This is a genomic window from Pseudomonas cremoris (assembly GCF_014230465.1).
In genome coordinates, this window is sequence record NZ_JAAXCY010000010.1 from 1 (window position 1) to 57266 (window position 57266).

Below are 57266 nucleotides of genomic sequence, written 5' to 3' on the forward strand. Positions count from 1 at the left end.
CGATTCTCATGATCCGTCCACACCACCGAATCACCCGCAACTTCCAACCGATGCGCCAGCGAGTGACTCCAGCCAAACCCCAACCCGCAATCCACTTCCACCGCACTGGTGCGGTACAACCGGGTCCACTCAAACGGCAAAATCCCGTCCAGCGCACCATCGGTCAGGGTGAGCAATTCCTCCCCGGTCACCATCGACACCGGACAGCCATTAGTGGCTGTTTTATCCGCACTCAAAGCGGCGTCCCCGTTCTGGTTCTTCCCAGAAACGGGCACATCATCCACAGGCTCTTTGTGCTTCAACACGGCGTTCTGCCGCGCCTTCCAGCGCATCTGCAGGGTGCCTTGCTTCAACCCACCCACTACCCCGCGAACCGCCACCGCCTTGTAGCGATCCACTGCCTGCATAAACTTCGTCAGGATCTTCAGCAACCCCTTAACAAAGCCCACTGCCGCCCCAAGAATCTGCTTGCCATACCTGACCAACCGCAACGTCAAATACGCCACAGCCGCCGCTGGCAACGCGATGGTCAGCACCACCGCAATCACCAGGTCGATCAATAACGACACCACCAACCCAGCCGCCACCTCGGCAATCTCACTGGGCGGCAACGCGTCCAGCCACACCATTGCCGTACGCAGTATCAGGAACAACGCCGCCTCATCACTGGCCAGCAGCATCGCCTGCTCCATGACCTTGGGCGCCTCCGTGGCGATTTGCGCGAGCTTGGCCGCCTCGGCTCCCAGCTCTTCGACGTACTTCAACGGGTCTGCCAGAATCGCCTGCACTAGCTTGATGCTGTCCCACACATCACGAATGGCGGCCCAACTGCCGGCCAGTAGACCGCTGCCAATTGCGCTGGCGGTTGATTGCTGCCAATGCGGTTTGAAGCCTTCCCACTCGTGGCGAAGCCACTGCTCCAGGTCTGCCGTCAGCCCGTCGTAGGACGCAAACAACGCCTCCACCTGTTCCTCAGACACGCCACCTTGAACCCGAACCTGATAGCGCCCCCCTGCCGCGCAGTGATGCGAACCCTTGCCATATTCATCGAGCATGATCACGGTGGAACTGCCGTCATCGAGCCCGATCACCTCCACCGGAATCTCGCCGATCGGCACGTCATACGCTGACTCGAACTGGCTCTCGATCTTCAGCTCACCCCCCACCGGGCAACGGGCTACGGTCGAAAAATCAGCATCGCTCATGCTCACCGACCGCTGCGAATCCCCCGCCCGCAACACCCGATCCATCCCCAGCAACGACGGCATATCCAACGCGTGACTTGCCGAATCCAATGCGTGCGAATACCAGGCGTTCATCTGCTGGCGATAGATCGCCAGGCTCTGATGAAAACCATCGAGTTCAAATTCGATATGGGTAATGTGGGAAGTGTTGGTCATCCTTGACGGCTCCCGGCAGGAGCAGCGTCTAAAAGGACCCGATCAACAAAAGCACTCACAAGAAAAACCATCTGCAATCCCTCGCACTGTGTATTCAGGCGAGGGACTTTGCAGAGGTTGTCAGGGCAGGGGAGTAGAGCTTATCTGGCGGTTATGTGGGAAATATCAACGGCTATCGTCCTTCAACGCTGGGCGAACGCGAGGTTCAATCCCAGTCCCGCAAACGCGGCCGCAAAACTACGGCGTAGCCAGTTTTGGACCCGTGGCGATTCGATTACCGCGCGACGAAACACATTGGCCAGCAGGCCATACGCCACGAACACCGCAAACGTCATCGCCATGAACACGCCACTGAGCACCAGCATTTGCACGCCAGGTGCCGTGCTGCCCGGTGTGACGAACTGTGGAAGGAAGGCGAGGAAGAAAATGGTCAGCTTGGGGTTCAGGATATTCATCAGCAGGCCACGCAATAAAAGGCTGCGCGCGGTGGCGACGGTCGGTGTGTCACTGACGGCAAACGCCGAACGATCCCGCCAGGTGGCGTACGCCACGTACAACAGATAGGCGACGCCTGCGTACTTGAGCATGTCAAACGCCAAGGCACTGGTGTGCAGCAGCGCGGACAGGCCAAGAATCGACGCCAGCAAGTGCGGGATGATCCCGGCGGTGCAGCCCAGTGCGGCAAATACGCTGGCGCGTTTGCCCGCGGTGAGGCCGGTGGACACGGTAAAGATCACGCCGGTGCCGGGAATCAATACGACGATCAGGCAGGTAACGAGGAAGTTTAGACTGAGCATTGCATTCAAACTCCGTGTACGAATGGTGGTTGAACGATCCTGTCACGTTTGGTTGCGACTAGAAAGGCCAGCGGGTGGGCGAACGCTGGTTAGACTTACCGGTCGATATCTGCAATGCCTGGCCCGTCGTCACCCAAGGAAACCCCATGCCGCTAAGCCGCTTGTTACTGTGCCTCGCCCCGTTGCTGGTAGTGGCCGGTTGCTCCACTACACGTGGCCCGCAACAGCCGGAACGCAGTGAAACCGAGGTGAAGGCTCAGATCGTGCGCCTATTGCCCGCAACGGTGGCCGACCGAAGTGGCTGGGCCCAGGACATCTACACCGCGCTCGATGCCCAGAAAATCTACCCCAGTACCGAAAACATCTGCGCCGTGCTGGCGGTGACGGAGCAGGAGTCCACCTACCAGGTTGATCCGCCTGTGCCGAACATGGGCAAGATCGCCCAGGACGAAATGCTGCGCCGCGCTGCCAAGGTGTATGTACCGGCGGTGGTGGTGCGTACCACTCTGCAATTGCGTTCGCCCACCGGAAAAACCTATGCCGAGCGGCTAAACGCGGCGCGCACCGAAAAAGATCTAAGCGGCATCTTCGACGACTTCATCAGCATGGTGCCGCTGGGCAATACCTTGTTTGGTGGATTTAACCCAGTGCACACTGCCGGCCCGATGCAAGTCAGCATCGACTTTGCACAGAAGCAGGCGCGGGGTTATCCCTACACGGTGGACGGCACGATCCGACGTGAAGTCTTCACCCGTCGCGGCGGAATGTACTTCGGTATCGCCCATTTGCTGGGTTACCCGGTGAACTACGATCAGCCGCTGTATCGCTTCGCCGACTTCAATGCCGGTTGGTACGCCAGTCGCAACGCAGCGTTCCAGGCAGCGGTCAGTCGTATCACGGGCACCGAATTGGCGCTGGATGGCGACTTGATTCGCTACGGTTCACTGCTGCCTGGCACCACCGAGCTGGCGGTACGCTCCCTGGGGCCTAAGTTGGACATGCGCAACCCGAGCATCCGCAGCCAGTTGGAGCAGGGCGAGCAGTTGGACTTTGAAGAGACCACCCTCTACAAACGCGTATTCGCGCTGGCCGATAAGGCTGCCGGTAAGCCGATGCCACGGGCGATTCTGCCGGGCATCGTGCTCAAGAGTCCGAAGATTACCCGCAACCTGACCACGGCATGGTTTGCCAAACGCGTGGATGAGCGCTACCAGCGTTGTATGAAGCGCTGATCAGGGGCGGCGCTTGATGAACCGACGCCACAGCCACATCCACAGCCATACCACCGGGAAGGCCAGGATCACAAACGGCAGTACATAGCTGGAGCGTTCCAGGGCGTCTGCAGTGCCGTTCACCAAGTTGTCGCCGAGGTTGCTGAACATACGGCTGAACCGCGACGGCTGGTTCGCACCATCGGAGGAGCGGAAGTTCAGGGTCACGCGGTTGGTGTCGAGACGACGTTGTTGGTTGGCGGCGATTTGCGCCAGTTCCTGCAGCTCGTTTTCGATGGCGGCCTGCTCCTTGCTCAAGGCGATCAGGTCGCTGACGGTGATGTCCTTGCGTTTGGCCAGTTCGTCCAGGCGTTGTTGCTGGGCTTGCAGGCGATCCTGGCGGCGGCGTACATCGGCGACGGCATCGGCCAGGTCTTCAGCAGTGGTGATGCGTTGGCCAAGCTTTCCACCTTCGGCGGCCATCGCAACCATCGGCTCTACACCCGTTGGAGCGATGCGCAGGATGATCTCGCCACCGTTGCCGTCTTCGGTAATGCCCAGGATATTGCAGGCGCCAAAGCGTGCGGTTTCGCAGGCTTCGCGGGTAGCCTGCATACGCGGCGCGATCAGTGCGCCGGGCAGGGCCAGGGTCAGTTCATGTTCATAGGCCAGTTGCGCGCCGGCCCGGCTTTGTTCGCCGTTGATCACCCGGGCGCGCGAGTGGTCCTTGGGTGAGCACCCTGCAATGGCCAGGGCTACCAGCAAGCACAAGAGATAAGATTTCGGTTTGCCGTCCAGATGGCGCATTGCGGTTCCTTGGGAGTGCGGGAAAATTTGACGGCGATTAAAGCGGGTCTGGCGGATTAACGCAAAGCATCGCGGGGGATTTGTGCGGATGATGGTGATGGCTGGTTCAGAGAGGCTGGAGTACACCTCAAGCCTGACTCCAAGGAAGAACTTGCCATGATCACCCACGCCGTTCCAGAAGGTTTTGTTTCTCTCCCTCGCAGCAGCCCGCTTCTCGATTTGTTAGGTCCGGCGTATTGCCGGGGTGAGGGCTTGCAACTGGAAATTGGCCTGCGCGCCGACAACCGTCATGCCAATGGGCGCGGCACCGTGCATGGCGGGGTGCTGGCGACGTTGGCGGATATCGGCATGGGTTATGCGATGGCCTTCTCCAGCGAGCCGCCGCTGCCATTGATTACCGCCAGCATGACCTTGGATTACCTGGGCGCGGTGCAGGTGGGGGAGTGGATTGTGGTGCGCTTGGAACATCACAAGCGCGGTCGGCAGATGGCGTTTGCCACGGTGAGTTTGCAGGTGGGGGAGAAGGTGGTGGCGCGGGCGAATGCGGTGTTTGCGGTGCCGCAATTTGACAGGCAATGAATATCAAAGCTGGGAGCGGGCTCGCTCGCGAATGCGGTGGGTCAGTCACTGAATGTGTTTCTGACACACCGCATTCGCGAGCAAGCCCGCTCCCACATTCGAACTGTGTTTTTCAAAAAGGACGCATAAAGAAAAAGCCCGGTTTTCGTGGAACCGGGCCTTTTCCGTGTTGCTCTTTTAATCAGTTGCGTTCGAGGGCGAGGGCCACGCCTTGACCGCCGCCGATGCACAGGGTGGCGAGGCCTTTCTTGGCGTCGCGCTTGATCATTTCGTGCAGCAGGGTCACCAGCACGCGGCAGCCTGACGCGCCGATAGGGTGGCCGATGGCAATGGCGCCGCCGTTGACGTTGACTTTGTCCGCGTCCCACTCCAGCTCTTTGCCCACCGCCAAGGATTGTGCGGCGAAGGCTTCGTTGGCTTCGATCAGGTCCAGGTCGCCCAGGTTCCAACCGGCCTTGTCCAGGCAGCGACGGGTGGCCGAGACCGGGCCGATGCCCATGATTGCGGGGTCAACGCCGGCATTGGCGTAGCTGGCGATGCGTGCCAGCACCGGCAGGCCGAGTGCCTTGGCTTTGTCGGCGCTCATCAGCAGCACGGCGGCGGCGCCGTCATTGAGGCTGGAAGCGTTGCCGGCGGTGACGCTGCCGTCTTTCTTGAAGGCCGGTTTCAACTTGGCCAGGGACTCGGCGGTGGTGCCTGCGCGAGGTTGTTCATCCACGGCGAAGGCCACTGGATCGCCTTTGCGCTGCGGAATCAGGATAGGGGTGATCTCGTCGACAAACCGACCCGCTTCGATGGCCGCCGTGGCCTTTTGCTGGGACGCAGCGGCGAACGCATCCTGGGCTTCACGGCTGATACCGTATTTGTCTACCAGGTTCTCGGCGGTGATGCCCATGTGGTAGTCGTTGAACGCATCCCACAGGCCGTCGGTGATCATGCTGTCGATCATCTTGGCGTGGCCCATGCGCAAACCGGTGCGCGCTGCTGGCAACACATACGGGGCCAGGCTCATGTTTTCCATGCCGCCAGCGATGATCACCTCGGCATCGCCGCAGCGAATGGCTTGGGCGCCCAGGTGCAGGGCCTTGAGGCCCGAGCCGCAAACCTTGTTCAAGGTCAGGCTGGGGACCGCGTGTGGCAGGCCGGCAAGGATCGACGCCTGGCGCGCCGGGTTCTGGCCGCTGCCTGCGGTAAGTACTTGGCCGAGAATCACTTCATCGACTTGTGCCGGGTCCAGGCCCGTCTGCTCCAGCAGGCGGCGGATCACAGCAGCGCCCAATTCCGGTGCCGGGATATTCGCCAGCGAACCCTGGAAGCTGCCCACGGCGGTGCGGGTGGCAGCAACAATCACGACGTCTTGCATGGAATCTGTCCTCACTGGAAGTGCATTTCTGGAACGTGGTCCGGGACGATCAGTTTACCGGCGGTCTTGCTCACAATCTCTTCAACGCTGACGCCAGGTGCGCGTTCCTTGAGGACAAAAGCGCCATTTTCGATTTCCAGGTACGCAAGGTCGGTCAGTACGCGCTTGATGCAGTTGGCGCCGGTCAGTGGCAGGCTGCATTGGCTGAGCAACTTGGACTCGCCGTCCTTGGACGCGTGGGTCATGATCACGATGATGTTTTCTGCACCGGCCACCAGGTCCATGGCGCCGCCCATGCCTTTTACCAGCTTGCCGGGGATCATCCACGAAGCGATGTTGCCGTGTACGTCCACCTCAAATGCGCCCAGCACGGTGAGGTCGACGTGGCCGCCGCGAATCATCGCGAAGGACTCGGCGGAGGAGAAGATCGACGCACCGACGCGTGCGGTGACGGTCTGTTTGCCGGCGTTGATCATGTCGGCATCGATGGTGTCTTCGGTAGGAAACGGTCCCATGCCCAGCAGGCCGTTTTCCGATTGCAGCATCACTTCCATGCCTTCGGGAATGTAGTTGGCCACCAGGGTCGGGATGCCGATGCCGAGGTTGACGTAGAAACCGTCCTGCATTTCGCGGGCGACGCGTTGAGCCATTTGTTCGCGGGTAAGAGCCATGTGTGTTTCCTCTTATTGTTCGGGCTGGAGGCGGATTATTTGCGGACGGTGCGCTGTTCGATGCGCTTCTCGAAGGTGCCGCAGATGATCCGGTCGACGTAGATGCCAGGGGTGTGGATCTGCGCCGGGTCCAGCTCGCCCGGTTCGACGATTTCCTCGACTTCGACCACGGTGATCTTGCCGGCGGTGGCGGCCAGCGGGTTGAAGTTCTGGGCGGTGTGGCGGTAGATCACGTTGCCGAAGTGGTCGGCTTTCCAGCCTTTGACGATGGCGAAGTCGCCGGTGATGGATTCTTCCATCAGGTACGGACGGCCGTTGAATTCGCGGGTTTCCTTGCCTTCGGCCACTGGAGTGCCTACGCCGGTAGCGGTGAAGAAGGCCGGGATGCCGGCACCGCCTGCGCGCATTTTTTCGGCCAGGGTGCCTTGGGGAGTCAGTACCACTTCGATTTCGCCGCTGAGCAATTGCTTTTCGAACAGGGCGTTTTCACCGACGTAGGAAGCGATCACTTTGCTGATCTGCTTTTCTTCCAGCAGTACGCCAAGGCCAAAACCGTCGACGCCGCAGTTATTGGAAACCACGGTCAAGTCGCGGGTGCCTTTGCGCTTGATCTCGGCGATAAGGTTTTCTGGAATACCGCACAGGCCAAAACCACCGGAGAGCACGGTCATGCCGTCTTCCAGGCCTGCCAGCGCTTCTTCATAGGACGCTACGCGTTTATCGAAACCTGCCATATGCACCTCTTTTATTGTATGTGGTCCAGCCAGTGAACCGAGTGTTGCGCTGACGGATTGATTTGTTAAGTTGTTTTTTTAGGTTGATTGATTTAAAAAACAGCATAGTTGTCTAGCCGCTTGGAGTCGCCTCATGACAGTTAAACAGATGCGGGCCTTTCTCGCCGTGGCCCAGAGCCTCAGTTTTGCCGCTGCCTGCGAACGCCTGCACCTCTCGCAATCTGCATTGAGCCTCACTATCAAGGGCCTGGAAGAAGGCCTGGGCGGGCGCTTGTTCAGCCGCAATACGCGCAACGTTGCGCTCACGCCAGAAGGTGAATCCTTACTGCCCCTGGCGCGCCGATTGATTGCCGATTGGGATAACACCGAAGATGAACTGCGCCAGCGCTTCACCCTGCAACGCGGGCGGGTAACGGTAGCGGCGATGCCATCCTTCGCCGGTAACTTGTTGCCGCCGATCCTGAAGATATTCCGTGCGCGTTACCCTCAGGTGAATGTGACCGTGCATGACCTGATCAACGAGCAGGTCATGGAGATGGTGCGTGACCGGCAGGTTGAGCTGGGTGTGGCGTTCGAGCCATCGGAAGGTTCGTCGCTGGCGTTCACGCCGTTGTACCTGGATCGCTTCATTGCCGTGGTGCCGGGTGATTCTCCGCTGGCGGAGCGTGCCGAGATTGATTGGAAAACCCTATTGGAGCAGCCGTTCATCACCTTGCAGCGACCGTCCACGGTGCGGGTGATGTTGGAGGAACACTTGGGCGCGTTGCAGGTGAAGTTGCCGGTGGCACTGGAAAGCCATCAATTGGCGACGGTAGGCAAGATGGTAGCCAGTGGGCTGGGCGTCAGTGCCGTACCCGCGTTATGCGCCCGTCAGATGGAAGAGGCAGGCGCCCATTGCATCACCTTGCGCGACCCGGTGATCGAACGTCCGATTGGTGTGTTGACCAAGCCGGGTCATGAGTTGTCGGCGGCGGCGCAGGTGCTGTTTGATATTTTTCGCGATGAAGCCGCGAAAGGGCGTTTTCCCGCGTTGTTATGAAAGCAGGCATTAAAAAACCCGCTCGAAATAAACGAGCGGGCTTAAATGTTTAATGCTCAGGTATTAGCAGTATCTATCAATCACTTTAACGTGCGATTGGCCACGCAGGCTCTGCCATTCGGTATTCAGTGTATGAAAGACTTGCTCAATGAAGTTGCGATCAGCCGCAGCCTTCTTGCCGACATAACCCTGGCCACGGCGGTACACCTTCAGGCGCGCTGCCAGCTCACGGTTATTACGGTCAAACTCGGCTTCTTCGGTATTGGGCGCCAGGCAGTCAAGTTGCACTTCGCCCGATTTACCAATCCACAGGATATGGTCGTCGAGTGTGTCTTTCTGCGCTGCGAACATCTCAGCCAATTCGTCGATAGTTGGTTGGTTGTTCAGATTCATGTGTAAGCCCCTTGACCAGTTGGCGATCTATCAATTGATTCGTTAAATATTTAAGTTGTCTCCGGTTCCGAAAACCGGGCGTCAGCGACTGTCTGCCGAATACGGGCAGGGTCTTGAACCTGATGCATGTAGTCTTGCTGATGAACTGCTACGCAATGGTTTCATAACGAAGACAAGAGGCGTTTGAGCTCCTTGTACCGATCCTTGCGGGCCGGTCAGCTTCATCAATCTGCCTTGTGGGCAGTGCACATCCGGAAAAAACAGCTCGGCGGTCAGACGAGCTTGTTCAAAACACGTGTTACTAACGCTCCCGATCCGGGAGACGTCTCGATAATGCAAGGACAAAAAGGTTACGTCAACGGTTATGTAGTGATTATTTTTGCGCACTACATAAATTCCCGTGGGGGCGGGGAGATGCGGGGAAATGTGACTTGGGCGTCATTTTTTGGCGGGGCTGGTCGTCGCGTGAAAATAGCTGATTCAACGCAAACCCCTGTGGGAGCGGGCTTGCGCGCGAATGCGGTGCGTCAGCTAGTAGATATTTAACTGGCCCGCCGCTTTCGCGAGCAAGTCCGCTCCCATATTTCTGATCTGTGGTTTCTGGACTATCTCAGTCGTTCGACCAGCAATGGCAAAAGGCACTCGCACGACGCCTCGATCTTCACCCGCAACAGCTCATCCCCCCGCGTCTTGCCCAGGTTGATCGCTATCACCGGTTTGCCTTGCTCCACCATCGCCTTGCACAGCCGAAATGCCGAATAAGCCATCAACGACGACCCCACCACCAATAACCCTTCGGCCTGCTCCACCGCCGCCATTGCCTTGGCCGCCGTGTCCTGGGCGACGTTCTCGCCGAAGAACACCACATCAGGCTTCAACCGCTCGCCATTGCAATGGGGGCAGTGGGGCACCTGGAAGCGTGCTTCAAACGCTGGGTCGAGCAGGGTGTCGCCATCGGGTGCTTGCACGGCATCAACGCCAGCCAGGTAGGGGTTCTGGGTTTCCATCAGGCGTTGGATCGCGTCGCGCTCGCTGCGTTGCTGGCAATCCAGGCACAGCACTCGGTGGAGGCTGCCGTGCAGTTCGATGACATCGTGGCTTCCGGCCTGGTCGTGCAAGGTGTCGACGTTCTGCGTGATCAGCCCGCTGATGCGCTGGCGTTGCTGCAGCGTCGCCAGCGCCAAATGGGCTGGGTTCGGCTGGGCAATACGGACCCTCGGCCACCCCAGCATGGCTCTTGCCCAATAACGGCGCCGCGCCTGCGGGGTGGCGAGAAATTCCTGATACATCATGGGTGCCTTGCCCCGGCGCACGCCTTCGCTGTCGCGGTAATCGGGGATGCCCGATGACGTGCTGATGCCTGCGCCGGTCAACACCAGAAAGCGCCGCTCGGCCATGGCCCGGTGCAGGGTGTCGAGGTGGTCGTCCTGGTGTTCCAGGGTATCGAGCATGGGTTCCCCTATTCGCCGCGAATGTACTGCTCCAGCTGTTTGATCAAGTCGGCTTGTTCGGCAATGGCCTCTTTCACCAGGTCACCGATGGACAGCAAGCCCAGCAGTTGACCTTGTTCGACAACGGGCAGGTGACGCAGATGGCTGTCGGTCATGATGTTCATGCATTCATCGACACTCTTGTGGGAATCGACGGTTATTACCGGAGAGCTCATCACTTCGTCGACCCGTGTGGTGACCGACGACAAGCCCTTGAGTATCAGCTTTCGCGCGTAATCCCGTTCGCTGATGATCCCCACCACCGCGCCTTCCTTGACCACCGGCAAGGCCCCGACGTTTTTCGCCGACATCACCACCAGCGCTTCAAACACGGTGTGGTCCCATTCGATGGTGTGGACGTCCTGGTTTTTATGGTCCTTGGCTTTGAGCACTTGTGCGACGGTTTTCATGGCGGCCACTCCGGTGTTGTTGTTAGGAAGTCAGCGGGCTCCCTACAGAATCCTAGACGGCCTGCGCGGCGGCAAGGTCTAAAGCGGCGTTAAACCCGTCGAAAAACGTCATTCGCCGGATTTTTTTGATAGTTACCCTGCTTTTGTCGGCTTTTTGGCGCGTCTTGGGCTGCCGGTCGTCTTGCGTGGCGCGCTCTTGCGTTTCTTTTTCCATGGCGTGGCTGCGGGGCCTGCTGGCCCGGTGATGGTCATGCGCATGCCGTTGCAGCGCGCCACTTGCTTACTCATCCAGGCTGCCTGCTTGGCGACGAATTCTTCCAGGCTCATTTCGCCGCTTTGCACCATGTCCAGCGCCTGCTCCCAGATCGCCGTGGTGCCGGGGTCGGCAATGGCTCTGGGCACGGCGTCGATCAGGCTGAAGGCCGCCGGCGTGGCCGACAGCGCCTTGCCGTTTTTTACCAGGTAACCGCGGTCGAGCAAGCCCTGGATAATCCCGGCACGCGTGGCTTCGGTGCCAATGCCGGTGGTGTCCTTGAGCTTTTGCTTGAGCAGCGGGTCCTCCACCAATTTGGCGACGTTTTTCATCGCCTTGATCAAGTCGCCTTCGGTGAAGGGCTTGGGCGGTTGGGTCCACAGGTCCTTGAGGTTGACCTTGGCCACCGCGTAGTCCTGGCCTTGCACCAATGTCGGCAAGGCCTGTGGTGCGGGGGCTTCACGGCCCTTGGCGGGCGCCAGGGCTTCGGGCAGGGCGCGTTTCCAGCCTGGCTCGATCACCACTTTGCCCACTGCTCGCAGCGCTTGTCCCGCGCAATCGAAATCTGCCTGGGTGCGATCGTATTCGTGGTTGGGCAGGAACTGCGCCAAGTAGCGTGCGCGAATCAGGGTGTAGACCGCCCGGTGCTTGCCAGTGAGTTGGCCTACATCCTTGCCGGCGCCGGTGGGGATGATGCCGTGGTGGGCGCTGACCTTAGCGTCGTTCCAGGCTCGCGAGCGGCGTTGGGGGTCTATATGCGGCATCAACTCGTTCACCGCCGTATCGGCGCGTCCCAACGCGGCGAGGATCTTCGGTGCTTCGCTGTGCTGGCTTACGGGCAAGTAGCCGCAGTCACTGCGGGGGTAGGTGATGACTTTGTGGGTTTCGTAGAGAGACTGGGCGATATCCAGGGTCTCCTGGGCACCGAGGCCGAGTTTTTTGGAGCAAATCTCCTGCAAGGTGCCCAGGTCGAAGGGCAGGGGCGCCACTTCACGCATGCGTTCGGTCCGCAGCTTGACCAGTCGCGCACTGGCGGCGTGGGTCATGGCGTCGGCCGCCGCTTGAGCCAATTGCGGGTTGAGGCATCGGCCCTGATCGTCACAGGCGTCCTCAGCGGCACGCCATTGGGCGGTGAACGTCATACGCTCGTGGAGCAGGTCCACGTCAATCGCCCAGTACGCCACCGGCACAAAATCCGCGATGCTGCGGTCGCGGTCCACCACCAGGCGCAATGTGGGCGTTTGCACCCGGCCCACCGGCAACACACCTTGATAACCCGATTGACGCCCGAGCAAGGTAAACAACCGGCTCATGTTCATGCCGATCAGCCAGTCTGCGCGAGAGCGGCCGAGAGCCGAGTGATACAGGCTGAAGGTTTCGGCGCCGGGCTTGAGGGCGGCCAGGGCCTTGCGAATGGAGGCGTCGTCGAGCGCCGACAACCACAAACGCTGGATTTGCCCTCGATAGCGACAATGTTCTACCAGCTCGCGGGCGATCATCTCGCCTTCACGGTCGGCGTCGGTGGCGATCACCAGTTCCTGGGCTTCCCCCAGCAAGCGCTTGACGGCCTTGAACTGGCTGGCGGTCTTGGGCTTGACCCGCATCTTCCATTTTTCCGGGACGATGGGCAGGTCGGCCAGCACCCAGCGTTTGTACTTTTCGTCGTAGGCGTCGGGCGGGGCGGTTTCCAGCAGGTGGCCGATGCACCAGGTGACCGTGACGCCATTGCCCAACCAGCAGCCATCACCTCGGCGACTGGCGCCGAGCACGGCCGCGATGTCCTTGGCCTGGGAGGGTTTTTCACAGAGGTACAGCCGCATGGTCGCCACATCAGATCGGGTTGATGGTGTGCAGGATGCTCAGTAAGCCGCGTTTGATCAACCTTTATCTGTATGGATGTACAGCAATTTGTGTGACGACCACACAAGCAAATGTGGGAGCGGGCAAGCCGGCTCCCACAGGGGATCTCCTGTGTTCAGGCGATCAGGTTAGTTATTGTCGATATCCACGTGGCGGGTTTCCTTGAGGCAGATCATCCCCACGATCAAACTCACCCCCGTCACCACCACCGGGTACCACAGGCCGTAGAAGATATCCCCGGTGTACACCACCAGCGCAAACGACACGGTCGGCAGGAACCCGCCAAACCAGCCGTTACCGATGTGGTAGGGCAGGGACATCGAGGTGTAGCGGATACGCGTTGGAAACAACTCCACCATCAACGCCGCCAACGGCCCGTAGCACATGGCCGCAATCAGGATCAGCGCGACGATCAGCACCACCACCATCACCTTGTTGACCTGGGCCACATCCGCCGAAGTCGGATAGCCGGCCAGGGTCACGGCACCGCGCAGGGCCGCTTCGTCAAAGCCGTCGATACGCACTTCGCCGACGCTCACCTGTACCGGGCTGCCTGCAGGTGCCGCAGCGCTGCTGTAGGGCAGGCCTTGCTTGACCAGGAAGGTCTTGACCTTGTCACACGGGCTATCAAATTTCGCTTTGCCCACCGGGTCGAACTGGAAGGTGCAGGTGGCCGGATCAGCCAGCACAGTGATCGGCGCCTGATGGGTCGCCTGGTCCATCGCCGGGTTGGTGTAGTGCGCCAGGCTCTTGAAGATCGGGAAGTACAGTACGGTCGCCAGCAGCAGGCCGAGCATCAGTACGGGTTTGCGCCCGACTTTGTCGGACAGCCAGCCAAAGAAGATAAAGAACGGCGCGCCAATCACCACGCTGATGATCAGCAGCATGTTGGCCAGGGCAGGGTCCATTTTGAGGAACTGGGTGAGGAAGAACAGCACATAGAATTGCGCCGCATAGAAGGTTACCGCTTGTCCGCCGTTGATGCTGAACAGCGCGATCAGCACCACCTTGAGGTTTTCCCACTTGCCGAACGAATCACGGATCGGCGACTTGCTGGACTTGCCTTCCTCTTTCATTTTCAAGAAGGCCGGCGACTCGTGCAGGCTCATGCGGATCCAGGTGGAAATGCCCAGCAGCACGATGGAAAACAGGAACGGAATGCGCCAGCCCCACACTTCGAACTGGTCACCGGTGAAGTACCGGCACGCCAGCACTACCAGCAGCGACAGCAGCAGGCCGAGGGTGGCGGTGGATTGAATCCAACTGGTATGGAAGCCACGCTTGCCCGCAGGTGCATGCTCGGCCACGTAGGTCGCTGCACCGCCGTATTCGCCGCCCAACGCCAGGCCTTGCAGCATGCGCAGCACGATCAGGATGATCGGTGCCGCAATGCCAATGCTGGCATACGTCGGCAGGAGCCCGACGCAGAACGTCGCCACGCCCATCAGGATGATGGTGACCAGGAAGGTGTACTTGCGCCCGATCATGTCCCCCAGGCGTCCGAATACCAACGCGCCGAACGGGCGCACTACAAAGCCCGCGGCAAAGGCCATCAACGCAAAGATAAAGGCCGTGGTGTCGTTGACCCCGGCAAAGAACTGTTTGCTGATGACCGCCGCCAGGGCGCCGTAGAGGAAAAAGTCATACCACTCGAACACCGTCCCGAGGGAGGAGGCGAAGATGACTTTCTTTGAGTCGTTACTGGTGCTGGCGGCATTGACCGCCGAGCCCAAGGGTTGAGCATGTTCTGACATCGGGTAGCCCTCACAGTGATTATTTATTGTTGTTCCACTGTCGGCGCCAGTCTCGGCGCCGCTATTCAGATTGCATGAACCAGTTCTCTCTCCGGGGCGAGGCTCCTTGTATTCGGCGAAAGGATCAGCTGTGCGGCTTTCTCCGCGATCATCAGCGTAGGTGAACAGGTATTGCCGGACGTGATGCGCGGCATGATCGAGGCGTCGGCGATACGCAGGCCGGGCACACCGTGCACTCGCAGCTGAGCGTCGACCACCGCATCCTTGTCACTGCCCATGCGGCAGGTACCGACCGGATGGAAGATTGTAGTACCGATGCGCGCTGCCGCTTCGTGCAGTTGCTCCTCGGTCTGCAACGAGTCGCCGGGCAAGTACTCCACCGGCTTGAATTGGCTCAGGGCCGGCGCGGCGACGATGCGCCGGGTCAGGCGAATGGCATCGGCGGCCACGCGCAAATCTTCCGGGTGGCTGAGGTAGTTGGGTTGTATCAGCGGGGCATCCGCCGGGTTGGCTGAGCGGATATCCACGCGACCACGGCTTTGCGGACGCAGGTCGCAGACGGACGCGGTAAACGCCGGGAATGCGTGCAGCGGTTCGCCGAAACGCTCCAGGGACAGCGGTTGTACGTGGTATTCGAGGTTGGCCGAAGTCTGTTGCGCACTGGAGCGCGCAAACGCGCCCAGTTGGCTGGGCGCCATCGACAGCGGGCCGCTACGGTCGTACAGGTAGCGCAGGCCCATGCCCATCTTGCCCCACACCGAACCTGCGATCTGGTTGAGGGTGCGGGCGTTTTCCAGTTTGTAGATCAGCCGTAGTTGCAGGTGGTCCTGCAGGTTGCCGCCAACGCCGGGCAATTCGTGCAGCACCTCGATGCCCAGCGGTTTGAGCACGCTGGACGGGCCGATTCCCGAGCGTTGCAGAATCCCTGGCGAGCCAACGGAGCCCGCACACAGGATGATTTCCTGGCGTGCTTTCCAGCTCACTTGCTGCCCGTGCTGGCGTCCGACCACCTGTGAGGCTCGGCCGTTTTCCAGTAGCACGCGGTCCACTTCCACTTCGGTCAGCACGGTGAGGTTGGGGCGCTGGCGGATCGGCTTGAGAAACGCCTTGGCCGCGTTCCAGCGCACGCCGGATTTCTGGTTGACCTGGAAATAGCCGCAGCCTTCGTTATCGCCCTTGTTGAAGTCGTCGATCTTGGCAATGCCACTCTGCGCCGCCGCGTCGCGGAACCCATCCAGGATCGGCCAGTGCAGGCGCTGTTGCTCGACCCGCCACTCGCCGCCGTCGCTGTGGAATGGCGAGCTGCCGGCAAAATGGTTTTCGCTCTGTTTGAACAGTGGCAGCACATCCTTCCAAGCCCAGCCTTCGTTGCCTTGCGCTGCCCAGCCGTCGTAATCCTGGGCCTGGCCACGCATGTAGATCATGCCGTTGATGGATGAGCAGCCGCCCAGCACTTTGCCGCGTGGATAGCTCAGCGCACGGCCTTGCAGGCCTTCCTGGGCTTCGGTCTTGAAGCACCAGTCGGTGCGCGGGTTACCGATGCAGAAGAGGTATCCGACGGGGATATGAATCCAGGGGTAATTGTCGCGGCCACCGGCTTCCAGCAGTAGGACACGGTGGGCGGGGTTGGCGGAAAGTCGATTGGCCAGCAGGCAGCCTGCGGGGCCGGCGCCTACGACGATGTAATCGTATTCAGCAGTAGCAATGGGCATTTAAGGTCTCGCATGTTTTTCTTATTGGCTCCATCCTAGTTGTTAGTTTTCGTCTTAAAAATGTTAGTTTTTACCCAGCTGCTGTGCGTTTTTAAACAGCACGACCCGAGCCCGCACAATGGAGGTGTCATGTTCGACTGGAATGACCTGCGTTATTTTCTGGAGTTGCAACGCAGCGGCCGCCTGCTTACCGCCGCGCAGCGCCTGAAAACCACGCATGCCACCGTGGCCCGGCATATCGAGGCCATCGAGAAGAGCCTGGGCACCGCGTTGTTCGTGCAGCACGCCCAGGGTTACGAACTGACTCCCGCCGGCGAAGCCCTGCTCAAGCACGCCGAGGCCATGGAAAACGTCGCGCTGCTGGCCGAAGACGAACTCACCCATTCCGCCGCGCCCCTGGGCAAGATCCGTCTCGGCGTAGCCGAAGGCTTGGGCGTGATGTTCCTCGCCAGCCGCATGGGCGGGCTGTTCGAACGTTACCCGGGACTGGAAGTGGAACTGGTTGCCGTGCCGCGCTTCGTCAGCATCCTTAACCGCGAAGCGGAGATCAGCATCCACCTGGAGCGTCCCAGCGTTGATCAACTGGTCACGCGCAAACTCACCGACTACCGCTTGGCGCTGTATGCCAGCCGCGCCTACCTGGAGCGCAACCCGCCGATTGAAAAGCGTGAAGACCTCGCGGCCCATTCCTGGATCGATTATGTCGATGACCTGTTGTTCAGCCAGGAACTGAAGTTCCTCAGCAGCTTCTGCCGCAACCCCAAGGTGGTGTTCCACAGCACCAGCGTGATCGCCCAGCATCAGGCGGCGCGCTCGGGATTGGGCATCGCGGTGTTGCCGTGTTTTATGGCCGCTGGCGATCCGGACCTGGTGGCGTTGCTGCCGGGGGAGTGCATCCAGCGAAGTTACTGGATCAGCTCGCGCAGGGAGCTGCATAAATCGGTGCGGCTGAGGGTGTTGTGGGATTACGTGGTGGAATTGTGCGCGCGGGAGCAAGGCTTGCTCCTCGGCGAATCCAACTGACCTAATCCGGATTAAAACTGTTGGAACGGGCTTGCTCGCGAAGGCGATGTGTCAGTCGATTCATTCGCGTCTGACACACCGCCTTCGCGAGCAAGCCCGCTCCCACATTGGATCTGCGTGGGTTCAATGCATGGTGTCAGGCCCGCAATTCAAACTCCGCGCTGCCCAGCCTTTCCCCATTTACCAACACATGCACTACATGCCTGCCGGGGTAGTGTTTGCGCGTGGTCATGTCGCGAATATGCTGCTCGCGCCGAATGTGTTGCTGCTCTCCTGCACCCAGTTTAAAAGCCTTGAGCTTGAACACCTTGTTCGCACTGTGCCCGGCACTTTTCACATAGTCGATGGCGTAATCCACTACCAGCTTTTGCGCCGTGAGGGCCGTGGATTCCAGGCTGAACGACAGGTTGATCCGCTCCCCCAGATTGATCACGGCCGGTGTCACGCTCAACTGATGAAGTTTCACCTCGGCCTTGGCCCCGGCACCCATGATCGTCAGTGCACGGGTGTTGCCTTGTTTGATCAGGCTGCGCAGGGCGTGGCGGGCGATCCATGCGGTGTGCGGGTTGTCCAGGGACCAACCTTCGATGAGGGTGAGCACCCAGTCTGGGTGGTCCTTGGTGACGTCGTTGAGGTGGTTGGCCACCGACTTGCGCACATACAGGCTGGGGTCGGCCTTGAGGTTGTCGAGGATCGACGCGCACAGCTCGGGGTTGGCCTGTATGTCGGCCAGGCGAAATGACCACGGCAAGCGTGGTCGCGAGCCTTCGCTGGCCAGGCGGCGCACGTGTTCGTTGTCGTCCAGCGACCACGTTTGCATCACGGCGAGGGTGCGTTGGAAGTCGTGCAGTAGAAAGTGGCGGATAGCGAATTCGGCAGAGCCAAACGTGGTGAAGTAGTTGAGTGCGGCCATGGAGCGCTTGAAATCCCCAAGGCCGTAACTCGCCACAAAGTGCGGCAGAAACAGGCTGACAAAGCTGCTGTTCAAACGCGGTGCCAGGGCGTAAAGCAACTTCAGGGTCTGCGGGTAATCGAGTGGGATCACCGCGTGCAGGCTCTCGCTGACCCGCGCCATGCGCTGCATCACCGACAATTCGGCCAATCCAGCCTTGGCATGCTTGAGGAAGCCCTTTGCATCGAACGCCGGGTACACCGTGGTCATTTCAGTGGCGATGTGTTGCAGGCGTTCGACGTTGAAGATTTCCTTGAGGGCCGGGGTGCTTTGGTCGGTCATCGGTGATTCCATGGTTGAGTTAGAGAAACCAGCGATATTCCCGCGCATGGATCTCTTGCTGGAAGGCCAAGTGATCCTGGCGTTTGTTCTCGCAGTACACGTCGACAAATTCGGCACCCAGCTTATCGCGCAATACCGGTTGATGCTGCATGGCGCGTACGGCGTCGAGCATTTCCAGGGGAAAGTCGGTGCCGCTGCTGCGGTCTTCGTTCAGCGGGGTGATGGGCTCGCGCTTGGTTTCAAGGCCGTGCTCCAAACCAACGAGGATCGCCGCCAGCACCAGGTACGGGTTGGCATCGGCACTGGCCAGGCGATGTTCGATGCGCAGGTTGCGCGGGTCGGATTCGGGGATGCGCACGCACGCGTCGCGGTCTTCAAAGCCCCAGCTGGCGCGGGTCGCCGCGTTGACGGTACCGCCCAGACGGCGGAAGGCGTTGTGGTTCGGCGAGAAGATCGGCATGCAGTGGGGCAGCAACTCCAGGCAACCGGCCACCGCGTGACGCAACGGTTGCTGCTGGTGCGCGGCGAGCAAGTTGTTGCCGGCGCCGTCATACAGGCTGACATGCACATGCATGCCGCTGCCGGGATATTGCAGGTAAGGCTTGGCCATGAAACTGGCACGGTACCCATGCTTGAGCGCAACGCCTCGGGTGCTGCGGCAGAACAGGGCAGCCCAGTCGGCGGCGCGCATACCGTCGTCCAAATGACCGAAATTGATCTCGAATTGGCCGGGTCCGATTTCGGCGGTGATCACCGTGATATCAATGCCCTGGTCCTTGGCGGTTTGCGCCATATCGTCCAGCACTTCGCTGAAACGCGACAGGCGTTCGATGTGCAGGTTGGGCTGGTCATCGGCATCGCCGCTCAACGGGTCGCGGGCAAATTGCGGGAGGCCGTCTTCGAGTTTTTTGTCGAACAGGTAGAACTCCAGCTCAAACGCCACCACCGGGTGAATGCCCTTGTGGTGCAGGCGTTCCAGCACCTTGGCCAGCACTTCGCGGGGTTCAAATTCGATGGGGGTTTCGGTGCCGTCCGAGGTAATCAGCATCTGGCCGAGCGGCTGCGATTCCCAAGTCACCGGCTTGAGCGTACCCGGCACCAGGCGACGGTTGGCATCCGGGTCGCCGTCGTTGAAGCAGTAATCGCCGATCTTGAACAACCCGCCCTGGACGCCCAGCAACACCGCGTTCTGCGGCAATTTCAGGGGGCTGCCGGCGGCGACTTTTTCGAGCATCTCCACCGGGTAGCGCTTGCCGTAGAAATGCCCCGGAATGTCCAGGGCGATCAGGTCGACATAACGCACGTCAGGATGGTTCTGGCGAAAGGTCCGTACTTCGGCCAGCAACGTTGAGGAATGGCTTTTCACGGGTGCAGCTCCTAGTTGTAAACCCACAGCACGCGGGCGGGCAGATCGGTCAGGTTGGCGTAGCGGCAATGGGCGAAGCTGGCCAGGTGAAAACTGTCGCCTGGGCCGAGGGTGACCGAATCGGCCTCGCCCTCGACCCACAGCGTCAATTCGCCTTCCAGCACAAAACCGGCCTGCTCGGCGCGGTCGCTCATGGTGTGTTCACCGCTGTTGGCACCGGGGGCCAACAGGCTGTCGAGCATCGAGAAGGCGCCGTTCATGCTCGGCGAGACGAGAATGTCGGTGATGCCGTTGGCGTAATACACCGTGCGCCGCTCGTTGGGACGAGTAATCCAGTCCACCGCCTTGGGTTTGGGCTGGCTGTAGAAATAGGTCGTGGGGACGTCGAGGGCGTGGCTGATGGCGGTCAAATCCGCCACGGTTGGGCGCGACAGCCCTCGCTCTACCTGGGACAGGAAGCCCACCGAACGCTCGATTTTTTGTGCGAGTTGGGCGAGGGTGAGCTTCTTGTGCTTGCGCAGGTCGTGGATCAGGGCGGCGAGGGTGGCGAGTTCTTCTTGTGGGGTCATGAAATTTATGTCGAATAATTTCATGAAAAATTACAGGATTTATTTCATATAGGCAATGGGACAATTCGGGCTGGCTGAGACACTTGTGTTGAATGATTGTGTGCGGCAGTGGTCCGAATTTGGGTACGCATCACTTATTGAAGGAGCACCCATGAAATCAAAATCCCTAGCCGCTTGCCTGTTGCTCGCTACCAGCCTGTCCACCGCCAGTTTCGTCGTGCAGGCGGGTGATACCCCTCAGGAAACCGTGCAGCCTTCGAGCATCAACACCCGTGACTTGAAAGAAGGCGACCGCGCCCCGGATATCCTGATGCGCAAGGAGTCGGCCGTCAGCGATTGGAAAAAGCGTGGCCTCAAGCAGCCGGAGGCTGACAGCCAATGGGCGCGGGTGGGGGATAAATTCGTGCTGCTCAAGACGACCAACGGCACGATTCTCGAGATAACCCCCGTCAAGAAATGACTTTGTATTTCCTCCCTGTTCCTGAGTTAAGGTAGCCGGCTGTAGAGGCCGCGTTACCTTAAAAGAAAGAGAGCAGGATGCTTGCCACAATAAGAAACTATCCCCGCACTGTGAACCTGTTGCTGTCCGCCACGTTGTTGCTGACGTTGGCCAAGGCAATCACTTTTCCCTACCTCGTTATCTACCTCACCCGCCACTTTGCCTTGGACATTACCCAAGTCGGCCTGGTGATCGGCAGTTCGTTGATCGTGGGTTCATTGCTCAGTGTGTACGGCGGTTTTCTCGTCGACCGCATCAACAGTTACCGGCTATTGCTCGGCCTGACGGTGTTGTTTGCACTGGGCTTTATCGGCACGGTACTCGCGCAGAATATCTGGGCGTTCTACAGCTGCCTGATTCTGATCAATTTGGCGTACGCCGTGATCGATATCGCGGTCAAGGCCGGTTTTGCCAGCCTGTTGCCCGAAGATGCGCGCAGCGAAGTGTTTTCCATCAAGTACACCTTGACCAATATCGGCTATGCCGTGGGCCCGTTTTTTGGGGCGATGGTGGCCAAGTTGGATATCAGCCTGCCGTTCATACTGTCGGCGCTGTTGGGGGTGGGTTTTTTCCTGCTGTATTGGCGTTGGGGTGACCGAACCCTGGCCACCGTGGATGCCACGCAGAAGCCGGTGCCGTTCCTTGCGGTGGGGCGCGTGTTGCTCCGGGATCGGCGCCTGGTGTGCTTCACCCTCGGCGGGGTGCTCAGTGCCGTGGTGTTCGGCCAGTTCACTGCGTGGCTGTCGCAGTACCTGGTGACCACCACCACCGCCGAATACACCTACACCGTGGTCAGTGCTGTGCTGACGACCAACGCGGTACTGGTGATTGCGTTGCAGTACGTGATTGGCCGGCGGATCTCCCATCGCTACCTGGGCCAATGGCTGATCGCGGGCCTGAGCATGTTCATGCTCGGGCTGATCGGCTTTGCCTTGTCCACCAGCGTGCTGTGGTGGGTGCTGGCGATGGCGGTGTTCACGGTAGGGGAGATCATTGTGTTCCCGGCGGAGTACATGTTCATCGATCGCATCGCCCCGGACCACCTGCGCGGCATGTACTACGGCGCGCAGAACCTGTCCAACCTGGGTGCTGCCCTGGGGCCGGTACTGTGTGGGCTGGTGCTTGCCAGCCTGCCGGCCCACTACATGTTCTACATGCTGGGGGCGTTCATCGTCGGGGGCGGGGTGTTTTATTTCATTGGGGCGTCGTTGAAGGCCAGTCATCCAGCGTGAGCTTGCCGACGTTGTTGCTTTGCAGTTCGTAGCGCAACTCTTCCACCATCGTTTCCACTTCTTGCGGGGTCTGCAGCCGGTTGGTGCTGATCCCCGTCACCACCAGGTCAACCCGACCGGTTTGCGCGTCGAAGACCTTGAGGGTCAGGGACGCGTCCCGGCACAGGGTGAACTCACACGTCAGCGGCGACAGGCCTTCTTCGATGCAATTTCGCAGTTGTGAGAGGGTAAACATGCTGGTTCCTTCAGGGCATAAGTTTCGACCCTTGAAGGTTAAGCACTGGGTTGCGGCGTCATAAGGCGAATTCGCACTAGCCACACTAGTGCATTTGCACTTGTATTGATTACTTCTTGAGGCGCAGTTCACCAGCAAACAGCCCGCGTTCACGGGCCCAGACGATGGCGGCACTGCGGCTGTGCACCCCCAGCTTGGAGTACACCGTGGCCACGTGGTTACGCACGGTGTTGGGCGCGAGTTTCAGGCGCGAGGCGATCTCTTTGTCGGCCAGCCCTTCGCAGATCAAACCCAGCACATCACGCTCGCGAGCGGTGAGGTCGGTGAAGGCCACGTTGGGTAAATTAGGACTGTTCACGCTCTTGGCGTTGGCCAGTTTTTCGATCAGCGTCTGGCTGAACCAGGAGGCGTCCTGCATCACTTCCTCGATGGCCGCCACCAGCTCCAGCTCCGAGCGTTTGCGTTCGGTGATGTTCATCATCACCAACAGGTAACAGGGCACGTCCTGGATGATCACGGTGTCGGCGGAGACTACGCAGTCGATCACTTCGTTACCTTTTTTACGCACCTTGAGGTCCTGGCCCTCGAGGTTGCCGGCTTTTTCCAGGGTAGCGAACAACTGCGCGCCCGCCTGGGGGCTGTCGATAAAGTCGATGTCTTCGATCGCTTTGCCGATCAGTTCCTCGCTGGTATAGCCGGTGATGCTCATGAAGGCTTCGTTGATGTCCACCACCTGGCGGTTGTCGGCGCTGCATACCAGGGTGGGCACGGGCGTGAGGCGGAACGACTTGGCAAAGCGCTCCTCACTCTGGCGCAGGGCAATTTCCGCCTTGCGCCGAGGTTCCAGGTCCATGAAGGAGAACAGCATGCAGTCTTCCTCGTTCATGTCCAACGGCTGGCCGGCGACAATCACCAGTTTGCTACCGCCTTCGGGCAGGCGCAGTTCGGCCTGCATCTGCGGGATGGTCGCGCCTTCGCCCAGGCGCTGGATGGCCAGGTCCTTGCGTTCGGCCTGTTCCAGCACATCCAGTTCATAGACGGATTTGCCGATGACCTGGTCGCGGTTGTAGCCGGTCATTTCCAGAAAGCCTTGGTTGACCTTGATGTAACGCAGGTCGCTCAGGCGGCAGATCACAGCGGGTGCTGGGTTGGCGTTGAACGTCTTCTCGAAGCGCTGCTCGGCGCTGGCCCATTCAGTGGCGTCGCTGAGGATCAACACCAGCAACTCCGGCTCACCCTTGGAATCGGTGATCACCAAGCTGCGCAGGCGATGGACCCAGGTTCTATCCGGGTCGGCAGTCGGGGTGACTTCCACCACCACGTCGCTGAACTCATCACTCATCGCCGCACGCGCCAGCGGGTAGTTTTCCGACAAAACCGGATGATTGTTTCGATAACGCAGGGCGAAACGCTCAGCATATTGCTGCCCATTGGCACCGAGCCCCATCACATCGCCAACGCCATGCATAGACAGTGCGGCCTCATTGGCCCACAGGATGGTTTGATCGACCTCGGCCAGGATCACGCCGTCAGACAACCCGGAGATGATCTGCTGCAGTTGTCGGCGGTTGGTTTCCTTGGTGAGTACATCCTGAGTCATAGAGTCTCCTGGCGTGGGCGCTTATGGGAGTACGACACTTAGGGTTGAGGATAGTGCAGAGCAATTGCCCAACCCCGTAGTGCGGATGCACCAGTGGATTGGTGCACTTGCCAAACCCACCCAATTCTGGGAAAACCCCACCCTTTGCGCATCCAACGAGATTCCCATGAGCAACGATGAACTCCAGATCACCGACATCCGCCTGGGCGACGGCAAAACCGTGGTCAAGGGCGCGCTGATCACCACTCAATACACCGGCACTTTGGAAGACGGCACTGTGTTCGACTCCTCCTGGGAGCGTGGTAAGCCGTTCCAATGCGTCATCGGCACTGGCCGTGTCATCAAGGGTTGGGACCAGGGGCTGATGGGTATGCAGGTTGGTGGCGTGCGTACGCTGTTCGTACCGGCGCATTTGGCTTATGGCGAACGGTCAATGGGCGCGCATATCAAGCCCAACAGCAATTTGCGTTTTGAGATTGAGTTGTTGGAAGTACTGACGCGGGATGATTGAAGTTTTTCGGTGCAAGGAGGCGGCATGCAGATGATTCAGGCGATACGTGACAGTTGGGGTTGGTGCGGCATTGACCCTGTTGAGGTGGTGGGTGCTACGGCGTTTGGCAACCTGATGATCAAGGACGGGCAGGGCCGCTATTGGCGGTTGTGCCCTGAGGCATTTTCCTGCGAAGTGATTGCGCAAACCCGTGAAGCGTTGGACGAAGTTTCCAGGGATCAGGCGTTCTTGCATGACTGGTACCTGCAACCGATGGTGGAGCAGGCCGAGGCAGCGCTGGGGCCGCTGTTGCCAGGCCAGGTTTATCATTTTGTGGTTTCGCCGGTGTTAGGCGGTGCGTATGGCATCGACAATGTAAGGCGGCTGGATCATGTCGAGCAGGTTCGGTTCAGCGGTGACCTGGCGCTGCAGATCAAGGACTTACCGGATGGCGCACAAGTGAAACTCAGGATCGTCGATTGACCCCTCCCTAGGTCCCCACTGCCCGCTCACTACATTTTTGATGAAGGTGTATTCGCAAAGCAGTACCTGAACCCGTCCTGAAGAATCCGGTCATTGCGCACCGGGAGAATTTCCTACGGTTTACTCCCCTGTAACCGAAGCGTAAGCTTCGCGCGATTTCATTATTAGCGGAGGCCCCAGTGGCTACTTGTTCAAGTGACAGTTGTAGGCCGGTCCCAGTAGCCGGCACAGGCTTGGCAAGGTAACGCGCATTCTCCCGATGCCGTTGTCTCGCCAAAAAAAGCGAGAAGCGGTATCACCGCAGCGGCCAGTTCTGGCCCTGTCTTGATCCCCTCTCATCGACGCTGACCAGCACCTGAGTGACCCTCTGGATGCTACGGACGCGCCTGCCTTTCGAGGCGGGTGGGCCTAACCGACTGTGCCTGTGGAACCGGCGTAGCGAAAGGCTTCCCTCTCCGTAGTTTGGCTGGCAATGAACAGGGAATATTTCCTATGCAAGCAATCAACAACATCAACCTCAACTCCTTGGTCGATACCCTGGTCAGCCTCACGGCCGCGTTTATTCTCGGTGGGCTGATCGGTTTCGAACGTCAATACCGTCAACGTACGGCTGGCTTGCGTACCAACGTACTGGTGGCGGTGGGCGCGGCGATTTTTGTCGACATGGCCAATCGCTTGGGTGGTGCGGAAGGCGCGGTGCGCGTGGTGGCGTACGTGGTGTCGGGCATCGGTTTCCTCGGGGCGGGCGTGATCATGCGTGAAGAAGGCAATGTGCGCGGGCTCAACACGGCGGCCACGCTTTGGGCGTCTGCCGCGGTGGGGGCCTGCGCCGGTGCCGACCTGATCCTGGAGGCGCTGCTGGGCACGTTGTTTGTGCTGGCGGCGAACACACTGTTGCGGCCGATCGTCAATAACATCAACCGTCAGCCGCTGGACGTAGTATCGGCGGAAGTTACCAACATTCTGTATGTCATCGCCCGACGTACTCAGCAAAAGGCCGTCTTGGCTTTGTTGGAGGCCGAGCTGGCGCGCTGCAACTATCCGGCCAGTGATGTAGATGTACGGCCGTTTGGCACTGAGGAAGTAGAAATCGAAGCTACCCTGGCGGTGACGTCGGTGGACGGTGACGAACTGGATGCATTGGTGGCGCGAATCTCGGTGTCGACCCTGGTGGTGCAGGCATTCTGGAGTCCAAGTACGACCGACTGACCCCCACAGCCCGCTGTGCATTGCGCAAAGCTGACTATGCTTTATCGGGGAAAAGTCCTACAAACATTCGAGACTATCCCTTCATTTGAAAGAACACGCCGTTGTTAAGGTTGCGCGCTTGCGCCTGCTCAGCAACCCGGGTGCGGCTTTACGTGGTTATCGTGTTTTTCAAGTGGAGGGGCCTGTACTGCCTGAAGTGTTATGCAGAGTAATTAGCACCGTTTGTCGGAACTGTTACTTCTCACAGGTAGATAGGTCCCGCGTGATGTGTAAGCGTACTGATCCTCCCAGGGGAGTCTTATGAGCAACAAAGCTTTAATAGTGGACGATCACCCTTTTATACGCGCCACCGTGAAGTACCTGTTGAAGCAGGAAGGTTTCGATACGGTTTTTGAGGCGGGCAACGGCGCAGACGCCATGCAGATCGCCCGCGAAGAGCGCCCAGAGCTCGTCATCCTCGACCTGGCGATGCCCAAGCTAGGTGGGTTGGAGGTGATCAGCCGGATCAAGGCCCTGGAGCTACCTTGCAAGATTCTGGTGCTCACCTCGTATCTGGCGGTGTTTTTCTCTACTCGCTGCATGCGTGCGGGAGCCATGGGCTTTGTGGCCAAGACGGGCGAGCTGGATGAGCTGCAAAAGGCGATAAAGGCAGTGATGTCCAACTACAGTTGTTTCCCAAGCCTGCCCACCAGCTCGGTGCGGCGCGATGATCTGCAGACCACGGAGCAGGCGCTGGTGGACTCCCTGTCGGACCGCGAGTTGACGGTGCTGCAAAAGTTGGCTCTGGGATTGGGTAACAAGGAAATCGCCGAAGATATGCTCTTGAGTCACAAAACCATCAGTACCTACAAGACCCGGCTCAAGGAAAAGCTGCACATGTCTTCGGTGGTGCACTTGTCCAAGTTCGCCCAGCGCAACCATCTGATCTGAAATGGCTACCCCTTGGCTGGCAAAACTCACAGCCATCCTGCTGATCGGGCTGTTGCCCTGCGTGGCGATGGCTCTGGATGAACCGCACCCCTTGCGCCTACTGGGCCATTCCACCCTTGAAAACCCCACCGTAGAACTTGATGAAGCTGACTGGCGTTGGCTGCGTGAGCGGCGCCGATTGGTGATGGGGGTGTCGGCACCCGATTACGCTCCGTTCGACATGAGCAACAATAACGACGATTTCGAAGGTATCACCGCTGACTATGCAAGGTTGATCAGCCTGATCCTGAACATCCCCATCGACGTTCAGCGTTACGACACTCGTGATGAGGTGATCGCTGCACTCAAGTTGGGCACCCTGGATTTCCTGGGTTCGGCCAATGGTTATGAGGCGGCCGACCGAGAGTTGAAACTGTCGCGCTCTTACGCCAATGATCAACCTGTGCTGGTGACCCGTGCGGGTGACAGTCATTCATTGAACATTGACCTGGCCGGCAAACGCGTAGCGATGCTCTACCACTACATGCAACCTGGTACCGTTCGGGCCTTTTACCCTGGTGCGAAGTTGCTGTTGTTTGCCTCGACATTTGAAGCGATCGGTGCTGTGGCCTTTGGCCAGGCGGACGTTTATCTGGGCGATGCCATCAGCACCCGTTACCTGATAAACAAGAACCATCTCAATAACGTGCGCATGGCGGACTTTTCCGCGCTTGAAGTCAACCCGTTTGGCTTCGCCTTGACCAAGGAAAATACTCGGCTGCTGATGATCATTAACGCTGCGCTGGCTGCAATTCCTGCCAACCAACAGTTGGAGATCCTGCGACGTTGGAGTGCGGGCGGCAGTGGTTACCTGGAAGCCGACCGATTGCGTTTGAGTGTCAGTGAGCAGCGCTGGATGGAAAAGCATCCATTGGTGAAAGTAGCGGTGCTCGACAAGTTTGTGCCACTGTCATTCTTCAACGAGCAAGGCCAGTTCGAAGGCTTGAGCGCCGAGGTGTTGTCGCGTATCAGCCTTCGCACCGGCTTGAAGTTTGACGTGATGCAAGGCAGTTCACTGCCCAGGCAAATCGATGCGGTCAGCACCGGCCAGGCGGACATGCTGGCGGTGATTACCCCCAGTGTCGAACGTACTGAAAAGCTGCGTTTTACCCGGCCTTATTTGTCCAATCCCTATGTACTGGTGGTGCGTAGCGACGACGAGCGCGTGGTTACCCTTGAAGACATGACCGCAAAACGCCTGGCATTCATCGGCGGCAACAGCCTTGCGGCGCAAATTTCCCGGGACTATCCCGGCATCGAGTTTGTTGACGTTGAAAACCCCGAGCAAGCAATGGAGGCGGTTGCCAAAGGCAGTGTCGACGCGACGGTCATGTCGCTTATCAGCGCGCGCTACATGATTGCGCGTAATTACCGTGATCGCCTGCGTATCACCAGCACCGTCGGCACGGACCCTGCCCGGATTACCTTTGGTGTGAACCGTAGCCAGTTGGAGCTGTACTCAATCCTCGATAAGGCGCTGTTAAGCATCACACCCGAAGAGATGGATGAGATGACCAACCATTGGCGCAGCGAAATCCTCATCGAGGACAGTTACTGGAAGCGTCACCGTAACGTGATTATCCAAGGGTTTGTCTTGGCGGCATTGCTGCTGTTGGTCACCCTGGGGTGGGTGTTCTATCTGCGCAACTTGATTCACAAGCGTATCCAGGCTGAAAGGGCCTTGAGTGACCAGATGCGCTTTATGAGCGTGTTGATCGATGGCACGCCCCATCCAATTTACGTGCGTGATCGCCAAGGGCGGTTAATGGCCTGCAACAACGCCTACCTTGATGTGTTCGGCTTTAAGCTCGAAGACGTGATCGGCAGGACCGTGGTGGAAACCGACACCGGTAACCCGCCGCAGGCCCAGTCGTACCATGCCGATTACCTGCGCTTGATGGAGCGGGGCGAGCCGCAGATCCATGATCGTGTGCTCAAGTTACCCAATGGCGACGTGCTGACCATCTACCAGTGGATGCTGCCGTACCGTGATGGTGACGAGAAGGTGGTGGGTATGATCGCCGGGTGGGTCGACGTAAGCGAACGCCAGCACTTGCTGGGCCAGCTTCAGGAGGCCAAGGAGGAAGCTGACGCGGCTAATCGGGCCAAGACCACGTTTTTGGCGACCATGAGCCACGAGATCCGCACACCGATGAATGCGGTGATTGGCATGATTGAGTTGGCCCTGAAAAATGCCGAACAGGGCCGAGCTGACCGAGATGCGCTGGAAGTGGCGTCGGTGGCCTCCCGCAGTGTGTTGGAGTTGATCGGCGATATTCTCGATATTGCACGCATCGAATCCGGCCATTTGTCCCTGACCCTGGAGCCTTCAAACTTGCGAGAGCTGCTGGCCTCGGTGGCGCGGGTGTTCGAAGGGTTGGCACGAGACAAGGGCCTGGTCTTGCAAGTAGAGCTTGACCCGATGATCGATCAAACGGTGCTGATCGATCCTATGCGTCTCAAGCAGGTCGTGTCGAATTTGCTGGGCAATGCGATCAAGTTTACCGGCACCGGTGTCGTGCGCCTGGGCGCTGAAGGAGCGCCGTCGTCGGCGGGCGAACAGTTGAGTTTGAGGTTATGGGTGGAAGACACCGGTATTGGCATCAGTGCCGAGGACCAACAACGTTTGTTCAACCCGTTTACCCAGGGCAGCAACAATGAGCAGTCGGCGCGTAGCGGGTCGGGACTGGGCTTGGTGATCAGCCGAAGCCTGTGCAAGATGATGGGCGGCCAACTGCATTTGAGCAGTGTACTGGGCAAGGGCACGCGGGTGGACGTGACATTGACGCTGGAGCAGGCCTCTGCGGGGCCGGCCCATTCACCGCTGCCATACCATCCACCCGCGCGTGGGCTAAACATCCTGGTGGTGGACGACTACCCGGCCAACCGCCTTTTGCTGGCGCGGCAGCTGAACTTTCTGGGGCACCACATCGTCACCGCTGAAGACGGAGTACAAGGGCTGGCACTGTGGCAGGCCGGGCATTTCGAAGGTGTTATCACCGATTGCAATATGCCCCTCATGGACGGTTACGCGCTGGCGCGTGATATTCGTGTACAAGAGCGCTTGCGTGGAATGGAGCCGTGCCTGTTGCTGGGTTTCACCGCGAATGCTCAGCCAGAAGAGGCCGAACGCTGCCGGCGAGCGGGCATGGACGGTTGCCTGTTCAAACCCACAGGGCTGGAAGACTTGCGCTTGGCATTGGCCTCGCGGACTGGCGCAGTGGCAAGCGATGAAGCTGAACCGCTGTTTGACTTGAGTTCCCTCATCACGCTGACCGGGAATGATCGCGCCGCGCTTAACGAGTTGCTGGTGCCATTGCTTGACAGTCTCAAGGAGGATCAGGCTTTGCTGCCAGCGCTGTTAAGCCAGGCGGATTTTGCCAAGTTGCATGACTTGGGCCATCGCGCCAAAGGTGGCGCGCGGATGGTCAAGGCGAAGGCGTTGATCGTCTGTTGCGAAGCGTTGGAAAGCGTGTGTGAGCGACGGGATCTTGTTGCATTGGGCGCTACTGCCGATGCGGTAGGCGTGGCCATTGATGAGTTACACCGCAGCTTGGAAGGGTATTGCAACACGGCATGACAAAGTAGACCTCCATCCGGTGAGTTTTGGGAGAACTCCTACATGGAAGGGGAACAAGCCTGATTTTTTCGTCGGCATATGTCTGGAAAATGGACCTCGCTCACTGACGAGCGCTGCCAGCCCAGGGGTTTGCCATGCCGAACAAAGCACTGACCATCCTGATTGCCGATGAACAGCACCTGCAACGGCTGTACATCGAGAAAATGCTCAATCAACTGGGGTACCACCGGATTGTCCCGGTGCAGACTTTCGAAGAGGTCCAGATTCTCACGGCCATCCCGGCGGAGCCGTTTGACGTACTGATCATCAATGCCGGGCTTACCGAGCATGCCTGCGAACCCCAAGCTCAGGTGCGACACGTGCTTGTCTACGATCACTTGGACCTGGGCGCGCGGGCCGGCGCAACGCCGGCCGTGCTGGTACGGCTGCCCGGCGTGCCCGACAACGTAAACCTCGAACACTTCATGGATATCATCGACCCGCCCGAGGCCGCCAGTGGCCTGCGGGTATTGCCGTGGCTGCGGGAATTATCCCGCATGCCGGTGGCCGGGGTTTAGTCCCACTTCGGCGCGATGCCCTTGGGGCTGGTCAAGCGGTGTCCGCGTTCCAGGCCGGCAATTTGAGCCATGTCGGCGGCGCTCAAGGTCAGTTGCGGGGCCTTGAGGTTGCTTTCCAGGTTGGCACGCTTGGTCGATGAAGGGATCACCGCGTAACCCTGTTGCATGGCCCAGGCCAGGGTGACTTGCGCCGGGGTAGCCTGGTGGCGTTCGGCAATCTGTTGGATCACCGGGTCCTTGAGCACTTCGCCGTAGGCCAGGGTCATGTAAGAGGTGATCTGAATACCGTGATCGGTGGCAAAGTTCACCACCTTCTGGTTTTGAAGGTAGGGATGCAATTCGATCTGGTTGGTCGCGATGTTTTCGGCGCCGATGGCGGCAATCGCCTGCTTCATAAGGTCGATGGTGAAATTGGAAACCCCGATCTGGCGCGTCAGGCCCAGGCGCTTGGCTTCCAGGAGCTGTCCCATGAATTCGGCAACGGGTACCTGGTCTTCAGGCGATGGCCAGTGGATCAGGGTCAGGTCCAGGTAGTCGGTCTTGAGCTTGCGCAGGCTCTCTTTGAGACTTGGAATCAACAGGCCATCGGCGAAGTTGGCGATCCAGATCTTGCTGGTGATAAACAGCTCATCACGTGGGACGCCGCTATTGGCGATGGCTTGGCCAACGTCGGCCTCGTTCTCGTAGATCTGCGCGGTGTCGATGACCCGGTAGCCCAGTTCCAGGCCGGTGCTGACGGAATCCATCACCACCTGGCCTTGCAGACGGAAAGTGCCGAGACCAAAGGCTGGGATGTTTTGCGTGGGGGTAGACATCAGTAACTCCAGAAGGGCGTGTGAACAATGGAGTCGAGTATCCGCCCGTCGTTCCTTCGGAAAAACCGTCTAAGCCGAAAAGGAGTTTTTACCGCAAGTCATGAATGCAAGTGTCAGCAAGAGTTTTGTGTTGAGTTGGGTTGAGCGCGCATGTGCGTTTCAAGCGCAGGCCTGTATGGCTTTTATAGGTCGGGCAGAGCGGTGCTGATAGGTCTGGCTATGCCGTTGTGTACGGTTTTTACGGGACTTGAAGGTGTTCCAAGTAGTGAAGTCGAAGTGGGTGGCGGAAACAATGTTTTCCTGGATCAGCATGATGGGGTGGGGGCTGGTTGTGTTTGCATAGTGGGTATTAAGGGAAACTTCCAGTGTGTCCTTGTCGCGGTAGCCGCTGAGCAAGGGGATCAGCGTAAAGGCATGGTCAATACCTTCTGACTCAGTGGGTGTGCCTGCGAATAAAACAATCCCTACGTAGACCTTACGGTCGTTCAAGCTGAACATGCAGGGAGTACATTGCACGATGGATTCTCTCAACAGGATTCTGAATGGCGTGCCTTCAAGAACACCCAATGAAAGCAGGTAGTAGAACTGCGCGTCTGTTTCCAGTTGCAGTTTCTTCTTCCTGGCGTACACGTATAGGCGCGCCCAGAATAATGGGATAAGCATGGTGGTGAGCCCGACTTGCAGCAGAAATACCCATAACGCGCAGTTCTTCTCATTGGCAACATCTAACTGAATCAACAGGGCGCCCAAATAACTGCTGTAATCCGTCGCAACGTCATAGCCTGCGACAGATACCTTCTGTTTTGACAACACAATAAAAACGGTACTCAAAAGGGTCGCGACGATCAGGCATGTCATTCCCATTCTCGCTACCTGCAGATAAAGCAATTGCCCCTGAAAACGGTGCAGGCGCAAGTAGTAAAAGGGGTGTCTTATGAAGACGATATAGCCGCTGATCAAGAAAGGCAGAATGATCAGCAGGCCCATGAATCTTCAGCCTCCATTTGACGTACTTGGCGAAAAGCATCCCGGTAGCCTTGTGATTCCACGACTTCGGCTGCGTCAAGGCCGATACCACCTTGTACGATTTTCCAGGTTTTACGTGATTTGACGTCTTTTACCCGCTCCCAATCATCCTGCGTTGGTTTACCGAACAGCAAATCCAATAAAGACATAGCAACACCCCCGAAAAGAAGTAGCCCGTTTTATAGCAAGTGCCCTGATGCCTTCACCAGTGATGGCCGCATCGGTACAGTCGCCAGTTCCAGTAGGAAACGTCTCCATTAGCGTTAGCGGCCTAAAACGTCGGCGGCGTAATCACCCAGATCACCGTCGTATCTACCTTGCCAGGGTTGCCGTAGCGATGAGGTTCACGGCTGGCAAAGCTGAAACTGTCGCCTTCATCCAACAGGAAGTGCCGCTCGCCGACCCAGAGCTCAAACTGTCCACTCAACACGTAGCCTGCCTCTTCGCCTTCGTGGCTATAACTCTGCTGGCTGTAGGTACCCGGCGGGAAGCAGGAGTGCAGCATTTCCAACTGATGGTTCGGCAACGGTGTGAGTAACTGGTCAACGATACCGTCCTCATAGTGGATGCTCTGGCGATTACCCTTGCGCACCACATAGCCGTCATCGGCAGGGGCGGGGATGGATTCGCTGGCGAAGAACCACTGGATGGTCACCCCCAGGCTACGGGCGATATTGAACAGCGCCGCAATTGACGGATACGCCAGGTTGCGCTCCAGTTGGCTGAGATAGCCGGCGGTCAGTTCACTGGCCTGGGCCAGGTCCGTCAGCGTCATGCCACACGCCTTGCGCAGGCCGCGAATACGCGTGCCGAGAAACAGTTGCTGGGGTTCGTCTGTCACAGGTTCCACGCTACCTTGAGTCCTTCATAGATCGCCTCTTCGGCGGTGCGCGGGGCCAGGCAGTCACCGATGCGATCAAACGGCACCAGGCCTTGCAACTCCGCGCCCAGAGTGTCCACCGGCTGGTGGCCCTGGCACAACACCAGGGTGTCGATATTCTCCAGCAGCATGGGCTCGCCGCTGGCGGTGTGTTGCAGGTACACCGTGGTGTCGTCGCAGCCGTACAGGCGGGCGTAGGGAATGATCGGGATGCCCAGCCGATGCAGCTCGCCGGCCAGTTGATCGCGTACGTACAGCGGCAGGTTTTCACCGCAATGGGTGCCGTTCACCGCCAGTTGCACGTGATGACCTGCGCGCACCAGGCGTTCGGCGATGCCGGGGCCGATCCAGTCGCAACGCCAGTCGATCACCACCACTGAACGCCCCAGCGTGACCTGTTCGCGCAGCACCTGCCAGGCGTCCACCACTTGCAGTTCCCCGCCGTTTTCGAAGGCCGGCCAGTAGGGCTCGGCGCCGGTGGCGATGATCACATGATCAGGTTTCTCCCGTTCCACCCGCGCGCGATCTACCCGTGTATTGCGCACCACGTGCACCCCAGCCAGTGCCATCTCTCGTTGCAGGTTGGTGCTGGCACCGCCGAATTCGCTACGACGCGGCAGCAATTGTGCCAACAGTACTTGGCCGCCCAATTGGCTGGTGGCTTCGTACAGCGTGACCTCATACCCGCGTTGCGCCGCTACGGCAGCGGCCTTCATGCCGGCTGGGCCACCGCCGACCACCATGATGCGTTTGCGCTTCACCGCTGCTCGTCGTTGGCCAAACTGCAACTCGCGACCGGTCTCGGGATGCTGGATGCAAGAGATCGGCAACCCCTTGTGAAAGTGACCGATGCACGCCTGGTTGCAGGCGATGCACGCGCGCACATCTTCAACGTGACCCTCCTGGGTTTTGGCGGGCATCAGCGGGTCGCAGATCAACGCGCGCGTCATCCCGCACACATCGGCCTGGCCTCGTGCCAGGATCAATTCGGCTTCCTGTGGCTGGTTGATGCGCCCGGTAACAAACAGCGGAATTGACAGCTTGGCCTTGAACGCAGCCGCCTCATCCGCCAGGTACGCAGCGGCGATGGCCATGGGTGGCACGATATGGATCGCACCGCCCAGCGATGCCGATGTACCGGCGACGATATGCACATAGTCCAGCTCGGTTTGCAGGCTGTGTACGGCCTCAAGCGATTCACTTTCTGTCAGGCCCTCGGCATCGCGCTCATCGGCAGAAATGCGCAGGCCGATGATGAATTGCGCGTCGGTCGCTGCCCGAACGGCCGCGATGATTTCCCGCAGAAATTTCAAGCGTTGTTCAAGCGAACCGTTGTACTCATCGGTACGTCGGTTGACCCTTGGATTGAGAAACTGCGCCGGCAGATACCCATGGCTGGCGACCACCTCAACCCCATCGATACCGGCCTGATGCAATCGCCTGGCGGCTGCCGCGTAACCGGCGACGATCTCGTTGATCATCTCTTGGTCCAGTGCCCGCGGCATCACCCTGAAGCGTTCATTTGGCACGCCCGATGCGGAGTACGCCACGGCCAACAAACCATCAGCCGACTCCATGATCTCCCGCCCCGGATGGAAAATCTGCGACAGCACTACGGTGCCCTGGGCATGGCAGACCTCAGCCAATTCGCGATAACCCTTGATGCACTCATCGTCAGTGGCCATCAGCACATGAGAGGTGTACCGCGCGCTGTCGTGCACCCCTGCCACCTGCAGCACAATCAGCCCGACACCGCCTTCTGCTCGCGCACGGTGATAGGCAATCAACTGCGGGTTGACCCGGTTGTCGGTAGGCATCGAGGTGTCATGCCCGCTGGACATGATGCGGTTTTTCAGGCGTTTGCCCCGCAGGACCAGGGGCTCAAACAGGTGGGGAAAGGCAGGGTGCGACATGGTGCGGATACTCCAGGCGCTGTTATTGTTATTTTTCTATAGGAGGCGAGCGCCAGTAAAAAATCAACTTGTTTTTTTACTGGCGACTGGATTAGCGTCGCCATCACCCACCCCGTGCCTGGAGAATAAAAATGACTCACTCCACCGAACAGCAACTGCGCGAGCAGCTTGCCGCGTGCTACCGCTTGATCGCCCACTACCGCATGAGCGACCTGATCTTCACCCATATTTCGGTGCGCATTCCCGGGCCCGAACATCACTTCCTGATCAATCCCTATGGCTTGATGTTCGATGAGATCACGGCGTCCAGCCTGGTGAAAATCGGCCTCGACGGGCACGCCGTGGAGCCTTCTCCCTATGCGGTCAACCCGGCGGGCTTTGTGATTCACAGCGCAATCCACGGCGCCCGCGAAGACGCCCAGTGCGTATTGCACACCCACACCCGGGCTGGCTGCGCGGTGGCGGCGCTGGAGTGCGGGTTGCTGCCGGTCAACCAGATCTCCATGGAGTTCTACGGCAAGGTCGCCTACCACGACTACGAAGGCGTGGCCCTGGACATGGACGAGCAACGCCGACTGGTGGCCGACCTGGGTGACAAGCCAGTGCTGATGCTGCGCAACCATGGTTTGCTCACGGTGGGCGAGACGGTCAGCCAGGCCTTCTTGCGCATGTATTACCTGGAGAAGGCCTGTGACATCCAGATCGCCGCGCAGGCCTGCGGTACGCTGATCCTGCCGTCTGCCGAGGTGTGTGCCTACACCGAGCAACAATTCAACAACCCTGACCGCGCGCTGGAAGAGGGTGAGTTGGCTGATCTGGACGCCATGCACCTGGCGTGGTCGGCGTTGCTGCGGATGCTGGATCGGGTGTCGCCGGGGTATCGCGACTGATGTAGAGTCGTGCTGCCGACCCAATCGTAGGAAACCGCTGCATGACCCAGGAATCCCGTTTTTCCCGGATGGACCCGGAAGTGCGCAAGGCCAATCTGGTTCAGGCCACGCTTACGTGCCTCAAGCGCGACGGCTTCCAGGGTGCGTCGATCCGCAAGATCAGCGCCGAGGCCGGAGTGTCGGTGGGGCTGATCAGCCATCACTACTCGGGCAAGGATGAGCTGGTGGCCGAGGCCTATCGCACCATCACCGGACAGGTCATGAGCTTGCTGCGCGAGACCATGGCCAAGGCGCCGCCGAACCCAAGGGAGCGGTTGTCAGCGTTGTTTCGTGGCTCGTTCTCCGCTGAATTGCTCGACCCGCATCTGCTGGACGCCTGGCTGGTGTTCTGGGGCGCGGTGAAGACGGCGCCCGCGATCAACTTGGCCCACGAACATTCCTACGGCGAGTACCGCACCATCATGCGCTCGGCGCTGACCGACATGGCCAAGGAGGAGGGCTGGAAGCAGTTCGACGCAGACCTTGCGGCCATCGGCTTGAGTGCACTGCTGGACGGCTTGTGGCTGGAGTCGGGGCTCAACCCCGGTACGTTTACGCCGGAGCAGGGCATTCAGATCTGCGAAGCCTGGGTCGATGGCCTGCAGGCCGGTGGCCGCCAGCGTTACCAGCTCAAACCCTGAGCTAATCTCGCCGCCTGAACGCAAGGTTCAGGCCGGCATTTTCCCCCTCGAAAAATATTTCTGGCTTGCCGATTGCCTTCTTGCTGAACACTTGTTTAGTATCGGCGCATGTCGCACCCCTCACGCCAAATAAAATAATTCGAGGAAGCCATGACTACCGATTCGCCCGTGCTCACCCATGTGCAAGCAGGCGTCGCCTGGATCACCCTGAACCGTGGTCCGCAACGCAATGCATTGGACATCCCCACCCTCAAGCACCTGCACACCTTGCTCGATGCGTTCAACAGCGACGCCAGCGTACGCGCGGTAGTGTTGACCGCCAGCGGCCGCAGCTTCTGCGCCGGTGCCGACCTGGCCGAGTGGGCCGACGCCGAAGCCCGTGGCGCCCTCGAAACCTACGGCTGGACCGAAACCGCCCACGCCCTGATGACCCGTTTGCACACCCTCGACAAACCCACGATTGCCGCGATCAATGGCACCGCCGTCGGCGCCGGCATGGACCTGACGCTGTGCTGCGACCTGCGTATCGCAGCCCAATCGGCACGTTTCAAGGCCGGCTACACCAGCATGGCCTACTCGCCAGACGCGGGTGCCAGCTGGCACTTGCCACGCCTGATCGGTAGCGAACAAGCCAAGCGCCTGTTGTTCCTCGACGAACTGTGGAGCGCCGACCGTGCCCTCGCCACTGGGCTGGTAGGCGAAGTGGTCGCCGATGAGCAATTGCACGCCCACGCCGCTGAACTCGCGACGCGCCTGGCCAACGGCCCGACGTTCGCCTTCGCCCAGACCAAGACCCTGATCCGTGAAGGCGCCGCGCGCAGCCTGCCCGAGCAGCTGCAGGCCGAACTCGCTGCGGGCCTGTTGTGCGGCAGAAGTGCCGACGGCGCCGAAGCGTTGCGCGCGTCCCTGGAAAAACGCTCTCCGATTTTCTCCGGCCAATAAGAACAACACCCTGAACAGGTAGCGCCATGAATTTCCAACTCAGCCAAGAACAAGACATGTTGGTGGACGCGGTACGCAGTTTTGTCGCCAAGGAATTGCTGCCCCATGAGGAGGCGGTGGACCGTGCCGACGAAGTCTCGCCAGAGCTGGCTGCACAGATCCGCGACAAGGCGATTGCTGCCGGTTTCTATGCCTTCAACATGCCGGAGGAAGTGGGTGGTGGCGGCCTGGATTACCTGTCCCAGGCGCTGATAGAGCGGGAGTTGTCGAAGGTGTCGTGGGCGCTGCATGTGTTTGTCGCGCGCCCCTCGAAAATCTTGATGGCGTGCACCGGCGCGCAGATCGAGGACTACCTCTTGCCGTGTATCCAGGGCCAGAAAATCGACTGTTTTGCCTTGACTGAACCCGGTGCCGGCTCCGACGCCAACGCGATCAAGACCCGTGCCGTGCGCAGTGGCGATGACTTTGTGATCAACGGCAGCAAGCACTTCATCAGCCATGCCGGGCACGCCGATTTCGCCATCGTGTTCGCGGTCACCGACACCTACGAGCACAACGGAAGGCAGCGCAATGCGGTGACCTCGTTCCTGGTGGATCGCGGCACACCCGGCATGACCATTCGCCGTGGCCCCAAGTGCGTGAGCAACCGCGGTTACCACACCTATGAAATGTTCTTCGACGACTGCCGGGTGCCGGCTTCCAAAGTGCTGGGCGAAGTGGGCAAAGGCTGGGACGTGGCCAATGCCTGGTTGACCGCCGGGCGTGTGATGGTCGCTGCCAACTGCGTCGGCCAGGCTCAGCGCGCGCTGGATGTATCGCTGCAATGGGCGGCGGATCGCAAGCAGTTCGGCCAGCCCATCGGCACCTACCAAGGCGTGAGTTTCAAGCTGGCCGATATGGCCACGCAGATCCGCGCCGCTGAGCTGCTGACCCTGCACACTGCCTGGAAGATGGACCAGGGCAGCATGACCGACGGCGAGGCCGGGATGGCCAAGCTGTTTGCCAGTGAAACCCTGGGCAAGGTCGCCGATGAAGCGGTGCAGATTTTCGGTGGCATGGGCTTGATGGACGAAGGGCCGGTGGAGCGCATCTGGCGCAACGCGCGGATCGAACGGATCTGGGAAGGCACCTCGGAAATCCAGCGCCATATCATCGCCCGTGAACTGCTGCGGCCGCTGTTGCGCTGATCGGCGTGGAGAACACTTATGTCCCAGTTTATTCGCGGCAACCTCAAACGCCTGCTGGCACCCCGGCACCTGGCTTTCGTCGGCGGACGCAGCATGGCCCGTGCGCTAAAGCGCTGCGCCGATGGCGGTTTTGCCGGGCCGATGTGGCTGGTCAATCCGCAGCATGACAGCCTTGATGGCATCCCCTGTGTGCGTCGTATCGCCGACCTGCCGTGCGGCCCGGATGCGGTATTTATCGCCACCAACCGTGAGCTGACGCTGACCTGCGTCGCTGAGTTGGCGGCCATCGGCACCGGTGGCGCGATCTGCTATGCCTCGGGCTTTGCCGAGACGGGTGCCAGCGGGGCCGTCATGCAGCAACAGCTATTAGAGGCTGCGGGCGAGATGGCCTTGCTCGGTCCCAACTGCTACGGCCTGCTCGACTATTTGCATAGCGCTGCGCTGTGGCCGGTGGCCCATGGTGGCAGGGCGGTGGAGAAGGGCGTGGCAGTGCTCACCCAAAGCGGCAACTTCGCCTATAACCTGTCGATGAGCGACCGCTCGCTGCCGGTGGCCTACATGGCCTCGGTGGGCAATCAGGCGCAGTTGGGCGTTGCCGAATTGATGGACGTGCTGCTCGATGAACCGCGCGTCACCGCCATCGGCCTGCACCTGGAAGGCTTGAAGAATGTGCCGGGGTTTGCCCGTGCTGCGCACAAGGCGTTGGAGAAGGGCATTCCGATTATCGCGCTGAAAACCGGTGTGTCACAGATCGGTGCCGAGCTGGCGTTGAGTCACACCAGCTCGCTGTCCGGCTCGGATGTGCTGTACGACAGTCTGTTTGCACGGCTTGGCGTGATCCGTGTCAGTGGGCCGGTGAGTTTTGTCGAAACCCTCAAAGCCGCCGCATGCGGCAACCTTCCTGCGGGCAACAGCCTGATTGCACTGGCCTGTTCCGGTGGTGATGCCGGTTTGATTGCCGACTACGCCGAGCGCAACCATCTGGCCCTGCCCAAGCTGGATGAGGCCCAGCGTACGGAGCTGGCGCAGGTGCTGCCCAGCTACGCCAACCTGGTCAACCCGCTGGACTTCACCACCGCTATCTGGGGTGACCGCGACGCCCTCAACAGCATGCTCGATACCGCCCTGCGCACCGATGCCGATGCGGCCATGCTGGTGCTGGATTACCCGGCCGAATTCACCGGTGAGCGCAAGGAGTGCGACCTGCTGTTGGAGCTGTTCTGCGACGCGCTTGGCCGGCACGGCAAGACCGGGTTCGTCACCTCGGCGTTTCCCGAACTGCTGCCGGCTCACGCGCGTGAGCGCCTGCACGCCCAAGGCATCGCTGCGCTGCAAGGCGTGGAAGACGCGCTCGCCGCTTGGGGGCGTATTGCCGATTATCAGCACAACCGTGGCGTGCTGCTGGAACGCGGCGAGTCGATACTTGAGCCGTTGTGCCCGCGAGCGCTGGGTGGCCAAGGTCTGGCGCTGGATGAATGGGCTTCCAAGCAAGCCTTGCGCTCTTTCGGCCTCACCACGCCAGCCGGTGTGCTGAGCACGCCGGAGCAGGCGATCAGTGATGCATCACGCTTGGGCTACCCGGTGGTACTCAAGGCCGTCAGTGTTGATTTGCCGCATAAAACCGAAGCCGGCGCCGTGGCGCTGAACCTCAAGGACGGTGTTGCCCTGGCCACGGCCCTGGAACGCATGCGCGGTGAAATCGCTGCGTACGCGCCAAATGTCATCTTCGATCAACTGTTGCTGGAGTCCATGGCCACGCCACCGTTGGCTGAGCTGATCGTGGGTATCAAGCGCGAAAATGATTTTGGCCTGGCCCTGGTCATCGGCGCCGGTGGCATCCTCGTTGAATTGCTCAAGGACAGCCGCAGCCTGCTGCTGCCCACCACCGACCACGCCATTCGCAATGCCTTGCTCAGCTTGCACAGCGCCGCCTTGCTGCAAGGCTTTCGCGGGCGTGAAGTGGCGGACATGGATGCACTGGTGGCGGCGATTCGAGCAGTGGCCGACTACGCCTGCGCCAACGCTGGGCACCTGTTGGAACTGGATGTGAACCCACTGTTGGTCAATGCTCGGGGCGCCACGGCGGTCGACGCACTGATTCGTCTAGGAGATGAGCATGCACGATAAGACTTTGACCGGTGGCCAGGCGCTGGTGCGGTTGTTGGCCAACTACGGCGTTGACACCGTGTTCGGCATCCCCGGCGTGCACACGTTGGAGCTGTATCGCGGCTTGCCCGGCAGCGGCATCCGTCACGTGCTCACCCGCCACGAACAAGGCGCGGGGTTTATGGCCGACGGTTATGCACGGGTCAGCGGCAAGCCGGGGGTGTGCTTTGTGATCACTGGCCCCGGCGTGACCAATGCTGCCACCGCCATCGGCCAGGCGTACGCCGACTCGATTCCAATGCTGGTGATTTCCAGCGTCAACAGCACCGCCAGTCTCGGCAAGGGTTGGGGCATTCTGCATGAAACCCAGGACCAGCGTGCGATCACCGCGCCGATCACGGCGTTTTCTGCAGTGGCGTTAAGCGCCGAAGACCTGCCGGAGTTGGTCGCCCGCGCATATGCCGTATTCGACAGCGAGCGGCCACGGCCGGTGCATATTTCGGTGCCGTTGGATGTGCTGGCGGCGCCGATCAAGTGGGATTGGAGCCATGAAGTCGTGCGGCGTCCTGGGCGTGGTTTGCCCTCGACCGACGTGCTGGACCAGGCCGCGACCAAACTCGCAGCGGCCAAGCGTCCGATGATCATTGCCGGTGGTGGTGCACTGGCTGCGGGTGAGGCGTTGCAGCGCTTGAGCACGCAGTTGGCGGCGCCGTTTTTCACCAGCGTTGCAGGCAAAGGCTTGCTGCCGATCGATGATCCGCTGAATGCAGGGTCCACCCTGTGTGTCGAGCCTGGCTGGCAACTGATCAGCGAGGCGGACGTAGTGCTGGCAGTCGGCACGGAAATGGCCGACACCGACTATTGGCGCGAGCGTTTGCCCCTTAGCGGCGAGCTGCTGCGGGTGGATATCGACCCGCGCAAATTCAATGATTTCTACCCCAGCACCGTGGCGTTGCGGGGCGATGCCCATCAGACGATTGTGGCGTTGCTGGAGCGCTTGCCGACGGCATCACCTGACGCCGAAGCCGCGATCCAAAAAGTCGCAGCATTGCGTCAGGCCGTAGAGCTGGGACACGGCCCCTTGCAGTCCATCCATCAAGCCATTCTCGACCGTATCGAAGCCGAACTGCCCGCCAATGCGTTCATTAGCAGCGACATGACCCAACTGGCCTACACCGGCAATTACGCCTACCCGAGCCGCGCCCCGCGCAGCTGGCTGCACCCCACCGGCTACGGCACCTTGGGGTACGGCTTGCCGGCGGGCATCGGTGCCAAGTTCGGCGCACCGCAGCGCCCGGGCCTGGTGCTGGTGGGCGATGGCGGCTTTCTCTACACCGCCCAGGAACTGGCCACCGCCGTTGAAGAACTGGACAGCCCGCTGGTGGTGCTGTTGTGGAACAACGATGCCCTTGGCCAGATTCGCGATGACATGCTCAACCTGGATATCGAGCCCATCGGCGTGCTGCCACGCAACCCGGATTTCGCGCTGTTCGCCCAGGCGTTCGGCTGCACCGTGAACCAGCCCCGCAACCTGGATGAATTGCAGACGGATTTGCGCAACGGTTTCAAACGCAATGGCGTAACCCTGATCGAGCTGAAACATGCCTGTGCCTGTTGATCTTTAGAGGAGCAAGACCATGAGTGAAAACAACAACAAAATGACTCAAGCGATGCACCGACGGGACTTCCTCAAACATAGCGCCGTGGCCGGTGCGGTGGCGGCGGCGTTTTCCATGGGCCTGACACTTCCGGCCTTTGCCGAAGACGCCACGCCCAAGCCCGGCGGCGTGCTGCGCCTGGGCCTGGCGGGTGGCAGCACCACCGATTCGCGCGATCCGGGTTCTTGGGTCGACACCTTTACCTTCGTCGGCTTCTCGGCCGTGTACAACACCCTCACCGAGATTGCCGTTGACGGTACCGCCATTCCCGAATTGGCCGAGCGCTTTGAATCCACCCCCGATGCCCGCGTATGGACCTTTCATCTGCGCCCTGGCGTGACGTTCCATAACGGCAAGAGTCTCACTGCCGAAGACGTGGTGGCCTCGATCAACCATCACCTGAGCAAAGACTCCACCTCAGCCGCCAAGACGGTGCTGGGCGACGTCGCCAGCGTCAGCGCCAAAGGCAGCGACGCGGTGGTATTCGAGCTGCATTCGGGCAACGCCGACTTCGCCTATGTGGTCGCCGATTATCACCTGGTGATCATGCCCGCCAAGGACGGTGCCGCCGACTGGCAAGCCGGCGTGGGCACCAGCGGCTATCGCCTCAAAAGCTTTGAACCCGGCGTGCGCATGGACCTGGAGCGCAACCCCGATTACTGGAAACCGGGCAGGGCGCATTTCGCCAGCGCCGAACTGCTGGCCATCGCCGACGGCGCCGCACGGGTCAATGCGCTGGTCACTGGGCAAGTGGATGTGATCAACAAGGTCGACCTGAAAACCGTGGCCTTGCTCAAGCGCAATCCGAACCTGGTCATCGAAGAAACCAAAGGCGCCCAGCACTACACCTTCCCGATGCTGTGCGACAGCAACGAGTTCAAGAACAACGACATCCGCATGGCGATGAAGCATGCGATCAACCGCGAGACCCTGCTGGCCTCGGTGCTGCATGGTTATGGGCTGGTGGGTAACGACCATCCGATCCAGCCGGGCAGCCGCTTTATCAACGCCGCTCTGGAGCAGCGCACCTACGATCCGGACAAGTCGCGTTTCTACCTGCGCAAAGCGGGTGTGGAGTCGCTCAAGGTACGCCTGCAAGCCTCCGACGCTGCGTATACAGGCGCGGTAGACGCCTCGGTGTTGTTCAAGGAGCAGGCGCGCCAGGCGGGTATCGATATCGACGTCGTACGTGAGCCCGCCGACGGATTCTTCTCCAATGTGTGGATGAAGCAGCCGTTCACCACATCGTTCTGGTACAGCAGCCTGACCGCCGACCGCATGTTCAGCATCGGCTATGCCAAGGGCGCGGCATGGAACGAAACCCACTGGGACAACGCGCGCTTCAACCAACTGCTGACCGCCGCCCGTGGCGAGATGAACGCACCGCTGCGCCAAGAGATGTACAACGAAATGCAGGCGCTGTGCCGGGACGATGGTGGGGCGATTGTGCCGTTGTTTGCCAGTTCTGTGGCGGCGCGGTCGAACCGGGTCAGTCATGGGCCACTGACCGCGCCTTACGGCGAGTTGGACGGCTTGCGGCTGATCGAGCGGTGGTGGCAGGCCTAGGGATATCTCAGTCAATGAATATCAAATGTGGGAGCGGGCTTGCTCGCGAATGCGGTGGATCAGTAACACATGAGCCGACTGACACCCCGCATTCGCGAGCAAGCCCGCTCCCACAAGGGATTTGTGGTGGTTTCTCCAAGGTGTTTTTATGAATAGCCTGCTCAAACTCGTCCTCCAACGCCTCGCCCTTGGCCTGCTGTCGCTGTTCGCCGTTTCGGTGATCATCTTCCTCGCCGTGGGCATGCTGCCCGGCGATATCGCCCAGGCCATGCTCGGCCAGTCGGCCACACCGGAAACCGTGGCGGCTTTCCGGGCTCAACTGGGGCTGGATCTGCCGCCGCTCACACGCTTTGCACAATGGCTGCTGCGCCTGCTGCACGGTGACCTTGGCGCCTCGCTCGCCAACCAGCGACCTATTGCCGATTTGATCGGCGCGCGCTTGGGCAACACCCTGAGCCTGGCCGCGCTGGCGGCATTGGTCTCGGTGCCGACCGCCTTGGTGCTTGGCATGCTGGCGGCGCTGTACCGCAACAGCTGGTTCGATCGCTTACTCAACACCTCGGCACTCAGCGCGGTGTCGTTCCCGGAATTCTTTGTGGCTTACCTGCTGATCCTGGTGTTCTCGGTGAAACTCGGCTGGTTCCCCAGCCTGTCCAACCTGGCGCCGGATGCCACCTTCGGTACGATCCTGGAACGCTCGGTATTGCCGGTGGCCACCCTGAGCCTGGTGGTCATCGCGCAGATGATGCGCATGACGCGCGCGTCCCTGATCAATCTGCTGGCCAGCCCTTATATCGAGATGGCGCGGCTCAAGGGCATCAGCCAATCGCGCATTATCTGGAAGCACGCATTGCCCAATGCGTTGGCGCCGATCGTCAACGTGATTGCGCTGAACCTGGCGTACCTGGTGGTGGGTGTGGTGGTGGTTGAAGTGGTCTTCGTCTACCCAGGCCTCGGCCAGCTGCTGGTGGACTCGGTGTCCAAGCGCGACATTCCGGTGGTGCAGGCTTGTAGCCTGATTTTTGCCGCCACGTACATCCTGCTCAATACCGGGGCGGACGTGCTGTCCATCGCCAGCAACCCACGCCTGATGCATCCCAAGGGGTAGTCCATGAGCCTACTGAGCCAAGTGGCACGGGCGCCGTTGAGCGCCAAGTTCGGCCTGCTGATCATTGTGTTGTACGTCGCGGTGGCGCTGTTTGCGCCGCTGCTGGCGCCTTATGGCGAAACCCAGGTGGTGGGCGAGGGCTTCGCGCCCTGGAGCGGCCAGTTCCTGCTGGGCACCGATAACCTGGGGCGCGATATGTTCAGCCGGTTGGTGTATGGCGCGCGCAACACCCTGGGCATTGCGTTCCTCACCACCACGCTGGCGTTTCTGCTCGGTGGCTTGGGCGGGCTGGTGGCGGCGATCAAGGGGGGCTGGATCGACCAGGGCTTGTCGCGGGTGGTGGATGTGCTGATGGCGATCCCGCAACTGATCTTCGCGTTGTTGATTCTCAGCGTCGTTGGCACCAATGCCACATCGCTGGTGCTGGTGATTGCACTGCTGGATTCGACACGGGTGTTTCGCTTGTCTCGCGCCGTGGCGATGACCGTGGTGGTGCAGGACTTCGTGGAAGCTGCGCGCCTGCGGGGTGAAGGCCTGTGGTGGCTGGTGACCCGTGAAGTGCTGCCGAATGCGGCCGCACCGCTGATTGCCGAGTTCGGTTTGCGCTTCTGCTTTGTGTTCCTGTTCATCAGCGCGCTGTCGTTCCTCGGCCTGGGCATTCAGCCGCCCACGGCGGACTGGGGCAGCATGGTGCGCGACAACGCCGTGTTGATTACTTTCGGCGATATCAGCCCGTTGCTGCCGGCGTTGGCTGTGGCGCTGATCACCGTCAGCGTGAATTTTGTCGTCGACTGGATGCTGCATAAGTCCAGCGGCCTGAAGGAGTGTTGAGGATGGACAAGCCATTGCTGGAAATCCGCAACCTGCAGATTGAAGGGCATTACGAAGACGCATGGCACCCACTGATCAAGGGGATCGACCTGACCTTGCAGCGTGGCGAAGTGTTGGGGCTGATTGGTGAGTCGGGGGCGGGTAAGTCCACCCTCGGCCTGGCGGCGATGGGCTATGCCCGCGACGGTTGCCGCATTGTCGGTGGCTCGGTGTGTTTTGACGGCATCCCGTTGTTGCAGGCCAAGCCCGAAGCGCTGCGAAAATTGCGTGGGCTGCGCATTGCCTATGTGGCGCAGAGCGCGGCCGCCTCGTTTAACCCGGCCCATCGCTTGATTGACCAGCATGTGGAAACGGCGGTGATCAATGGTGGAGTCAGTCGTGCCCAGGCCGAGCGTGAAGCGGTGGAGCTGTACCGCGTACTGCGCCTGCCCAACCCGGAGACCATCGGCCAGCGCTACCCCCATCAAGTTTCTGGTGGGCAGTTGCAGCGGGTGATGACGGCCATGGCGATGGCCTGCCACCCGGACCTGATCATCTTCGACGAACCCACAACCGCCCTCGACGTTACCACTCAGATCGAAGTGCTGGCGGCGATTCGCGATGCGGTGAAAACCTTCGGCAGCGCTGCGCTGTACATCAGCCATGACTTGGCCGTGGTCGCGCAGATGGCTGATCGCATTATGGTGCTGCGCCACGGCAAGCTGGTGGAAGAGGCTGACACCCGCAGCATGCTCAGCCAACCGCAGCAGGACTACACCAAATCCCTGTGGGCGGTGCGCAGTTTTCGCACTGAGCCCAAGGCGTGTCCGGTCCAGGAGGTACCGTTGTTGGAGGTGCGCCAGGTCAGCGCCAGTTATGGGCATCAACCGGTGCTGCACGACGTCTCGATGACGCTGTATCGCGGCCAGACCCTGGCGGTGATCGGCGAGTCTGGCAGCGGTAAAAGCTCAACGGCGCGGCTGATTACCGGGCTGCTGCCCGCCACGGCAGGGCAGGTGCTGTACGACGGTGAGGCACTGCCGGTGGATTTTCGGCGGCGCAGCAAGGAGCAGTTGCGGCGTGTGCAGATGATCTACCAGATCCCCGATACCGCCTTGAACCCGCGCCAGCGCATCGTCGATATCATCGGCCGGCCGCTGACGTTCTACCTAGGCCTCAAGGGCAAGGCCATGCGCGCACGCGTTGCCGAATTGCTGGAGATGATCGAACTGGACCCGGCGGTGTACATGGAGCGTCAGCCGCGCGAGTTGTCTGGCGGGCAGAAACAGCGCATCTGCATCGCCCGCGCCCTTGCGGCAGATCCGCAGTTGATCATCTGCGACGAAGTCACTTCGGCCCTGGATCAACTGGTGGCCGAGGGCGTGTTGAAACTGCTCAACCGCATCCAGCAACAGCTGGGCGTTGCCTACCTGTTTATCACCCATGACGTCGCCACCGTGCGCGCGATTGCCGACGAAGTGGTGGTGATGCAGCGGGGCAGGGTGGTGGACCAAGGCAGCCGCAGCGCGATTTTCACCCCGCCTTACCAGGACTACACCGGCCTGCTGTTTTCATCGGAGCCTGAGATGGACCCGGACTGGCTCGATCATCTGCTGGCCCAACGGGCAGCCCACACTGTTTGAGGACGACACATGAAGGTTTTGATTGTTCACGCCCATCCTGAGCCGCAGTCGTTTACTGCGGCATTGCGCGACCAGGCCATTGCCACGCTGGAAGGCCTGGGGCATGAAGTGCAGGTCAGTGACTTGTACGCCATGAACTGGAACCCGGTGGTGTCGGCAGGGGACTTTTCCTCGCGAGAAAACCCTGACTACCTGGTGTACGCCCTGGAGCAACGCCTGGGGGTGAAGAAGCAGTCCATCGCGGCGGATATCCAGGGTGAATTGGACAAGTTGCTGTGGGCGGATCTGCTGATCCTCAACTTCCCGATCTTCTGGTTTTCGGCACCGGCGATGCTCAAGGGTTGGATCGACCGGGTACTGGTGTCGGGGGTGTGCTACGGCGGCAAGCGTTTTTACGATCAGGGCGGGCTGGCGGGCAAGCGTGCGCTGGTCACGGTGACGCTGGGCGGGCGCGAGCATATGTTCGGTGAGGGCGCGATTCATGGGCCGCTGGAGGACATGTTACGGCCGATTCTGCGTGGCACGTTGGCGTATGTGGGGTATGACGTGCTGGCGCCGTTTGTGGCGTGGCATGTGCCGTATATCAGTGATGAGGCACGGCAGGCATTCTTGGTGGGGTATGGGCAGCGCTTGCAGGGGCTGGCGGATGAGCAGCCCTTGGTGTTTCCGAAACTTGAGCAGTTCGATGAGGCGCTGTACCCCCTGTCTTGAGCCGAACACCCTTCAAATGTGGGAGCGGGCTTGCTCGCGAAAGCGGTGGATCAGTCAGAGCATTTGGCACTGAAAGACCGCTTTCGCGAGCAAGCTCGCTCCCACATTTTTGACCTGTGTATGTCAGGAGACTTTGTTTTGCTCGCGCAACCTTTCCGCCGCACTGCGCAACAGCTGCTCAGTACCATCCCACCCCAGGCAACCATCCGTCACCGACACACCGTATTTCATCGACGCGCTCAACGGCTGGCAGCCTTCGAACAGGTGGCTTTCGAGCATCATGCCGATCAGTGACGTATCACCCTGCAAGCGTTGCTCCAGCACTTCGTTGAACACCGCTGGTTGACGCAAAGGGTCCTTGCCGCTGTTGGCGTGGCTGCAATCGACCATGATCCGCGCCGCGACCTTGGACTTGGCCAGGTCGTGCTTCACCTGCGCAACGCTCTGCGCATCGTAGTTCGGCCCACGGTGACCGCCACGCAGCACCAAATGGGTGTCGGGGTTGCCTGGGGTCTGGATGATCGCCGGATGCCCCTGGCTGTCGACGCCGAAGTGCCGATGCGGGTGGGACGCGGAGCGCATCGCATCACACGCAATCGCCACGCCGCCATCGGTGCCGTTCTTGAAGCCCACGGGCATGCCCAGGCCACTGGCCATTTCGCGGTGGATTTGCGATTCGGTGGTGCGCGCGCCAATTGCGACCCAACTGAGCAGGTCATCGAAGTAGCCGGCGGCCATGGGTTGCAGCAGCTCGGTGGCGACCGGCAGGCCCAGGCGCAGCATTTCGCGCATCAACTGGCGGGACAGGGTGAGGCCCGCGGCCATGTCATCGCTGCCGTCCAGGTGCGGGTCGTAGGCCAGGCCTTTCCAGCCGATGGTGGTGCGCGGTTTTTCGACGTAGGCGCGGATCACCAGCAGCATCTGGTCACTGACTTCCAAGGCCAGCTTCTTCAGGTTGCGTGCGTATTCCATGGCCGATTCGGGGTCGTGGATCGAGCACGGGCCGACGATCACCAGCAAACGTGAATCTTCGCCATTGAGGATGGCGCGCAGGGCTTGGCGATGGGCGTGGATCTGTTCGTTGAGGAACGGACTGAGGGGCAACTGATGCTTGAGCTCAAGGGAGCTGGGCAGGCGTTGGGTCAGGGCTTCATTAGCGCTGGACAGGTTGGTAACAGGCAAAGCGGCGGTGGCGGAGTTCATATTCAAGGCTTCCTGGGCAAGCGGCGGGTTATTCCCGCGCGCTTGGCCCTACTGGGGTGTTCGACAATTGGCCGTATCGGCTACGTGTGTTGGCTTGCCACCAATAGGTGACCGATCGGAGGCGGCAGGCTGTCCCGAGCGGAGCTTGCTAAATCGCCATGCAGTGCAAGTGTCGTAGCGGTAATAGGTGGCGTAGTTCATGTCGTGTGTCCTTAAAGTGTTCTTGCTGAATGTTATGAGGGCCTGAAAAAACAAAACCCCCGGTCGGGGAGCCGACCGGGGGTTAGATTTCTCTGGTAGGCGACCCCTTGAGTAGTGGGCGCCGATTTCAGGTATCAGGCGCGCCAGTGGCTAAACCAATACCCAAAATAAAAGTGTGCAGCTGCGCTCGAACCGTTCACACGGGTAGCCGGCACCGAGCGCGGGGCGCTGGCAGCAAGGCAAACCTGAGTGTGGGTGAGTTGCAACATGGTGTGTCTCCAAGTGATGGCGGTGAGCTTACTAGAGGCAGGCTGCAGGATTCAATCAGTAATTTCTATCGTGCAGGGGTACTCACCGCTATGGGTTGGGATAGGCTGATCACCCTTTGATCCTTATTGCCCGGACGCGACCATGACTGCCTTGACCCTTGCTGCTGCCCAATCCATCTCCATCGCGGGCGATGTACCGGCCAATATCCAGCAGCATTTGTTGTTGATGCGCGCTGCGGCTGAGCACGGTGTGCAGTTGCTAGTGTTTCCGGAGCTGTCGCTGACCGGCTATGAACCGTCCCTGGCTGGCGGTTTGGCAATTGTTCCAGAGGACGCGGTGCTGATGCCTTTGCGTGAGATGGCACGGGAACTTCAGTTGACTGCGGTGGTGGGGATGCCGATCCGGCTGGCATCGCAAGCCGGTGTTTTGATTGGCGCGCTGGTGCTGGGGGCGGACGGTTCCCTGGGGGTGTACACCAAGCAGCACTTGCACCCTGGCGAAGAGGTGGCATTTGTTCCGGGGCAGGGTGGTGCAGCACTCCAATGGGGGGAGGATCGGATTGCGCTGGCGGTCTGCGCAGACTACTCCCATGGCAGCCACCCGCGCGCAGCGGCAGACTCGGGGGCTGGCGTGTATGCCGCCGGCGTGCTGATCAGTGAAGGTGGCTATGCCGCTGACGTCGCATTGCTTCAAGGCTACGCTTCAGAACACCAGATGCTCGTGCTGATGGCCAACCACGGCGGCCCTTCGGGCGGCTGGAAGTGCGCAGGGCGAAGTGCCATTTGGAATGCACAGGGTTTGATTGCTGCTGCTTCAGGGGTTGGCAATGCGTTGGTCATCGCTCATCGGGAGGGCGGACGCTGGACCGGGCGGCAGGTGGAAATTTGAACAGGAGGACGTAACGCAATGGCCTTTCACTTGCGCGCGGCAACGGACCAGCACCGGTCGTTTGCGCGCACCCTGACCCGTCAAGCGATGAATCGCTACTACGAACACTACGGCTTCATTTGGTCGAACGACGGGTTCGACACCGCCTGGGCAAAGCGGGAAAGCTGGTTGATCTGTCGCGATGACGAGGTGATAGGTTTCATCAGCCTGAGCCGGGACGACGATGCGTTGTTCATTCGCGAACTGCACCTGATCGAAGCATGCCGTGGGCAAGGGGCTGGTAGTTGGGTAATGGAACAGATGATCGACAAGGCCGGTAGGCTTGGCTTGGGGCTATTACGATTGACGGTGTTCAAGACCAATCCCGCCAAGAAGCTCTATCTGCGACAGGGGCTCAACATCGTCAGTGAAGAGAATTGCTTCTGGCAGATGGAGCGTATTTGTCAGCCACCCGACTAAAGCCTGCACAGTGCTCCAATTAGCGCATACTGCCTCAAGAAGTGGCTTGCGAACCGCTATGCCCGGCATCGGGTTCGTCCACGATAATCCCTTCCTTCATGCCCAGTAGGACCGCCACCTTATGGGCCTCCCCACGCCGTCCCTTTTTACGCCCAGCGAGCACTTGATAGGTGGTAGCCGGATCAACGCCATGTTCACGGGCGAATGCTTGAACTGACTTTCCTTGATGTTCCAGCCAGGCCTTGGCTTGTGCAGCAGTACGGATTCCGGGCATAGTTCAAAACCGTTCAAGTTCGTTTAACAAAGAGATGAGTGCGTCACCTTTTGGGGTGTGCAAAATAGGATAATACATCCAAATGAGTGGAATTGGTTCGCGTTTGAGGCAAGAAAGGGAGCGACTTGGCCTGTCGCAAAAAAACTTTGGTGAGATAGGAGGCGTTGAAGCCAACGCACAAGGTAAATACGAAAGTGGAGGGCGAGCGCCTAAAGCCGACTACTTGTCTCGTGTCGCCGAAAGAGGTGTTGATGTGTTGTATGTGTTAACCGGTACGGCAACACCGATTCAGTTGGAGAACCTGAGCCATATTGAAGAGAAAGTACTGGGCGACTATCGCGCGATGTTCAAGGAAGACCAGGATGCAATCCGCCGCCTGACGTCGACCCTGGCTGAACATTCCATTTCGCTGAATGGAAAAATCAAGCCGCAGTCTCAGGATTCCTGACCCACTGCCCAGCAAATAGAGCCGTCCGCCAGTCGGCGGTTGGCGCCTGCGTATTCAAACTCTATTTATATGACGCTTGCAGCTAGGTCTGCGCCTTGGTTTTTTGCTAAGGTGTTCAGCAACCTATAAGACCATTTCGCGAGGTGTCTGCTTGATTAGGGTGCTAGTAGTCGATGACCATGATCTCGTTCGTACAGGCATTACACGAATGCTGGCTGACATCGATGGCCTGCAAGTAGTCGGCCAGGCTGAGTCGGGTGAGGAATCCCTGATCAAGGCGCGGGAATTGAAGCCCGATGTGGTGCTGATGGACGTCAAGATGCCCGGAATCGGCGGTCTTGGCGCTACGACCAAGCTGTTGCGCAGCCACCCCGACATCAAAGTCGTGGTAGTAACCGTGTGCGAGGAAGACCCGTTTCCTACACGCCTTCTACAGGCGGGGGCGGCCGGTTACCTGACCAAGGGCGCCGGTTTGGCGGAGATGGTGCAGGCCATTCGCCTCGTGTTTGCCGGCCAGCGTTACATCAGTCCGCAGATTGCCCAGCAATTGGCCATCAAATCCTTCCAGCCCACTAGCGACTCGCCGTTCGATACGCTGTCGGAGCGGGAAATCCAGATCGCCTTGATGATCGTCGGTTGCCAGAAGGTACAGACCATCTCCGACAAGCTGTGCCTGTCGCCCAAGACCGTCAACACCTACCGCTATCGCATTTTCGAGAAGCTCGCCATCAGCAGTGATGTTGAATTGACCCTGCTCGCGGTGCGCCACGGCATGGTGGACGCCAGCGCCTGACATGACCACACCGTTTGATCCAAGTGCCTTCCTCTCAACCTGCAGTGGCCGCCCCGGCGTGTACCGCATGTTCGACAGCGAGGCACGCCTGCTTTATGTCGGCAAAGCCAAGAACCTGAAGAACCGCCTGTCGAGCTACTTTCGCAAGAGCGGCCTCGCGCCCAAGACGGCTGCGTTGGTGGCGCGTATCGCCCAGGTCGAAACCACCATCACCGCCAATGAAACCGAGGCGCTGCTGCTTGAGCAGACGCTGATCAAGGAATGGCGGCCGCCCTACAACATCCTGCTGCGTGACGACAAATCCTACCCTTACGTGTTTTTGTCCGACGGCAACTTCCCACGACTGAGCATTCACCGTGGTGCGAAGAAGCAGAAGGGCAAGTATTTCGGTCCCTATCCCAGTGCCGGCGCAATCCGCGAAAGCCTGAGCCTGCTGCAGAAGACTTTTTTTGTACGCCAGTGCGAAGACAGCTTCTTCAAGAACCGCACCCGGCCGTGCCTGCAATACCAGATCAAACGTTGCAAGGCGCCGTGCGTGGGGTTGGTTGAACCGGCGGAGTACGCCGAGGATGTGCGCCATTCGGTGATGTTCCTCGAAGGCCGCAGCAATGCGCTTACCGATGAACTCTCGGGCGCCATGGAGCAGGCGGCCAGCACCTTGGACTTCGAGCGCGCAGCCGAACTGCGTGACCAGATCTCCCTGCTGCGCCGTGTCCAGGACCAGCAAAGCATGGAAGGCGGCACCGGCGATGTTGATGTGATCGCCGCGTTCGTCAACCCGGGCGGCGCTTGTGTGCACCTGATCAGCGTGCGTGGCGGGCGAGTGCTGGGCAGCAAGAACTTTTTCCCGCAGACCGGTATCGACGAAGAAGTGGCCGAAGTGATGGCTGCGTTCCTTGGCCAGTATTACGTCAGCAGCCCCGAGCGCGACCTGCCGTCAGAGCTGATCGTCAACGTGGTGCACGAAGACTTCCCTACGCTGATCGAAGCGATTCACGAGTTGCGCGGCCGCGAGCTGGACATCAGCCACCGCGTACGCGGCACTCGTGCCCGCTGGCAGCAACTGGCGGTGACCAACGCCGAGCAGGCCCTGAGCGCCCGCCTGGCCAATCGACAGCATGTCGCCGCACGCTTTGATGCCCTGGCCGAAGTCCTCAACCTGGACGAGCCGCCACAGCGCCTGGAGTGCTACGACATCAGCCACTCCAGCGGCGAAGCCACGGTGGCGTCCTGCGTAGTGTTTGGGCCGGAAGGGCCGATCAAGTCCGATTATCGGCGCTACAACATTGAAGGCGTCATCGCTGGCGACGATTACGCCGCCATGCACCAGGCCCTCACGCGGCGTTTCAGCAAGCTGAAGGACGGCGAGGGCAAGCTGCCGGATATCCTGCTGGTGGACGGCGGCAAGGGCCAGCTGTCCATGGCCCGCGACGTACTCAACGAACTGGCAGTGCCCGACCTGATCCTGCTTGGCGTGGCCAAGGGCGCCACGCGTAAAGCTGGTTTCGAGACGTTGTACTTGAATGATGCCGCCCATGAGTTCACCTTGAAGGGCGACTCACCCGCGCTGCATCTGATCCAGCAGATTCGCGACGAGGCTCACCGTTTTGCCATTACCGGCCACCGTGCGCGGCGTGGCAAAACCCGGCGAACCTCAACCCTGGAAGGGGTGGCGGGCGTCGGGCCGACACGCCGTCGTGACTTGCTTAAACATTTTGGTGGCTTGCAGGAGCTATCCCGTGCCAGCATTGACGAAATAGCCAAAGCTCCCGGTATCAGTAAAAAGCTCGCTGAACTGATTTATGCGAATCTGCATAGCGAATAGAATGCCTTTCCACCTCGTAGCCAGTTGTGCCGATGAATATCCCTAATCTGATCACCGTTCTACGCGTCCTGCTTATTCCGATTTTCATTCTGCTGTTCTATTTGCCATATGAATGGAGCTATGCCGCCTCGAGTTCGGTGTTCGCCTTCGCCGCCGCCACCGACTGGCTCGACGGCTACCTGGCGCGCCGCCTGGAGCAGAGCACGCCGTTCGGCGCGTTCCTGGACCCGGTGGCCGACAAACTCATGGTGGCCGTCGCCCTCGTCCTGCTGGTACAGGAACACGGCAACCTGTGGCTGACCCTGCCGGCCGCCGTGATCATCGGCCGCGAGATCGTCGTCTCGGCCCTGCGCGAATGGATGGCCGAAATCGGCGCCCGTGCCCACGTAGCCGTGTCCAACATGGGCAAGTGGAAAACCGCTGCGCAAATGCTCGCATTGGTGATCCTGCTGGCCAACCCTTCGGACTTCTCCTTCTGGGTCCTGACGGGCTACGCCTTGCTGCTGATCGCGGCAGGCCTGACGTTGTGGTCTATGCTCCAGTATTTGCGCGCTGCCTGGCCTCATTTGCGCACCACCGTCGAAAAGAAATAAAACTTTTTTGAATCAAGAGGTTGACGGGTTCTGAGATTTCTATAGAATGCGCATCACCAAGCGGGAATAGCTCAGTTGGTAGAGCACGACCTTGCCAAGGTCGGGGTCGCGAGTTCGAGTCTCGTTTCCCGCTCCAAATATGGATTTACAGAGTTTCATGAAATTCTGTAGATCATCGAAAAAGACGCTTAGGCGTCTTTTTTCGTTTCTGCACGATTTACCGAAATTTCCCTCCAGTTGCGAATTTTAAATTCATTTTCAAGCTCATAGAAACCGGACTGCGGGCACAGCTGTTTTCGGATAGAGCGCGCCTGCCCGATATCGATATACATCTCCTCGAGACTATCAGGCGTGAGGTGTACTCATGGCCTTAGCCAGGCCTCCCTCAGCGTAATAGATCTCTTCCCGCGACTGATGAATTGGCCTTGGGCATCGTTGGTATAGTCGAGCCGTTGTCGGCGTTGTCGTAGGCATATTCGGTCACGCCATCATCGGTGCGTTTTCGGATCAAGCGGTCGAGGGCGTCACGCTCGAAATGGTACGCCAATGGAGTGTGTACTTCGGCGCTGTCCTTGCCATCCAGATCAGGCTCGCCACGCGGCGCGGGGACATGGTGGATACCGGTGACATCGTCCAACGGGTTGTAGTCGTAAATGCGTCCGCTACTATCCAGGTCCTGTCGGGTCAGCCGGTAGTCGGTGAGACCATTTTCGGAGTGTTTTTGGGTCAAATCGCGTTTCCAGTCGCAGGTTTATCGAGGGAAGGAAAGATGAGCGCCATCAGGGCGCTGTCCTCGATTCCAGATCAATATTTGCGGGCCACCGCACTTTGGGGGCTAAGCGGCGGGCGAGGTTGAAG

At 59.8% G+C, this 57266-nt stretch carries 55 protein-coding genes and 1 tRNA gene (1 of these 56 running past the window's edge); 30 read left to right on the forward strand and 26 right to left on the reverse strand.

The window, feature by feature from the left end; genetic code table 11:
• Both HF257_RS23150 and HF257_RS23155 read right to left on the reverse strand, forming a co-directional pair.
• Positions 1-1400: DUF6531 domain-containing protein (locus HF257_RS23150; RefSeq protein ID WP_233081648.1), on the reverse strand; the 1400-nt coding region annotated here is incomplete at its 3' end.
• A 182-nt stretch (positions 1401-1582) separates the two neighbouring features.
• The gene (locus HF257_RS23155) at positions 1583-2197 is read right to left on the reverse strand and encodes a LysE family translocator (protein WP_185710571.1); all 615 of its coding nucleotides are present in this window, start codon (positions 2195-2197) and stop codon (positions 1583-1585) included.
• Between the two features lie 146 nt (positions 2198-2343).
• Between HF257_RS23155 and HF257_RS23160 the strand changes: the two genes are divergently transcribed.
• Entirely contained in the window at positions 2344-3429 is a 1086-nt protein-coding gene (locus HF257_RS23160; RefSeq protein WP_185710570.1) for a DUF1615 domain-containing protein, read from the forward strand.
• Here the strand turns inward: HF257_RS23160 and HF257_RS23165 are convergent, their stop codons facing one another.
• Entirely contained in the window at positions 3430-4215 is a 786-nt protein-coding gene (locus HF257_RS23165) for a DUF4349 domain-containing protein (RefSeq protein ID WP_185710569.1), read from the reverse strand. It abuts the gene before it with no gap.
• A gap of 156 nt (positions 4216-4371) precedes the next feature.
• Between HF257_RS23165 and HF257_RS23170 the strand changes: the two genes are divergently transcribed.
• A complete protein-coding gene (locus HF257_RS23170; protein WP_185710568.1) occupies positions 4372-4794 on the forward strand; it encodes a PaaI family thioesterase in 423 nt (140 codons plus the stop codon).
• A 181-nt stretch (positions 4795-4975) separates the two neighbouring features.
• On the opposite strand, the gene HF257_RS23175 is transcribed toward HF257_RS23170, so the two are convergent.
• The 3 genes from HF257_RS23175 to HF257_RS23185 are packed head-to-tail and all read right to left on the reverse strand — an operon-like array spanning position 4976 to position 7562.
• On the reverse strand, positions 4976-6157 hold the full coding sequence (locus HF257_RS23175) for an acetyl-CoA C-acetyltransferase (protein ID WP_185710567.1): 1182 nt from the start codon (positions 6155-6157) through the stop codon (positions 4976-4978).
• Between the two features lie 11 nt (positions 6158-6168).
• Positions 6169-6828, reverse strand: coding sequence for a CoA transferase subunit B (locus HF257_RS23180; protein WP_159934311.1), 660 nt, complete (start codon positions 6826-6828; stop codon positions 6169-6171).
• Between the two features lie 35 nt (positions 6829-6863).
• Positions 6864-7562 (reverse strand): CoA transferase subunit A, encoded by a 699-nt coding sequence (locus HF257_RS23185; RefSeq protein ID WP_010211319.1) that lies wholly within the window; start codon positions 7560-7562, stop codon positions 6864-6866.
• Positions 7563-7695: 133 nt separating this feature from the next.
• Between HF257_RS23185 and HF257_RS23190 the strand changes: the two genes are divergently transcribed.
• On the forward strand, positions 7696-8601 hold the full coding sequence (locus tag HF257_RS23190) for a LysR family transcriptional regulator (RefSeq protein ID WP_185712113.1): 906 nt from the start codon (positions 7696-7698) through the stop codon (positions 8599-8601).
• Positions 8602-8664: 63 nt separating this feature from the next.
• Here the strand turns inward: HF257_RS23190 and HF257_RS23195 are convergent, their stop codons facing one another.
• From HF257_RS23195 to HF257_RS23220, 6 genes are all read right to left on the reverse strand, one after another.
• Complete coding sequence (locus tag HF257_RS23195; RefSeq protein WP_185710566.1) at positions 8665-8994, reverse strand: hypothetical protein; 330 nt, start codon at positions 8992-8994, stop codon at positions 8665-8667.
• A gap of 605 nt (positions 8995-9599) precedes the next feature.
• Entirely contained in the window at positions 9600-10445 is an 846-nt protein-coding gene (locus tag HF257_RS23200; protein WP_185710565.1) for an NAD-dependent protein deacetylase, read from the reverse strand.
• 8 nt (positions 10446-10453) lie between these two features.
• The gene (locus tag HF257_RS23205) at positions 10454-10894 is read right to left on the reverse strand and encodes a CBS domain-containing protein (RefSeq protein ID WP_185710564.1); all 441 of its coding nucleotides are present in this window, start codon (positions 10892-10894) and stop codon (positions 10454-10456) included.
• A 132-nt stretch (positions 10895-11026) separates the two neighbouring features.
• Positions 11027-12967, reverse strand: a complete 1941-nt coding sequence (locus HF257_RS23210; RefSeq protein ID WP_185710563.1) for a DNA topoisomerase III — start codon at positions 12965-12967, stop codon at positions 11027-11029.
• Positions 12968-13135: 168 nt separating this feature from the next.
• Positions 13136-14761 (reverse strand): MFS transporter, encoded by a 1626-nt coding sequence (locus HF257_RS23215; protein WP_233081645.1) that lies wholly within the window; start codon positions 14759-14761, stop codon positions 13136-13138.
• A gap of 65 nt (positions 14762-14826) precedes the next feature.
• The gene (locus HF257_RS23220) at positions 14827-16473 is read right to left on the reverse strand and encodes a GMC family oxidoreductase (protein ID WP_185710562.1); all 1647 of its coding nucleotides are present in this window, start codon (positions 16471-16473) and stop codon (positions 14827-14829) included.
• A gap of 129 nt (positions 16474-16602) precedes the next feature.
• Between HF257_RS23220 and HF257_RS23225 the strand changes: the two genes are divergently transcribed.
• Positions 16603-17496, forward strand: a complete 894-nt coding sequence (locus tag HF257_RS23225) for a LysR family transcriptional regulator (RefSeq protein ID WP_185710561.1) — start codon at positions 16603-16605, stop codon at positions 17494-17496.
• Between the two features lie 136 nt (positions 17497-17632).
• On the opposite strand, the gene HF257_RS23230 is transcribed toward HF257_RS23225, so the two are convergent.
• The 3 genes from HF257_RS23230 to HF257_RS23240 are packed head-to-tail and all read right to left on the reverse strand — an operon-like array spanning position 17633 to position 20665.
• Complete coding sequence (locus HF257_RS23230) at positions 17633-18730, reverse strand: DNA alkylation repair protein (protein WP_185710560.1); 1098 nt, start codon at positions 18728-18730, stop codon at positions 17633-17635.
• 19 nt (positions 18731-18749) lie between these two features.
• Entirely contained in the window at positions 18750-20096 is a 1347-nt protein-coding gene (locus tag HF257_RS23235; protein WP_185710559.1) for a glutamine synthetase family protein, read from the reverse strand.
• A gap of 11 nt (positions 20097-20107) precedes the next feature.
• Positions 20108-20665: a helix-turn-helix domain-containing protein gene (locus HF257_RS23240; protein WP_185710558.1), complete on the reverse strand. Its 558-nt coding sequence runs from the start codon at positions 20663-20665 to the stop codon at positions 20108-20110.
• A gap of 151 nt (positions 20666-20816) precedes the next feature.
• Between HF257_RS23240 and HF257_RS23245 the strand changes: the two genes are divergently transcribed.
• Complete coding sequence (locus HF257_RS23245) at positions 20817-21125, forward strand: RcnB family protein (RefSeq protein WP_185710557.1); 309 nt, start codon at positions 20817-20819, stop codon at positions 21123-21125.
• A 77-nt stretch (positions 21126-21202) separates the two neighbouring features.
• Positions 21203-22396 (forward strand): MFS transporter, encoded by a 1194-nt coding sequence (locus HF257_RS23250; RefSeq protein WP_185710556.1) that lies wholly within the window; start codon positions 21203-21205, stop codon positions 22394-22396.
• On the opposite strand, the gene HF257_RS23255 is transcribed toward HF257_RS23250, so the two are convergent.
• Positions 22359-22631 (reverse strand): DUF1652 domain-containing protein, encoded by a 273-nt coding sequence (locus HF257_RS23255; RefSeq protein WP_185710555.1) that lies wholly within the window; start codon positions 22629-22631, stop codon positions 22359-22361. The two genes, HF257_RS23250 and HF257_RS23255, sit on opposite strands and share 38 nt — an antisense overlap.
• Positions 22632-22740: 109 nt before the next feature.
• Positions 22741-24231: a helix-turn-helix transcriptional regulator gene (locus HF257_RS23260; protein ID WP_185710554.1), complete on the reverse strand. Its 1491-nt coding sequence runs from the start codon at positions 24229-24231 to the stop codon at positions 22741-22743.
• 166 nt (positions 24232-24397) lie between these two features.
• Here HF257_RS23260 and HF257_RS23265 point away from each other — a divergent pair, with 166 nt between their 5' ends.
• The 6 genes from HF257_RS23265 to HF257_RS23290 all read left to right on the forward strand — a co-directional run bounded on the left by HF257_RS23265 (position 24398) and on the right by HF257_RS23290 (position 31519).
• Positions 24398-24742 carry an FKBP-type peptidyl-prolyl cis-trans isomerase gene (locus tag HF257_RS23265; RefSeq protein ID WP_185710553.1) on the forward strand — a complete coding sequence of 115 codons (345 nt, stop codon included), beginning with the start codon at positions 24398-24400 and terminating at the stop codon, positions 24740-24742.
• Positions 24743-24766: 24 nt separating this feature from the next.
• A complete protein-coding gene (locus tag HF257_RS23270) occupies positions 24767-25204 on the forward strand; it encodes a T6SS immunity protein Tdi1 domain-containing protein (RefSeq protein WP_185710552.1) in 438 nt (145 codons plus the stop codon).
• A 492-nt stretch (positions 25205-25696) separates the two neighbouring features.
• Positions 25697-26413 carry an MgtC/SapB family protein gene (locus HF257_RS23275; RefSeq protein WP_185710551.1) on the forward strand — a complete coding sequence of 239 codons (717 nt, stop codon included), beginning with the start codon at positions 25697-25699 and terminating at the stop codon, positions 26411-26413.
• A 300-nt stretch (positions 26414-26713) separates the two neighbouring features.
• On the forward strand, positions 26714-27343 hold the full coding sequence (locus HF257_RS23280; RefSeq protein ID WP_185710550.1) for a response regulator transcription factor: 630 nt from the start codon (positions 26714-26716) through the stop codon (positions 27341-27343).
• Between the two features lies 1 nt (position 27344).
• Positions 27345-30962, forward strand: coding sequence for a transporter substrate-binding domain-containing protein (locus HF257_RS23285; RefSeq protein WP_185710549.1), 3618 nt, complete (start codon positions 27345-27347; stop codon positions 30960-30962).
• A 134-nt stretch (positions 30963-31096) separates the two neighbouring features.
• Positions 31097-31519 (forward strand): ANTAR domain-containing protein, encoded by a 423-nt coding sequence (locus tag HF257_RS23290; protein WP_185710548.1) that lies wholly within the window; start codon positions 31097-31099, stop codon positions 31517-31519.
• Here HF257_RS23290 and dkgB read toward each other — a convergent pair.
• The 5 genes from dkgB to HF257_RS23315 all read right to left on the reverse strand — a co-directional run bounded on the left by dkgB (position 31516) and on the right by HF257_RS23315 (position 36153).
• Positions 31516-32334, reverse strand: coding sequence for a 2,5-didehydrogluconate reductase DkgB (gene dkgB, locus HF257_RS23295; RefSeq protein WP_185710547.1), 819 nt, complete (start codon positions 32332-32334; stop codon positions 31516-31518). The two genes, HF257_RS23290 and dkgB, sit on opposite strands and share 4 nt — an antisense overlap.
• Positions 32335-32493: 159 nt before the next feature.
• On the reverse strand, positions 32494-33321 hold the full coding sequence (locus HF257_RS23300; RefSeq protein ID WP_185710546.1) for a hypothetical protein: 828 nt from the start codon (positions 33319-33321) through the stop codon (positions 32494-32496).
• Complete coding sequence (locus HF257_RS23305) at positions 33309-33509, reverse strand: hypothetical protein (protein ID WP_185710545.1); 201 nt, start codon at positions 33507-33509, stop codon at positions 33309-33311. Before HF257_RS23305 ends, HF257_RS23300 begins: the two co-directional genes overlap by 13 nt.
• Positions 33510-33631: 122 nt before the next feature.
• Positions 33632-34210 (reverse strand): helix-turn-helix domain-containing protein, encoded by a 579-nt coding sequence (locus HF257_RS23310; protein ID WP_185710544.1) that lies wholly within the window; start codon positions 34208-34210, stop codon positions 33632-33634.
• Entirely contained in the window at positions 34198-36153 is a 1956-nt protein-coding gene (locus tag HF257_RS23315; RefSeq protein ID WP_185710543.1) for an oxidoreductase, read from the reverse strand. Before HF257_RS23315 ends, HF257_RS23310 begins: the two co-directional genes overlap by 13 nt.
• 131 nt (positions 36154-36284) lie before the next feature.
• On the opposite strand from HF257_RS23315, the gene HF257_RS23320 reads away from it, so the two are divergent.
• From HF257_RS23320 to HF257_RS23370, 11 genes are all read left to right on the forward strand, one after another.
• Positions 36285-37043: a class II aldolase/adducin family protein gene (locus HF257_RS23320; protein ID WP_185710542.1), complete on the forward strand. Its 759-nt coding sequence runs from the start codon at positions 36285-36287 to the stop codon at positions 37041-37043.
• Positions 37044-37084: 41 nt separating this feature from the next.
• Complete coding sequence (locus HF257_RS23325; RefSeq protein ID WP_185710541.1) at positions 37085-37723, forward strand: TetR family transcriptional regulator C-terminal domain-containing protein; 639 nt, start codon at positions 37085-37087, stop codon at positions 37721-37723.
• A gap of 150 nt (positions 37724-37873) precedes the next feature.
• Positions 37874-38665, forward strand: coding sequence for an enoyl-CoA hydratase/isomerase family protein (locus HF257_RS23330; protein WP_185710540.1), 792 nt, complete (start codon positions 37874-37876; stop codon positions 38663-38665).
• A 26-nt stretch (positions 38666-38691) separates the two neighbouring features.
• Positions 38692-39852, forward strand: a complete 1161-nt coding sequence (locus tag HF257_RS23335) for an acyl-CoA dehydrogenase family protein (protein WP_185710539.1) — start codon at positions 38692-38694, stop codon at positions 39850-39852.
• An 18-nt stretch (positions 39853-39870) separates the two neighbouring features.
• Positions 39871-41979: an acetate--CoA ligase family protein gene (locus HF257_RS23340; RefSeq protein ID WP_185710538.1), complete on the forward strand. Its 2109-nt coding sequence runs from the start codon at positions 39871-39873 to the stop codon at positions 41977-41979.
• Entirely contained in the window at positions 41969-43576 is a 1608-nt protein-coding gene (locus HF257_RS23345) for a 5-guanidino-2-oxopentanoate decarboxylase (RefSeq protein ID WP_185710537.1), read from the forward strand. The genes HF257_RS23340 and HF257_RS23345 overlap by 11 nt, the downstream gene beginning before the upstream one ends.
• 19 nt (positions 43577-43595) lie before the next feature.
• Entirely contained in the window at positions 43596-45182 is a 1587-nt protein-coding gene (locus HF257_RS23350; RefSeq protein WP_185710536.1) for an ABC transporter substrate-binding protein, read from the forward strand.
• A gap of 148 nt (positions 45183-45330) precedes the next feature.
• On the forward strand, positions 45331-46290 hold the full coding sequence (locus HF257_RS23355; protein WP_185710535.1) for an ABC transporter permease: 960 nt from the start codon (positions 45331-45333) through the stop codon (positions 46288-46290).
• 3 nt (positions 46291-46293) lie between these two features.
• Positions 46294-47121, forward strand: a complete 828-nt coding sequence (locus tag HF257_RS23360; protein WP_185710534.1) for an ABC transporter permease — start codon at positions 46294-46296, stop codon at positions 47119-47121.
• Between the two features lie 2 nt (positions 47122-47123).
• A complete protein-coding gene (locus HF257_RS23365; RefSeq protein WP_185710533.1) occupies positions 47124-48743 on the forward strand; it encodes an ABC transporter ATP-binding protein in 1620 nt (539 codons plus the stop codon).
• A 9-nt stretch (positions 48744-48752) separates the two neighbouring features.
• Positions 48753-49454, forward strand: a complete 702-nt coding sequence (locus HF257_RS23370; RefSeq protein ID WP_185710532.1) for an NAD(P)H-dependent oxidoreductase — start codon at positions 48753-48755, stop codon at positions 49452-49454.
• Positions 49455-49577: 123 nt separating this feature from the next.
• Here HF257_RS23370 and HF257_RS23375 read toward each other — a convergent pair whose 3' ends face one another.
• Positions 49578-50657 (reverse strand): 3-deoxy-7-phosphoheptulonate synthase, encoded by a 1080-nt coding sequence (locus HF257_RS23375; RefSeq protein WP_185710531.1) that lies wholly within the window; start codon positions 50655-50657, stop codon positions 49578-49580.
• Positions 50658-51269: 612 nt separating this feature from the next.
• Here HF257_RS23375 and HF257_RS23380 point away from each other — a divergent pair.
• Together HF257_RS23380 and HF257_RS23385 are read left to right on the forward strand one after the other, a co-directional pair.
• Positions 51270-52016, forward strand: a complete 747-nt coding sequence (locus HF257_RS23380) for a carbon-nitrogen hydrolase family protein (RefSeq protein WP_185710530.1) — start codon at positions 51270-51272, stop codon at positions 52014-52016.
• An 18-nt stretch (positions 52017-52034) separates the two neighbouring features.
• Complete coding sequence (locus HF257_RS23385; RefSeq protein ID WP_185710529.1) at positions 52035-52475, forward strand: GNAT family N-acetyltransferase; 441 nt, start codon at positions 52035-52037, stop codon at positions 52473-52475.
• A gap of 34 nt (positions 52476-52509) precedes the next feature.
• On the opposite strand, the gene HF257_RS23390 is transcribed toward HF257_RS23385, so the two are convergent.
• A complete protein-coding gene (locus HF257_RS23390; protein WP_185710528.1) occupies positions 52510-52749 on the reverse strand; it encodes a DNA-binding protein in 240 nt (79 codons plus the stop codon).
• A gap of 82 nt (positions 52750-52831) precedes the next feature.
• On the opposite strand from HF257_RS23390, the gene HF257_RS23395 reads away from it, so the two are divergent.
• The 5 genes from HF257_RS23395 to HF257_RS23415 all read left to right on the forward strand — a co-directional run bounded on the left by HF257_RS23395 (position 52832) and on the right by HF257_RS23415 (position 56544).
• Positions 52832-53197: a helix-turn-helix domain-containing protein gene (locus HF257_RS23395; protein ID WP_185710527.1), complete on the forward strand. Its 366-nt coding sequence runs from the start codon at positions 52832-52834 to the stop codon at positions 53195-53197.
• A 151-nt stretch (positions 53198-53348) separates the two neighbouring features.
• The gene (gacA, locus tag HF257_RS23400; RefSeq protein WP_185710526.1) at positions 53349-53990 is read left to right on the forward strand and encodes a response regulator transcription factor GacA; all 642 of its coding nucleotides are present in this window, start codon (positions 53349-53351) and stop codon (positions 53988-53990) included.
• A 1-nt stretch (position 53991) separates the two neighbouring features.
• Positions 53992-55815: an excinuclease ABC subunit UvrC gene (gene uvrC / locus HF257_RS23405; RefSeq protein WP_185710525.1), complete on the forward strand. Its 1824-nt coding sequence runs from the start codon at positions 53992-53994 to the stop codon at positions 55813-55815.
• A 32-nt stretch (positions 55816-55847) separates the two neighbouring features.
• A complete protein-coding gene (gene pgsA, locus HF257_RS23410; protein ID WP_003232771.1) occupies positions 55848-56408 on the forward strand; it encodes a CDP-diacylglycerol--glycerol-3-phosphate 3-phosphatidyltransferase in 561 nt (186 codons plus the stop codon).
• 60 nt (positions 56409-56468) lie between these two features.
• A tRNA-Gly gene (locus tag HF257_RS23415) sits at positions 56469-56544 on the forward strand.
• Between the two features lie 249 nt (positions 56545-56793).
• On the opposite strand, the gene HF257_RS23420 is transcribed toward HF257_RS23415, so the two are convergent.
• Together HF257_RS23420 and HF257_RS23425 are read right to left on the reverse strand one after the other, a co-directional pair.
• Complete coding sequence (locus HF257_RS23420) at positions 56794-57138, reverse strand: hypothetical protein (RefSeq protein ID WP_185710524.1); 345 nt, start codon at positions 57136-57138, stop codon at positions 56794-56796.
• A gap of 49 nt (positions 57139-57187) precedes the next feature.
• A protein-coding gene (locus tag HF257_RS23425; RefSeq protein ID WP_332872297.1) for a DUF6708 domain-containing protein crosses the window boundary here: on the reverse strand, positions 57188-57266 show its end. It continues 518 nt past the right edge of the window; the window shows 79 of its 597 coding nt (coding positions 519-597); its start codon lies beyond the right edge, outside the window — the gene reads right to left on this strand; its stop codon occupies positions 57188-57190.

Coding starts and splice junctions, on each gene's coding strand:
- HF257_RS23270 (WP_185710552.1), top strand. CDS start 24,767: ATGCAGATGATTCAGGCGATACGTGACAGTTGGGGTTGGTGCGGCATT.
- HF257_RS23305 (WP_185710545.1), bottom strand. CDS start 33,509: ATGTCTTTATTGGATTTGCTGTTCGGTAAACCAACGCAGGATGATTGG.
- HF257_RS23175 (WP_185710567.1), bottom strand. CDS start 6,157: ATGCAAGACGTCGTGATTGTTGCTGCCACCCGCACCGCCGTGGGCAGC.
- HF257_RS23255 (WP_185710555.1), bottom strand. CDS start 22,631: ATGTTTACCCTCTCACAACTGCGAAATTGCATCGAAGAAGGCCTGTCG.
- HF257_RS23260 (WP_185710554.1), bottom strand. CDS start 24,231: ATGACTCAGGATGTACTCACCAAGGAAACCAACCGCCGACAACTGCAG.
- HF257_RS23200 (WP_185710565.1), bottom strand. CDS start 10,445: ATGCTCGATACCCTGGAACACCAGGACGACCACCTCGACACCCTGCAC.
- dkgB (WP_185710547.1), bottom strand. CDS start 32,334: ATGTCTACCCCCACGCAAAACATCCCAGCCTTTGGTCTCGGCACTTTC.
- HF257_RS23220 (WP_185710562.1), bottom strand. CDS start 16,473: ATGCCCATTGCTACTGCTGAATACGATTACATCGTCGTAGGCGCCGGC.
- HF257_RS23155 (WP_185710571.1), bottom strand. CDS start 2,197: ATGCTCAGTCTAAACTTCCTCGTTACCTGCCTGATCGTCGTATTGATT.
- HF257_RS23365 (WP_185710533.1), top strand. CDS start 47,124: ATGGACAAGCCATTGCTGGAAATCCGCAACCTGCAGATTGAAGGGCAT.
- HF257_RS23320 (WP_185710542.1), top strand. CDS start 36,285: ATGACTCACTCCACCGAACAGCAACTGCGCGAGCAGCTTGCCGCGTGC.
- HF257_RS23360 (WP_185710534.1), top strand. CDS start 46,294: ATGAGCCTACTGAGCCAAGTGGCACGGGCGCCGTTGAGCGCCAAGTTC.
- HF257_RS23185 (WP_010211319.1), bottom strand. CDS start 7,562: ATGGCAGGTTTCGATAAACGCGTAGCGTCCTATGAAGAAGCGCTGGCA.
- HF257_RS23195 (WP_185710566.1), bottom strand. CDS start 8,994: ATGAATCTGAACAACCAACCAACTATCGACGAATTGGCTGAGATGTTC.
- HF257_RS23325 (WP_185710541.1), top strand. CDS start 37,085: ATGACCCAGGAATCCCGTTTTTCCCGGATGGACCCGGAAGTGCGCAAG.
- HF257_RS23350 (WP_185710536.1), top strand. CDS start 43,596: ATGAGTGAAAACAACAACAAAATGACTCAAGCGATGCACCGACGGGAC.
- HF257_RS23210 (WP_185710563.1), bottom strand. CDS start 12,967: ATGCGGCTGTACCTCTGTGAAAAACCCTCCCAGGCCAAGGACATCGCG.
- HF257_RS23265 (WP_185710553.1), top strand. CDS start 24,398: ATGAGCAACGATGAACTCCAGATCACCGACATCCGCCTGGGCGACGGC.
- HF257_RS23160 (WP_185710570.1), top strand. CDS start 2,344: ATGCCGCTAAGCCGCTTGTTACTGTGCCTCGCCCCGTTGCTGGTAGTG.
- HF257_RS23205 (WP_185710564.1), bottom strand. CDS start 10,894: ATGAAAACCGTCGCACAAGTGCTCAAAGCCAAGGACCATAAAAACCAG.
- HF257_RS23340 (WP_185710538.1), top strand. CDS start 39,871: ATGTCCCAGTTTATTCGCGGCAACCTCAAACGCCTGCTGGCACCCCGG.
- HF257_RS23230 (WP_185710560.1), bottom strand. CDS start 18,730: ATGACCGACCAAAGCACCCCGGCCCTCAAGGAAATCTTCAACGTCGAA.
- HF257_RS23285 (WP_185710549.1), top strand. CDS start 27,345: ATGGCTACCCCTTGGCTGGCAAAACTCACAGCCATCCTGCTGATCGGG.
- HF257_RS23275 (WP_185710551.1), top strand. CDS start 25,697: ATGCAAGCAATCAACAACATCAACCTCAACTCCTTGGTCGATACCCTG.
- HF257_RS23335 (WP_185710539.1), top strand. CDS start 38,692: ATGAATTTCCAACTCAGCCAAGAACAAGACATGTTGGTGGACGCGGTA.
- uvrC (WP_185710525.1), top strand. CDS start 53,992: ATGACCACACCGTTTGATCCAAGTGCCTTCCTCTCAACCTGCAGTGGC.
- HF257_RS23370 (WP_185710532.1), top strand. CDS start 48,753: ATGAAGGTTTTGATTGTTCACGCCCATCCTGAGCCGCAGTCGTTTACT.
- HF257_RS23300 (WP_185710546.1), bottom strand. CDS start 33,321: ATGGGCCTGCTGATCATTCTGCCTTTCTTGATCAGCGGCTATATCGTC.
- HF257_RS23290 (WP_185710548.1), top strand. CDS start 31,097: ATGCCGAACAAAGCACTGACCATCCTGATTGCCGATGAACAGCACCTG.
- HF257_RS23180 (WP_159934311.1), bottom strand. CDS start 6,828: ATGGCTCTTACCCGCGAACAAATGGCTCAACGCGTCGCCCGCGAAATG.
- HF257_RS23345 (WP_185710537.1), top strand. CDS start 41,969: ATGCACGATAAGACTTTGACCGGTGGCCAGGCGCTGGTGCGGTTGTTG.
- HF257_RS23395 (WP_185710527.1), top strand. CDS start 52,832: ATGAGTGGAATTGGTTCGCGTTTGAGGCAAGAAAGGGAGCGACTTGGC.
- HF257_RS23170 (WP_185710568.1), top strand. CDS start 4,372: ATGATCACCCACGCCGTTCCAGAAGGTTTTGTTTCTCTCCCTCGCAGC.
- HF257_RS23240 (WP_185710558.1), bottom strand. CDS start 20,665: ATGACCCCACAAGAAGAACTCGCCACCCTCGCCGCCCTGATCCACGAC.
- HF257_RS23245 (WP_185710557.1), top strand. CDS start 20,817: ATGAAATCAAAATCCCTAGCCGCTTGCCTGTTGCTCGCTACCAGCCTG.
- HF257_RS23390 (WP_185710528.1), bottom strand. CDS start 52,749: ATGCCCGGAATCCGTACTGCTGCACAAGCCAAGGCCTGGCTGGAACAT.
- pgsA (WP_003232771.1), top strand. CDS start 55,848: ATGAATATCCCTAATCTGATCACCGTTCTACGCGTCCTGCTTATTCCG.
- HF257_RS23380 (WP_185710530.1), top strand. CDS start 51,270: ATGACTGCCTTGACCCTTGCTGCTGCCCAATCCATCTCCATCGCGGGC.
- HF257_RS23165 (WP_185710569.1), bottom strand. CDS start 4,215: ATGCGCCATCTGGACGGCAAACCGAAATCTTATCTCTTGTGCTTGCTG.
- HF257_RS23225 (WP_185710561.1), top strand. CDS start 16,603: ATGTTCGACTGGAATGACCTGCGTTATTTTCTGGAGTTGCAACGCAGC.
- HF257_RS23330 (WP_185710540.1), top strand. CDS start 37,874: ATGACTACCGATTCGCCCGTGCTCACCCATGTGCAAGCAGGCGTCGCC.
- HF257_RS23215 (WP_233081645.1), bottom strand. CDS start 14,761: ATGTCAGAACATGCTCAACCCTTGGGCTCGGCGGTCAATGCCGCCAGC.
- HF257_RS23385 (WP_185710529.1), top strand. CDS start 52,035: ATGGCCTTTCACTTGCGCGCGGCAACGGACCAGCACCGGTCGTTTGCG.
- HF257_RS23315 (WP_185710543.1), bottom strand. CDS start 36,153: ATGTCGCACCCTGCCTTTCCCCACCTGTTTGAGCCCCTGGTCCTGCGG.
- HF257_RS23250 (WP_185710556.1), top strand. CDS start 21,203: ATGCTTGCCACAATAAGAAACTATCCCCGCACTGTGAACCTGTTGCTG.
- HF257_RS23280 (WP_185710550.1), top strand. CDS start 26,714: ATGAGCAACAAAGCTTTAATAGTGGACGATCACCCTTTTATACGCGCC.
- HF257_RS23190 (WP_185712113.1), top strand. CDS start 7,696: ATGACAGTTAAACAGATGCGGGCCTTTCTCGCCGTGGCCCAGAGCCTC.
- HF257_RS23355 (WP_185710535.1), top strand. CDS start 45,331: ATGAATAGCCTGCTCAAACTCGTCCTCCAACGCCTCGCCCTTGGCCTG.
- HF257_RS23375 (WP_185710531.1), bottom strand. CDS start 50,657: ATGAACTCCGCCACCGCCGCTTTGCCTGTTACCAACCTGTCCAGCGCT.